Annotated in this window: 54 protein-coding genes, 4 tRNA genes, 2 pseudogenes and 1 riboswitch (1 of these 61 cut by a window edge); of the genes and pseudogenes, 36 read left to right on the top strand and 24 right to left on the bottom strand. The window is 61.6% G+C overall.

Annotation, left to right across the window (positions count from 1 at the left end; translation table 11 throughout):
• On the top strand, positions 1–1,180 hold the 3' portion of the coding sequence (locus QP909_RS02960; RefSeq protein WP_284766071.1) for a protoporphyrinogen oxidase. 200 nt of this gene lie to the left of the window's left edge; only the last 1,180 of its 1,380 coding nucleotides appear in the window; its start codon lies off the left edge, out of view; the stop codon is at positions 1,178–1,180.
• Between the two features lie 70 nt (positions 1,181–1,250).
• Here the strand turns inward: QP909_RS02960 and QP909_RS02955 are convergent, their stop codons facing one another.
• On the bottom strand, positions 1,251–2,288 hold the full coding sequence (locus QP909_RS02955; protein ID WP_284766070.1) for an HNH endonuclease signature motif containing protein: 1,038 nt from the start codon (positions 2,286–2,288) through the stop codon (positions 1,251–1,253).
• A 116-nt stretch (positions 2,289–2,404) separates the two neighbouring features.
• Positions 2,405–3,253 (bottom strand): NAD(P)-dependent oxidoreductase, encoded by an 849-nt coding sequence (locus QP909_RS02950; protein ID WP_284766069.1) that lies wholly within the window; start codon positions 3,251–3,253, stop codon positions 2,405–2,407.
• 31 nt (positions 3,254–3,284) lie between these two features.
• Positions 3,285–3,350, top strand: a riboswitch (guanidine-III (ykkC-III) riboswitch).
• Between the two features lie 8 nt (positions 3,351–3,358).
• Between QP909_RS02950 and QP909_RS02945 the strand changes: the two genes are divergently transcribed.
• The gene (locus QP909_RS02945) at positions 3,359–3,673 is read left to right on the top strand and encodes a DMT family transporter (RefSeq protein WP_284766068.1); all 315 of its coding nucleotides are present in this window, start codon (positions 3,359–3,361) and stop codon (positions 3,671–3,673) included.
• On the opposite strand, the gene QP909_RS02940 is transcribed toward QP909_RS02945, so the two are convergent.
• The gene (locus QP909_RS02940) at positions 3,670–4,170 is read right to left on the bottom strand and encodes a hypothetical protein (RefSeq protein ID WP_284766067.1); all 501 of its coding nucleotides are present in this window, start codon (positions 4,168–4,170) and stop codon (positions 3,670–3,672) included. The two genes, QP909_RS02945 and QP909_RS02940, sit on opposite strands and share 4 nt — an antisense overlap.
• 99 nt (positions 4,171–4,269) lie before the next feature.
• On the opposite strand from QP909_RS02940, the gene hemL reads away from it, so the two are divergent.
• The 7 genes from hemL to QP909_RS02905 all read left to right on the top strand — a co-directional run bounded on the left by hemL (position 4,270) and on the right by QP909_RS02905 (position 10,641).
• Positions 4,270–5,580: a glutamate-1-semialdehyde 2,1-aminomutase gene (gene hemL, locus QP909_RS02935; protein WP_250411591.1), complete on the top strand. Its 1,311-nt coding sequence runs from the start codon at positions 4,270–4,272 to the stop codon at positions 5,578–5,580.
• 22 nt (positions 5,581–5,602) lie between these two features.
• Positions 5,603–6,211: a histidine phosphatase family protein gene (locus tag QP909_RS02930; RefSeq protein WP_284766066.1), complete on the top strand. Its 609-nt coding sequence runs from the start codon at positions 5,603–5,605 to the stop codon at positions 6,209–6,211.
• Positions 6,211–6,822, top strand: a complete 612-nt coding sequence (locus QP909_RS02925; RefSeq protein WP_284766065.1) for a TlpA disulfide reductase family protein — start codon at positions 6,211–6,213, stop codon at positions 6,820–6,822. Before QP909_RS02930 ends, QP909_RS02925 begins: the two co-directional genes overlap by 1 nt.
• Positions 6,823–7,626, top strand: a complete 804-nt coding sequence (locus QP909_RS02920) for a cytochrome c biogenesis CcdA family protein (protein ID WP_284766064.1) — start codon at positions 6,823–6,825, stop codon at positions 7,624–7,626.
• Positions 7,627–7,633: 7 nt separating this feature from the next.
• A complete protein-coding gene (locus tag QP909_RS02915; protein ID WP_284766063.1) occupies positions 7,634–9,265 on the top strand; it encodes a cytochrome c biogenesis protein ResB in 1,632 nt (543 codons plus the stop codon).
• 95 nt (positions 9,266–9,360) lie between these two features.
• Positions 9,361–10,380 (top strand): c-type cytochrome biogenesis protein CcsB, encoded by a 1,020-nt coding sequence (gene ccsB / locus QP909_RS02910; RefSeq protein ID WP_284766062.1) that lies wholly within the window; start codon positions 9,361–9,363, stop codon positions 10,378–10,380.
• Positions 10,381–10,641 carry a helix-turn-helix domain-containing protein gene (locus QP909_RS02905; RefSeq protein WP_005327923.1) on the top strand — a complete coding sequence of 87 codons (261 nt, stop codon included), beginning with the start codon at positions 10,381–10,383 and terminating at the stop codon, positions 10,639–10,641.
• On the opposite strand, the gene QP909_RS02900 is transcribed toward QP909_RS02905, so the two are convergent.
• Positions 10,638–10,883, bottom strand: coding sequence for a hypothetical protein (locus tag QP909_RS02900; protein ID WP_179387346.1), 246 nt, complete (start codon positions 10,881–10,883; stop codon positions 10,638–10,640). The genes QP909_RS02905 and QP909_RS02900 overlap by 4 nt on opposite strands.
• A 38-nt stretch (positions 10,884–10,921) precedes the next feature.
• Here QP909_RS02900 and QP909_RS02895 point away from each other — a divergent pair, with 38 nt between their 5' ends.
• Positions 10,922–11,248 (top strand): DUF4229 domain-containing protein, encoded by a 327-nt coding sequence (locus QP909_RS02895; RefSeq protein WP_284766061.1) that lies wholly within the window; start codon positions 10,922–10,924, stop codon positions 11,246–11,248.
• On the opposite strand, the gene QP909_RS02890 is transcribed toward QP909_RS02895, so the two are convergent.
• Complete coding sequence (locus tag QP909_RS02890) at positions 11,245–12,135, bottom strand: 1,4-dihydroxy-2-naphthoate polyprenyltransferase (protein ID WP_284766060.1); 891 nt, start codon at positions 12,133–12,135, stop codon at positions 11,245–11,247. The genes QP909_RS02895 and QP909_RS02890 overlap by 4 nt on opposite strands.
• A gap of 214 nt (positions 12,136–12,349) precedes the next feature.
• Here QP909_RS02890 and QP909_RS02885 point away from each other — a divergent pair, with 214 nt between their 5' ends.
• A complete protein-coding gene (locus tag QP909_RS02885; protein WP_034656208.1) occupies positions 12,350–13,021 on the top strand; it encodes a metal-dependent transcriptional regulator in 672 nt (223 codons plus the stop codon).
• On the opposite strand, the gene menE is transcribed toward QP909_RS02885, so the two are convergent.
• From menE to QP909_RS02840, 9 genes are all read right to left on the bottom strand, one after another.
• The gene (gene menE, locus QP909_RS02880; protein ID WP_284766059.1) at positions 13,022–14,155 is read right to left on the bottom strand and encodes an o-succinylbenzoate--CoA ligase; all 1,134 of its coding nucleotides are present in this window, start codon (positions 14,153–14,155) and stop codon (positions 13,022–13,024) included.
• 56 nt (positions 14,156–14,211) lie between these two features.
• A complete protein-coding gene (locus QP909_RS02875; protein ID WP_023020499.1) occupies positions 14,212–15,039 on the bottom strand; it encodes a metal ABC transporter permease in 828 nt (275 codons plus the stop codon).
• Complete coding sequence (locus tag QP909_RS02870) at positions 15,039–15,869, bottom strand: metal ABC transporter permease (RefSeq protein WP_284766058.1); 831 nt, start codon at positions 15,867–15,869, stop codon at positions 15,039–15,041. Before QP909_RS02870 ends, QP909_RS02875 begins: the two co-directional genes overlap by 1 nt.
• Positions 15,869–16,555 (bottom strand): metal ABC transporter ATP-binding protein, encoded by a 687-nt coding sequence (locus QP909_RS02865; protein WP_005322958.1) that lies wholly within the window; start codon positions 16,553–16,555, stop codon positions 15,869–15,871. Before QP909_RS02865 ends, QP909_RS02870 begins: the two co-directional genes overlap by 1 nt.
• A gap of 6 nt (positions 16,556–16,561) precedes the next feature.
• A complete protein-coding gene (locus QP909_RS02860; RefSeq protein ID WP_250411609.1) occupies positions 16,562–17,728 on the bottom strand; it encodes a metal ABC transporter substrate-binding protein in 1,167 nt (388 codons plus the stop codon).
• A gap of 169 nt (positions 17,729–17,897) precedes the next feature.
• Complete coding sequence (locus QP909_RS02855) at positions 17,898–18,086, bottom strand: hypothetical protein (RefSeq protein ID WP_005322954.1); 189 nt, start codon at positions 18,084–18,086, stop codon at positions 17,898–17,900.
• Positions 18,087–18,177: 91 nt separating this feature from the next.
• The gene (locus QP909_RS02850) at positions 18,178–18,327 is read right to left on the bottom strand and encodes a hypothetical protein (protein WP_005322953.1); all 150 of its coding nucleotides are present in this window, start codon (positions 18,325–18,327) and stop codon (positions 18,178–18,180) included.
• Positions 18,328–18,342: 15 nt separating this feature from the next.
• On the bottom strand, positions 18,343–19,311 hold the full coding sequence (locus tag QP909_RS02845; RefSeq protein ID WP_034668262.1) for a 1,4-dihydroxy-2-naphthoyl-CoA synthase: 969 nt from the start codon (positions 19,309–19,311) through the stop codon (positions 18,343–18,345).
• Positions 19,312–19,604: 293 nt separating this feature from the next.
• On the bottom strand, positions 19,605–20,066 hold the full coding sequence (locus QP909_RS02840) for a DIP1984 family protein (protein ID WP_049358698.1): 462 nt from the start codon (positions 20,064–20,066) through the stop codon (positions 19,605–19,607).
• A gap of 84 nt (positions 20,067–20,150) precedes the next feature.
• On the opposite strand from QP909_RS02840, the gene QP909_RS02835 reads away from it, so the two are divergent.
• Complete coding sequence (locus QP909_RS02835; protein ID WP_284766057.1) at positions 20,151–21,182, top strand: o-succinylbenzoate synthase; 1,032 nt, start codon at positions 20,151–20,153, stop codon at positions 21,180–21,182.
• Positions 21,183–21,185: 3 nt separating this feature from the next.
• Here the strand turns inward: QP909_RS02835 and QP909_RS02830 are convergent, their stop codons facing one another.
• Positions 21,186–22,097, bottom strand: coding sequence for a hypothetical protein (locus QP909_RS02830; protein ID WP_284766056.1), 912 nt, complete (start codon positions 22,095–22,097; stop codon positions 21,186–21,188).
• 187 nt (positions 22,098–22,284) lie between these two features.
• Here QP909_RS02830 and QP909_RS02825 point away from each other — a divergent pair, with 187 nt between their 5' ends.
• The 6 genes from QP909_RS02825 (at position 22,285) to QP909_RS02800 (ending at position 29,613) form a co-directional block, all read left to right on the top strand.
• Complete coding sequence (locus QP909_RS02825; RefSeq protein WP_284766055.1) at positions 22,285–24,687, top strand: ATP-binding cassette domain-containing protein; 2,403 nt, start codon at positions 22,285–22,287, stop codon at positions 24,685–24,687.
• Between the two features lie 79 nt (positions 24,688–24,766).
• Positions 24,767–25,501, top strand: a complete 735-nt coding sequence (locus tag QP909_RS02820) for a hypothetical protein (protein ID WP_005327935.1) — start codon at positions 24,767–24,769, stop codon at positions 25,499–25,501.
• A gap of 57 nt (positions 25,502–25,558) precedes the next feature.
• Positions 25,559–27,181 (top strand): 2-succinyl-5-enolpyruvyl-6-hydroxy-3-cyclohexene-1-carboxylic-acid synthase, encoded by a 1,623-nt coding sequence (menD, locus tag QP909_RS02815; RefSeq protein WP_284766054.1) that lies wholly within the window; start codon positions 25,559–25,561, stop codon positions 27,179–27,181.
• Entirely contained in the window at positions 27,182–27,652 is a 471-nt protein-coding gene (locus QP909_RS02810) for a DUF3592 domain-containing protein (RefSeq protein WP_005322928.1), read from the top strand.
• A 60-nt stretch (positions 27,653–27,712) separates the two neighbouring features.
• The gene (locus tag QP909_RS02805; protein ID WP_198493220.1) at positions 27,713–28,912 is read left to right on the top strand and encodes a glycosyltransferase family 4 protein; all 1,200 of its coding nucleotides are present in this window, start codon (positions 27,713–27,715) and stop codon (positions 28,910–28,912) included.
• 11 nt (positions 28,913–28,923) lie between these two features.
• Positions 28,924–29,613 carry a demethylmenaquinone methyltransferase gene (locus QP909_RS02800; protein WP_284766053.1) on the top strand — a complete coding sequence of 230 codons (690 nt, stop codon included), beginning with the start codon at positions 28,924–28,926 and terminating at the stop codon, positions 29,611–29,613.
• Between the two features lie 33 nt (positions 29,614–29,646).
• On the opposite strand, the gene QP909_RS02795 is transcribed toward QP909_RS02800, so the two are convergent.
• Complete coding sequence (locus tag QP909_RS02795) at positions 29,647–30,912, bottom strand: geranylgeranyl reductase family protein (protein ID WP_034668217.1); 1,266 nt, start codon at positions 30,910–30,912, stop codon at positions 29,647–29,649.
• 98 nt (positions 30,913–31,010) lie between these two features.
• On the opposite strand from QP909_RS02795, the gene QP909_RS02790 reads away from it, so the two are divergent.
• A complete protein-coding gene (locus QP909_RS02790) occupies positions 31,011–32,015 on the top strand; it encodes a polyprenyl synthetase family protein (protein WP_005327943.1) in 1,005 nt (334 codons plus the stop codon).
• Positions 32,016–32,125: 110 nt separating this feature from the next.
• A tRNA-Tyr gene (locus tag QP909_RS02785) sits at positions 32,126–32,207 on the top strand.
• Positions 32,208–32,332: 125 nt separating this feature from the next.
• Here the strand turns inward: QP909_RS02785 and QP909_RS02780 are convergent.
• Together QP909_RS02780 and QP909_RS02775 are read right to left on the bottom strand one after the other, a co-directional pair.
• On the bottom strand, positions 32,333–33,523 hold the full coding sequence (locus QP909_RS02780) for an IS1249 family transposase (RefSeq protein WP_165764378.1): 1,191 nt from the start codon (positions 33,521–33,523) through the stop codon (positions 32,333–32,335).
• Positions 33,524–33,690: 167 nt separating this feature from the next.
• Positions 33,691–33,942: a hypothetical protein gene (locus tag QP909_RS02775; protein WP_284766049.1), complete on the bottom strand. Its 252-nt coding sequence runs from the start codon at positions 33,940–33,942 to the stop codon at positions 33,691–33,693.
• A 185-nt stretch (positions 33,943–34,127) separates the two neighbouring features.
• Here QP909_RS02775 and QP909_RS02770 point away from each other — a divergent pair, with 185 nt between their 5' ends.
• A complete protein-coding gene (locus QP909_RS02770; RefSeq protein WP_023020515.1) occupies positions 34,128–34,304 on the top strand; it encodes a hypothetical protein in 177 nt (58 codons plus the stop codon).
• Between the two features lie 126 nt (positions 34,305–34,430).
• Here the strand turns inward: QP909_RS02770 and QP909_RS02765 are convergent, their stop codons facing one another.
• Genes QP909_RS02765 through deoD form a run of 4 tightly spaced genes read right to left on the bottom strand, consistent with a single transcriptional unit; the run spans position 34,431 to position 38,783 of the window.
• A complete protein-coding gene (locus QP909_RS02765) occupies positions 34,431–36,011 on the bottom strand; it encodes a phospho-sugar mutase (protein WP_284766048.1) in 1,581 nt (526 codons plus the stop codon).
• Between the two features lie 3 nt (positions 36,012–36,014).
• A complete protein-coding gene (gene deoC, locus QP909_RS02760) occupies positions 36,015–36,662 on the bottom strand; it encodes a deoxyribose-phosphate aldolase (protein WP_284766047.1) in 648 nt (215 codons plus the stop codon).
• Positions 36,663–36,673: 11 nt separating this feature from the next.
• Positions 36,674–38,041, bottom strand: a complete 1,368-nt coding sequence (locus tag QP909_RS02755) for an MFS transporter (protein WP_284766046.1) — start codon at positions 38,039–38,041, stop codon at positions 36,674–36,676.
• A 16-nt stretch (positions 38,042–38,057) separates the two neighbouring features.
• Positions 38,058–38,783 carry a purine-nucleoside phosphorylase gene (gene deoD, locus QP909_RS02750; RefSeq protein WP_284766045.1) on the bottom strand — a complete coding sequence of 242 codons (726 nt, stop codon included), beginning with the start codon at positions 38,781–38,783 and terminating at the stop codon, positions 38,058–38,060.
• A 439-nt stretch (positions 38,784–39,222) separates the two neighbouring features.
• Here deoD and QP909_RS02745 point away from each other — a divergent pair.
• The 7 genes from QP909_RS02745 to rplA all read left to right on the top strand — a co-directional run bounded on the left by QP909_RS02745 (position 39,223) and on the right by rplA (position 42,598).
• Positions 39,223–39,298: transfer RNA gene (locus QP909_RS02745), tRNA-Thr, on the top strand.
• A gap of 38 nt (positions 39,299–39,336) precedes the next feature.
• A tRNA-Met gene (locus QP909_RS02740) sits at positions 39,337–39,408 on the top strand.
• Between the two features lie 139 nt (positions 39,409–39,547).
• A tRNA-Trp gene (locus QP909_RS02735) sits at positions 39,548–39,620 on the top strand.
• 207 nt (positions 39,621–39,827) lie between these two features.
• Positions 39,828–40,160 carry a preprotein translocase subunit SecE gene (secE, locus tag QP909_RS02730; protein WP_284766044.1) on the top strand — a complete coding sequence of 111 codons (333 nt, stop codon included), beginning with the start codon at positions 39,828–39,830 and terminating at the stop codon, positions 40,158–40,160.
• Positions 40,161–40,287: 127 nt separating this feature from the next.
• A complete protein-coding gene (gene nusG / locus QP909_RS02725; RefSeq protein WP_284766043.1) occupies positions 40,288–41,208 on the top strand; it encodes a transcription termination/antitermination protein NusG in 921 nt (306 codons plus the stop codon).
• 173 nt (positions 41,209–41,381) lie between these two features.
• Positions 41,382–41,825, top strand: a complete 444-nt coding sequence (gene rplK, locus QP909_RS02720; protein ID WP_049358678.1) for a 50S ribosomal protein L11 — start codon at positions 41,382–41,384, stop codon at positions 41,823–41,825.
• Between the two features lie 68 nt (positions 41,826–41,893).
• Positions 41,894–42,598, top strand: a complete 705-nt coding sequence (gene rplA / locus QP909_RS02715; protein WP_005322897.1) for a 50S ribosomal protein L1 — start codon at positions 41,894–41,896, stop codon at positions 42,596–42,598.
• Positions 42,599–42,682: 84 nt separating this feature from the next.
• Here rplA and QP909_RS02710 read toward each other — a convergent pair.
• Together QP909_RS02710 and QP909_RS02705 are read right to left on the bottom strand one after the other, a co-directional pair.
• A pseudogene (locus QP909_RS02710) lies at positions 42,683–42,898 on the bottom strand (Y4yA family PLP-dependent enzyme); the annotation flags it as partial.
• A gap of 85 nt (positions 42,899–42,983) precedes the next feature.
• Entirely contained in the window at positions 42,984–43,151 is a 168-nt protein-coding gene (locus QP909_RS02705; protein ID WP_284766041.1) for a deoxyribodipyrimidine photo-lyase, read from the bottom strand.
• Between the two features lie 314 nt (positions 43,152–43,465).
• On the opposite strand from QP909_RS02705, the gene rplJ reads away from it, so the two are divergent.
• The 8 genes and pseudogenes from rplJ to QP909_RS02665 form a co-directional block, all read left to right on the top strand.
• Positions 43,466–43,987, top strand: a complete 522-nt coding sequence (gene rplJ, locus QP909_RS02700; protein WP_005322886.1) for a 50S ribosomal protein L10 — start codon at positions 43,466–43,468, stop codon at positions 43,985–43,987.
• 88 nt (positions 43,988–44,075) lie between these two features.
• Complete coding sequence (rplL, locus tag QP909_RS02695) at positions 44,076–44,465, top strand: 50S ribosomal protein L7/L12 (RefSeq protein WP_023020528.1); 390 nt, start codon at positions 44,076–44,078, stop codon at positions 44,463–44,465.
• 141 nt (positions 44,466–44,606) lie between these two features.
• Positions 44,607–44,888, top strand: coding sequence for a type II toxin-antitoxin system RelE/ParE family toxin (locus QP909_RS02690; protein WP_350309212.1), 282 nt, complete (start codon positions 44,607–44,609; stop codon positions 44,886–44,888).
• Positions 44,863–45,195: a HigA family addiction module antitoxin gene (locus QP909_RS02685; RefSeq protein WP_250409854.1), complete on the top strand. Its 333-nt coding sequence runs from the start codon at positions 44,863–44,865 to the stop codon at positions 45,193–45,195. Before QP909_RS02690 ends, QP909_RS02685 begins: the two co-directional genes overlap by 26 nt.
• Positions 45,196–45,266: 71 nt before the next feature.
• Positions 45,267–46,283, top strand: coding sequence for a cell envelope lipid trafficking protein PgfA (pgfA, locus tag QP909_RS02680; protein WP_284766038.1), 1,017 nt, complete (start codon positions 45,267–45,269; stop codon positions 46,281–46,283).
• Positions 46,284–46,667: 384 nt separating this feature from the next.
• The gene (rpoB, locus tag QP909_RS02675; RefSeq protein WP_284766037.1) at positions 46,668–50,162 is read left to right on the top strand and encodes a DNA-directed RNA polymerase subunit beta; all 3,495 of its coding nucleotides are present in this window, start codon (positions 46,668–46,670) and stop codon (positions 50,160–50,162) included.
• 106 nt (positions 50,163–50,268) lie between these two features.
• On the top strand, positions 50,269–54,264 hold the full coding sequence (locus tag QP909_RS02670) for a DNA-directed RNA polymerase subunit beta' (protein WP_179387368.1): 3,996 nt from the start codon (positions 50,269–50,271) through the stop codon (positions 54,262–54,264).
• 408 nt (positions 54,265–54,672) lie between these two features.
• Positions 54,673–56,706 (top strand): annotated as a pseudogene (locus QP909_RS02665) (hypothetical protein); the annotation flags it as partial.

The raw sequence follows: 56,706 nt of genomic DNA, 5'->3' as shown, positions 1-56,706 counted from the left end.
CCTCGGCCTAGGCGGGAGCTTGGTTGAGCCCTCCGGTCTGCATTCGCTGGTGTACTCCGGCGAGCTTAAGCCGCTACCGCGCGGCGGGATGATGGGCATTCCTTCGCACTCGGAGCCGGTCGCTCACTTGGTCTCGGCCGAGACTGCGCGCCGCATCGATAACGAGGAGCCTTTCGAGTGGACGGCAGGCAGCGACGTCTCCGTCGGCCGCTTGGTGCGCCAGCAGTTTGGCGACGACCTCGTCGACCACGTTATCTCCGCCCTCCTCGGCGGCGTGTACTCTTGCTCGGCCGATGACCTGGGGTTACGCGCGACCATCCCAGCGCTGGCCGAGACCCTCGACGCGCTGTCCGAGCGCGGCCCAGTCACCCTCTCGGCCGCGGTCCGCTCGCTGGAAGAAGCCCGCGCGGCCAAGCCGAGCAACGGCGGCCCCGTCTTTCAGACCTTCCGCGGCGGCTACGCAGAACTCTACGAGGCGCTGGCCGATGAATCCCGTGCCAAGATCTACCTCGATACCTTCATCTCCGGCATCACTCGAGAAGGCGAGAAATTCCGCCTAGCCGGCGCACCCGGAGATACCGTCCCCTTCGACCGCGTGCTGGTGGCCACCCCGGCCCCGACCGCAGCGCGCCTGCTACCCAAGGTATCCCCGCGGGCGGCGGAGCGGTTGAAGAGCGTGAAGCTGGCGGCGTCGGCAGTCGTGGGCCTGAAGTTTGAGTCTGACACGGACCCGGCCGGCAACGTGTTGCCGCAGAACTCCGGCATCCTCGTCGCCACCGACCAAGACGACGTTCACGCCAAGGCCTTCACGCTGTCCTCGCGCAAGTGGCCGCACTTGGCCGAGCGCGGTGGTGCCTTGGTGCGCGCCTCCTTCGGCCGCTTTGGCGACGACGCCATCGTCCGCGCCGAGGAAGACGACCTCGTCGACTACGCCCTCGACGACCTTCAGCGGCTCACCGGCTTCGACGGCCGCGCCGCGGGCGTTGCCGAGATTTTTACCCAGCGCTGGTTCGGCGGTTTGCCGCGCTTTGATGCCGGACACCTGGAAACCGTGGCCGGTGCGCGCGGTGCCCTCGCGGCGACGCCGGGCATCGATGCCACCGGCGCTTGGGCCGGCGGGGTTGGGGTGCCAAACGTCATCGCGGACGCCCGCGCTGCTGCGGCCCGCATCGCTCGCTAGCTGCGGGGTTCGCTAGCTGCGGGCATGCCAATGCGGCAGCAGGGCATCCTGCTGCCTGGCGGTTTAGAGGCTAGTGGGCCGATGGCGGTGCTGGCGCGGTGTCAGCCCAGGGCGGCTGCCACACCACGCGGCCTCGGCGTCGCACGAGGCGCCCGCGCACCGGTGAGGCATTTGGATCGTCGTCGTTGACGCCGTTGTGGTACGGGCAGCAGGTGGCGAGGTTTGCCATATTGGTATCGCCGCCGTGCCGCCACGCCTGCAAGTGGTGTACCTGGCATTTATCCGCCGGATAGTTGCATTCGGCCCACGGGCATACCGGATTTTCCGCGGCTGCCATGAGACGCTGCTTCTCGTTGGCCATGCGCTCCGTGCGGTAGAGGTTGACCGCGCCCTCGAAGGGGTGGACGAGGGTGATTAGCCCGCGGTCTGCCAGCGTGCGCGAGACAAGTTCCGTGCCGGTGAGGCGGGCACCGTTGGTGAGCTGGATGGTGATTTCCTCGCCGTCGCCGTCGATGATGCGGTCAAGCTCGTCGAGCGTGATGATCGCGTTGGTCGTAATGGTCGGGCGGGCAGCCGGTGAGGCGCCGGAAGGGGAGAAGAGCTCCGCTACGGAGTCGAGGGGAGCATCCTCATCCAGACTGGATTCTAAGTCCGCGATGAGCGAAGAGGGCCCGGTAATCGCGAGGGTCCACGGTGCGTCCTTGCGGCGGCGGATGCGCACGCCGGGGCGCGGCGGGGCCGGGGGATTGAGCTCGCGCAGCTTTTTGCGCGCCAGCTTTTCCATCTCATCGGTATCGGCGGCGGTGCGGCACAGTTCCACGCGCAGGCGCCAGGCGTCGCGCTTGGTCTTGGCGCGGGAAGCGTAGCGCTCGATGACCTCCAGCGTGGGCAGCGGGTGGGCGCGGTCGCGGGCGGCGGTCACCGCCTGGCGCTGCAAGCGGGTAAAGGAGGTGGGGGCAAAGAGGGCGTCGGCAAGCGTGAGCAAAGTGCGGGCCGTCTTATTGGGCGCACCGGCAGCGCGCAGCTGATCTTCAGACATACCGGCGCACCCGGCAACGATGTCGATGCCGGGCGCCAGGGCCGCGAGATAGGTCTGAAGAGCTGTCATGCCCCGCAGCCTAAGCCACGGCGTGCAACCTGTGCGAGGGTGAGCGCGTGAACCTGTGGATAACTAGGGCCCACAGGGCGAATTTCGGCCCGCATGCCCGGCAGGCCTGTGGATAACTAGCCCTTATTGCGGAAAACGAAGATGGAGGAGAAGTCCTGATCGCCGTGGCCCATGGCCTGCATTTCCTCAAAACGGCCGATGGCGGCGGTCAGGGCGGGCAGTGGCTTGGTGGAGGTCATCTCCATGAGCTTGGAGTCCTTGGCTAGGGCGTCGACGGTGAAATCGCCCGGGTCGGTATTGCGCTCGCCGGTGATAAACGGCGCCTTCATATTGGCGATGAAGGAAAGGCCGGTGATATCGAGCATCTGCAGCACCACCTCGGAGTCTAGGCCCTCGGACTCTCCGAGCTGCAGGGCTTCGAGCAGGCCCTCGGCGGTGACGGCGAGCGCGAGGTTTGCCAGCAGCTTTCCGATGGCCGCCGTGGCCGCCGTCTCCACTCCGATGAGCTTGTCTTCGCCTGCCCAGGACTCGGCGAGGGACATGGCTTGCTCACGGCGGGCGTCGTTAGGCGTGCCCACATAGACGCCGAGTTTGCCCTCGCGGGCCGGGCCAAGCGTGCCGACGACCGGGGCGTGGACGTAGGTTTCCACGGCGGCGGCGAACTCGCGGGCATCATTGGGCGAGACGGTGGTGGTGTCAATCCACGTCACGCCGGCGGGGATGAGCTGCGGCTCGACGACGACCTCGCGGACATCGTCGGGCCCGAAGAGAGAGGTAATAATGACCTCGGCGTTCGCTACGGCCTCGGTAGGCGAGGCGGCAAGCTCGGCGCCTTCCTCCACCAGCGGTTGGGCGCGCTCGGCGGTGCGGTTCCAGACGGTCAATTCGATGCCGTCTTGCTCGTTGAGCAGGCGGCGGGCTAGTTCGGTTCCCATGCGGCCAGTTCCAAGAAATGCAATCTTCATGGTTTCCTAGTGTGCCATCATTGGGTGTAGGTTCGCCGCGACTTGCACGAGCCCCGGACGAGGGAGCCGTACCCGGCAACGCGACAAGACGGCCAGGAAGCAGTTATGGCGTGGTTCATCTTGATTTTCTCCGGCGCATTCGAGGCCGTGTGGGCGGCGGCGCTGGATAAGTCCGCAGGTTTTACGCGCCTGTGGCCCTCGCTTATTTTCCTCGTGGCCTGCGCGATTTCCATGGCCGGCCTGGCGTGGGCGATGCGCAGCATCCCGGTGGGCACGGCCTATGCGGTGTGGGCGGGCGTTGGCGCGTCGGTGGCGGTTATCTATTCTTTCGCCGCCGGACACGAGGCCGCCACGGTGTGGAAGGTACTATTCCTCGCCATGATTATCGGCGGCGTCGTGGGGCTGAAAGCGGTGAGTTAGAGGCCCGGAATCCGCGGCGCGGGTGGCAGCGGCGGCGCAGGTGGCGGGGCCGGCGCGGGCATAGCGGGCACTGCCGGCACATCAGGCACCGCGTCTTCGATGCGCCCGCGCACCTCGTGCGGCGGAATATTGAGGTTTGGCAGGCCGCTTTTGTCCCGCGCAGGTGGGCGTGGGGCCGGCGCCGCTGGTTGCAGACGCGGTGCGGGCGCTGGTGCGGGCCGCTGCCGTGGCGCGGGAGCCGGGCTAGGACGCGAACCAGACGCAGGAGCAGGTGCCGAGTCCGACGGCGAAGGCTGCTCGGCCGGAGGTGAGGGAACCGGGGTGTCCTCCCGAGGAAGGTCGCGCGGGGCGAGCGGGCGGGGAGGGGGTTGCCAGGAGGGGGCGTCGGCAAGCGGGGTGGCACCCACCGAGGTAGGCAGCGGCCGCTCGGGCTCGGGCTGGGCGCAGCCGGCTAGGCAGAAAGCGGCCAGGATGGCGAAAATGAGAGTGCGCTGCATTGAAAATCCCCCCCGAATTGAAAAGTGCAACGCCCCGAAGTTTAGCGGCTGACTGTGAATCGCGCACTCCAACTTTTGTATAGCGCGCGAATCGCTAGAATGTCAGACATGCCTAATACTTCCCAGTCGCAACAGTGGTTTGAGCGTTCTTCCAAGGTGATTCCGGGCGGGGTGAACTCGCCGGTGCGCGCGTTTGGCTCCGTGGGCGGCCAGGCCCGCGTGATTGAGCGCGGTGCGGGCTCGCGCCTGTGGGACGTCGATGGCAACGAGTACGTTGACCTGGTCAGCTCCTATGGCCCGATGATCCACGGCAATGCGCACCCGGAGATTGTGGAGGCCGTGCAGCAGGCCGCTGCGGGCGGCTTGAGCTTCGGCTCGCCCACCGAGGGTGAGGCCTTACTCGCGGAGGCCATTGTGTCGCGCACCGCGGCCGATAAGGTGCGCATGGTTAACTCCGGCACCGAGGCCACCATGTCTGCGGTGCGCCTGGCCCGCGGCTACACCGGCCGCGCCAAGGTGCTGAAGTTCGAGGGTTGCTACCACGGCCATGTGGATGCGCTGTTGGCCTCGGCCGGCTCCGGTGTGGCGACCTTTGCGCTGCCGGATTCCCCGGGCGTTACGGGCGCGACGGCGGCCGATACCATCGTCGTTCCTTATAACGATATCGAGGCCGTGCGCGAGGCATTTGCGCAGCACCCGGGCGAGATTGCCTGCATTATCGCGGAGGCTTCGGCCGGCAACATGGGCACCGTGGCACCGGAAGAGGGTTTCAATGCCGCGCTTGCCGACGTCGCCCATAGCGACGGCGCCCTCCTCATCCTCGACGAAGTCATGACCGGCTTCCGCACCTCCTATAAGGGCTGGTACGGCGTCGACGGCGTGGCGGCGGACTTGGTGACCTTTGGCAAGGTCGTCTCCGGTGGCCTGCCGGCCGCTGCTTTCGGCGGCCGCGCCGAGGTCATGGACTACCTCGCTCCGGACGGTCCGGTCTACCAGGCCGGTACGCTGTCCGGTAATCCGGTGGCGATGGCCTCCGGCCTGAAGTCTTTGGAGCTGGCCGATGAATCGCTCTACGAGCGCCTACAGGCCAACGCGGACCGCCTGACCGGCATGATTTCTTCCGCTCTGTCGGCCGAGGGCGTAGCGCACCACATCCAGCGAGCGTCTTCGATGTTCTCCATCCGCTTTGCCGAGGGCGAGGGCCGCAACTTTGCCGATATGCAGGCGGCCGAGACCTTCCGCTTCACCCCGTTCTTCCACGCCCTGTTGGATAACGGCATCTACGTCGCGCCAAGCCCATTCGAGACCTGGTTTGTCTCGGATGCACTTACCGACGCCGACTTTGAACTCATCGAAGCCGCCCTCAAGCCCGCCGCCCAGGCCGCGGCCGCCGCGCGTCCCGCACATTAAGTCCCGCACACCAAGGAGAGACATGACACGCACCATCGTTCACCTCGTGCGCCACGGCGAGGTCCACAACCCGGAGAAGATTCTCTACGGTCGCATCCCGGGCTATCACCTGTCCTCGCGCGGGCATTCCATGGCGGCGCGCACCGCGGAGTCCTTCCGCGATCATGACGTGACCTACCTGGCGGCCTCGCCGTTGCAGCGCACCCAGGAAACCGCGCGGCCGATTGCGCAGGTAACGGGGCTAGACGTGGACGTCGATAAGACGCTCATCGAGTCCGGCAACCGTTTCGAGGGCCTGCGTACCAAGGGCCTACGCTCCGCGCTGTGGAACCCGCGCCGCTGGCCGCTGCTGGTCAACCCGCTGGAGCCTTCGTGGGGCGAGCCCTATGAGCAGATTGCCGAGCGCATGCTGGGCTCCATCGAGCGCGCCCGCACCGCCGCGGCCGGCCACGAGGCGATCTTGGTCAGCCACCAGCTGCCCATCGTGATGGTGCAGCGCACCGTGCTGGGCCAGCGCCTGCCGCACGCGCCGTGGAACCGCGAATGCGACTTGGCCTCGGTTACCTCCCTGCTTTTTGAAGATAACCAGGTCACGGACATCTTCTACTCCTCGCCGGCCCAGGAGATTTAATGGCAGCGCAACGCAGACGCGCAGTCGGCGCGGTGCTGGCGGCGGCAGCCATCGCGCTGCCACTTGCTGGGTGCTCGCAGGACGCCGATAACGCGCAAAACGCGGTTGCTACCGGCGGCAACTTCGAGTTCATCACGCCCGGCGGCGAAAAGGTCATCAATTACGAGGAATCCGAGCGCAAGCCGCTGCGCACATTCTCCGGCGAGGATGTGCGCGATACGGATAAGACCATTTCTCTGGAGGATTATGAGGGCGAAATCGTCGTGCTCAACTCCTGGGGCCAGTGGTGCGCTCCGTGCCGCGCCGAGGCTGATGACCTCCAAGAGATCCACTCCGAGCTACAGAAGCGGAAGATTGGCACCGTCTTGGGCATCAATGTGCGCGACTATAACCCGCAGGTGTCCAATGACTTCCTCGAAGACAACGGGCTGAAGTATCCCTCCATCTACGATCCGCCGTTTAAGACCGCAGCGGCCCTTGGCGGCGTGCCCACCTCCGTGGTCCCGACCACCATCGTCTTGGATAAACAGCACCGCCCGGCTACGGTCTTTTTGCGGTCCATCACCGCCCAAGATGTGATGGACGTAGTGGACAAGTTAGAAAAGGAATAAATGGATAACGCAGCGAGCATCGGCAACTCCTTTGCCGAGGCCGCGACCTCCGGCCCACTGATTCTGGGCCTGCTCGCGGCCGCCGTGGCGGGGCTGGTGAGCTTCGCCAGCCCGTGCGTGATCCCACTGGTGCCTGGCTATATTTCCTACCTAGCCGGCGTAGTGGGCGGCGAGGTTACGTTTGACGGTGAGTTGGGGGTGGGCGTCGGCAAGCGCAGGCAATGGGCCGTGGTACTGGCCGCCGCCTTGTTCATCCTGGGCTTTACCGTAGTTTTCCTGCTGGCGACGGTCTCCGTATTCGGCGCGATTTCCGCGCTCCGCCTCAATGAGGAGACGCTCATGCGGGTAGGCGGCGGCGTGACCATCCTGATGGGTGTGGTCTTCTTAGGCGCGATTCCAGCGCTGCAGAAAGATACCCGCTTGGCGCCGAAGCGCTGGACCACCTGGCTGGGCGCGCCGCTACTCGGCGGGGTATTCGCGCTGGGCTGGACGCCGTGCCTGGGGCCAACGCTGACTGCCATTATTTCCGTATCGGCCGGCACCGAAGGCATGACGGCCGCGCGCGGCGTGCTGCTCATCATCTTTTATTGCCTGGGCTTGGGCCTGCCGTTCCTGCTGGTGGCGCTGGGCTCCGCGCGGGCGATGCGTTCGATTTCGTGGGCCCGCAAGCACTCGCATACCATCCAGGTCATCGGCGGCGTGGCCATGATCCTCGTCGGCCTGGCCCTGGTAACCGGCCTGTGGGGCGAGTTTATTAGCCTCATCCGCCAGTGGACCGGCAACTTTGGCGCAACCCTGATTTAGGAGAGACGTGAAATATTTCCGCAAAGCCTGGCATTGGCTGACCAGCATGCGCACGGCGCTGGCGCTGCTTTTCTTGCTCGCGTTGGCCGCGATTCCCGGTTCCTTGCTGCCGCAGCGCGACCTCAACGAGCAGAACGTGCAGGACTTCATCGAGTCCAACGGCAACGTAGCGAAGATCTACGACAAGCTGCAGCTTTTCGACGTCTTTTCGTCCGTCTGGTTCCAGGCCATCTTCATCCTCTTGGCCATTTCCCTGGTGGGCTGCATCCTGCCGCGCTCCTGGGATCACTACAAGGCGTGGAAGACCCCGCCAACACGCGCGCCGAAGTACCTCCACAAGCTGCCGCTGGCGGCCGAGGGGCACTCGGATAAGAGCGAGGAAGAGCTATCCGCGGAAATTAAAAAGCGCCTGAAGAAGTGGCGCGTGGCCGAGTACGCCCCCGAAGAAGACCGCGCCGGCGTGCATACCTTTTCCGCAGAGCGCGGCTACGGCCGCGAGCTGGCCAACCTCATCTTCCACGTGGCGTTGGTGGCCATCTTGGTCACCGTCGCCGCCGGCCGCTTGGTCAACTACGAGGGCCAGGTCATCGTGGTCACCGAGTCCGGCTCACAGGGCGGCGGCCAGACCCTGGACCAGTCCACGGAGTTCTGCAATACCTCCACGTCCAACTTTGACTCCTTCCGCGCCGGCCCGCTTTTCGACGGCACCGGTCTCCACCCCTTCTGCCTCATCGCCCATGACTTCGCGGCCGAATACCTGCCCAACGGCCAGGCGGAGATGTTTACCTCCAACGTCTCCTACGCGGAGGACGAAGACATCTACAAGGATGACTCCGAGTGGAAGGATTATGAGCTTAAGGTCAACCACCCGCTGCGCTTGGCGCACAACCGCGTCTACTTGCAGGGCCACGGCTACGCACCGACGGTGACGGTGGAATGGCCCAATGGCGAAAAGCGCACCCAGACCATTCAGTTCCAGCCGAATGACACGACCTTCTTCTTGTCCTCCGGCGCGATGCGCTTCGACCCACCGGCCGGCATGCACCCGGATCTCTATGACCGCCGCCAGAACCAGATCGCCATCCAGGGCCTCTTCGCGCCCACGGCCGAGTGGTCCGGCGAGAACGGCAAGCTGCTGCAGTCCGCATACCCCGGGCTGCAGGATCCGGCGATGGCCATCGATATCTACCGCGGCGATGCCGGCCTGGACACCGGCACCCCGCAGTCCTTCTTCTCGCTGGACCCGAACCTGGTGCAGTCCGGCCAGCTGCAAAAGATTGACCGCGTGAACCTCAACCAGGGCGAGGACGTCACCCTGGACGATGGCACGAAGATCACCTTCGACGGCGCCAGCGAGTTCGCCAACTACCAGGTCTCTTATGATCCTTTCCAGAAGTGGGTGCTGGCCTCCGCGCTGGTGATGCTCATTTCTTTGGTGGGATCGCTGATAATTAAGCGCCGCCGCGTCTACATCCGCCTGCGGCCGAATGCGGCCGGCGGCACCGACGTGGAGATGGGCGGTCTCGCCCGCACCGACCGCGCCGGCTGGTCCGAGGAGTTCCACGAGCTGCACCGCGCGCTGCTGGAGCTGCCCGACCCAGACGAGGTCGAAGAAGACGAACTTTATACCGACGATTAGCGCCCCCGGCCCGATCCAACAAAAGTTGGATTGGGTCGTTTCGCTGAGTAAGGTAATCAGCACTTACCCCGCACGTGTGAAGGCTAGGAGCATGCATGCAGATCGATCAGAATCTGTCTAATTTCTCGGATATCGCGGTGCAGACCGCCTTTGTGGTGTACTGCGTCGCGCTCTTTATGTCCCTGTTCTATTACGGACGCATGCAGGGCATCATCGAGGGCCGCCGCGCCGTGAAATCCGAGGCCGCGAAGGTCTTGGTGGGGGCGGGCGCTGGGGGCGTCGACAAGCAGAGCTATGCCGGCGAGGTTGCCCAGTCTTCTTCCGGAATCACGGCCGATGAGCTGAAGGAAAAGGAGCGCAAGGCCGATAAGCTCGGCGGCATGACCAGCGCGCTGATGTGGGTGGGCATTGCCCTGCACGCCGCGGCGATTGTGCTGCGCGGCCTGGCCACCGGCCGCTTCCCGTTTGGCAACCTGTACGAGTACGTGCTGATGGTGAGCTTCGGCGTGCTGCTGGTGGGCAATATTGCCATGCAGCGCAAGGAATGGCGCACCGTGTGGCCGTGGCTGCTCACCCCGACCCTCGCGCTGATGTTTTATGGCTCCACCAAGCTCTATGCCGAGTCCGCCCCGGTGGTGCCGGCGCTGCAGTCGCACTGGCTGCCCATCCACGTCACCGTGGTTTCTTTGGGCGCGTCCATCGGTATTATCTCCGGCATTGTTTCGCTGCTGACCCTTTTGCGTATGGCGCAACCGAAGCACGCCGAGCATGGCTTGGTCGGTGCGGTGGCCCGCCCGCTGCCTTCGGCCGCGAAGATTGACCAGCTGGCCTACCGCCTGGCTGTTATTACCCTGCCGACCTTGGGTCTGGGCATCATCTTGGGTGCCATCTGGGCCGAGTCCGCTTGGGGCCGCTTCTGGGGCTGGGACCCGAAGGAGACCGTGTCCTTTGCCACCTGGATCCTGTATGCCGCCTACCTGCACGCGCGTGCGACGCCGGCTTTCCGCAAGGCGGCGCCGTGGATCAACGTCATGGCGATGGCGCTGATGGTCTTCAACCTGTTCTTTATCAATATGGTCGTCTCCGGCCTGCACTCCTATGCGGGGCTGAACTAGATGGCGGAGCATACGAGCCCGCGCCATAAGCAGGGAAAGCCGGCCGGCGATAACGCCGTGATTTTGGGCCTAGGCGCCCAATTTGCCGAGCGGCGGCGCGAGTTAGGCATTTTGCAGCAGCAGCTTGCCGACGCCGCCGGTATCTCCCGCTCCACCCTCCACACCATCGAGCACGGTGGTGCGGGCGTGCGGTGGGAAAAGATCACCGCCGTGGCTGAGGCCTTAGGCCTAGAGATGCGCTTCGTGCCGAAGGAAGCCTAGTCCTTCTCGCCGTCGGCGTCGCGTTTGCGGCGCTGGCGGCGCTTTTCTTCTTCTGCCTCCTGTGCGCGGCGCTGCTTGAAGCGCTCCTTTTCCAGTTTCCAGAGGAACTCCTCGTCATCATCGGGGCCTTTGATAGCGCGGGGTTGTTCCACCTCGCGCTTTTTCCATGTCGAGGGCCCGAAGGCCTTCCAGACGAGGTAGGCGGCGAGGACAAAGAGTAGGAGGAGGATTATTCGGCCCATGCGTGCGATTCTACCTGCACCGCGTACAATCAACCCCCATGACGCATAACCCTGAGCCACCCAAGCCGGACCCAGAACTGCGCCGCCGTTCGCGCGCGGCGCTGTGGAAGTACGGGCTCGCCCGCGTGGTGCTATTTATCGCATTGACCGTGGTGATTGAGCTTTTGGCCATCACCATCGGCTTTCCCATCCCGGTTCTCATCGCGGCGCTGCTGGCGCTCTTTGTGGCGCTGCCGCTATCGATGCTGATCTTTAAAAAGTGGCGCATCGAGGCCACCCAGACGCTGGCCGAGTACTCCGCCCAGCGCAAGGCCCACAAGCGTTGGGTCCAGGCGGAGCTGGAAGGCCGCGCCGCGCAGGACTAGACGATGATGAGCGCGGCGGCCTCGATAACGGCCCACAGCAGCATCGCGCGGCCGGTCAGGCCGAGCACTGGGATAAGCTCTGGGCCTTGGGCGCCGCGGTTGACGGTGCGGATGGCGCGCAGCGCAAGGGGGAAGTAGACCAAGCCAGCGACCGCGAGCCAGCTGCCGAAGGCGATGCCGATGGTCAGCAGGAATGGCAGCAGGAGCAGCACCGTAAAGAGCAGGCGCGCCTTCTCGTTGCCGAGGCGCACGGCGAGGGTAATCTTGCCGGTCTCGGCATCGGAAGGAATATCGCGGATATTGTTGACCAGGTTGACGCCGGAGCTCATCGCGCCGATGCCCACGGCCAGTGCGAGGCCCGACCACGACAGCCTGCCGGCCTGGGTAAATTCCGTACCGAACACGGCGACGAGACCGAAGAAGATAAAGACGGCGACCTCGCCAAGCCCCCGGTACCCATACGGGTTCTTGCCGCCGGTATAAAACCACGCGCCGGCGATGCACAGCGCGCCGACGAGGATGAGCCACCACGCATGTGCCGCCAAGGACAGCGCGATGCCGGCGATTCCAGCCACGGCGAAGGCGGCAAAGGCTGCGAGCTTTACGTGCTGCGGGCGGGCCAGGCCGCCGCCGGTGAGGCGCTGCGGACCGGTGCGGTCGTCGTCGGTGCCGCGGATGCCATCCGAGTAATCGTTGGCGTAATTGACACCGATGATGAGCGCCCACGCCACCACGAGGGCGAGAAGCGCGCGGCCGAAGTGCGCGCCGTCGGCAGCCGCTGCGGCACCAGTACCAGCGATGACTGGGGCGAAGGCATTAGCCCACGTGTGCGGGCGTGCGCCTTGGAGCCAGTCTTTGGCAGTTGCGGGATAGGCAGAAAGTGACATGTCAGTTATTGTGCCACGCCACCGCGGGCATGCTGTGCACAAGGGACGCACACGGCGGATATATAAAAGCCACGGGTATGGCGGAAGCGCGTCGTACGTACCCAAGAAAGGACGGCTGTGGGCCACACCCGTGACAAAAGTTCAATGCGTTGAACTTTCTTAAAGTTATCATGTGAATCGCTCGCGGGGCAAGGCCTTTACTACGATGAATGTCATGCATTTAAGCGATCTCCCTGAACGTACCCAGGACTACCTCAAAGTCCTGTGGGACCTCTCCGAGCACTCCGGCGGCGCGCCCATCGCGCTCAAGGAGCTGGCGGGGCGATTGAACCAAAAGGTGCCCACGGCGTCGGAAGCCGTAAAGCGTCTCGTTGCCCAAGGGCTGGTGGAACATGAGCGCTACGCTGGCGTTTCGCTGACCCCAGAGGGCCAGGCACTGTCCATGGGCATGGTCCGCCGCCATCGTCTCCTCGAGACCTTCTTGGTCAAAGAGCTGGGGTACACCTGGGACGAGGTTCACGAGGATGCCGATCTCCTCGAGCATGCATGCTCCGATCGCTTCATCGATCGACTCGATCAGCACCTGGGCCATCCTCAGCGCGATCCCCACGGCGATCCCATCCCCGACGCGCAGGGCAGCATCGAGGACCTTGGCACGCTCACGCTTGACGACGTCCCCCTTCACACCCCTGTCACCATCGAGCGGGTATGCGACGGAGACACCGAGCTGTTGCGCTACCTCGACAGCCATGGCGTCGGCCTGGGCGTCGAAGTCGTAGTCGATTCCCGCGTTGCGGGCCTGCTCAACCTGCACGCAGGGGACGAGGAGTTCTCTCTTGCGGAAGTCGCGGCCGCCGACGTGACGGTGCGCGCTAACGAAGTCTAATCAGTTCTTAAAGAGCCCTGCGACACCACGACGGTCCACCTTGCCGGGGCCGGTCAGCGGCATCTCAGCAATGCGGATAATCTCGCGCGGAATCTGCCACCGAGGCAGGTCATCGAGCGCTTCGAGGATGTCGGTGCGCGAGGCCCAGCCGGTGTAAGCTGCGGCGATCATCTGGCCAAGACGTGGATCAGGGATGCCCACCACGCATACACTGTCGACGCCCGGTACCTGCAACAAGAGCTGTTCCAGTTGTTCTGGGTGCAACTTCAACCCGCCCGAGTTGATGATGCTGTCCAGACGTCCAGTGACGGTGAGTTGACCGTGGGCGTCGAGCTCCCCGGCGTCGGAAGTTGCGAACCAGCCACCGACGAAGTCGCGCGATTCCACATTGCGGTAGCCCTGCGCAATGGTCGGCCCGCCCAGGAAAATGCGGTTATCTTCCCCGATGCGCACCTCGGTGCCGGGCAGGGGAGTGCCGTTGTAGACGCAACCGCCCGCAGTCTCCGAGGAGCCATAGGTGGTTACCACGGTGATGTCGAGCTTGCGCGCAGATTCCAATAGCTGGGGATGTGGCGCTGCTCCACCTACCAGGATGGAGTTGAAACGGCGCAGTGCTTGGATGCCGTCCAGCGAATCGAGTGCCTTGTGCAGCTGCATCGGTGTGAGCGCGGTGTACATGCGGTCCTCGGTGTGGGCGAGTTCTTCTGCTGCGCGGGCGAACTCGGTGATGTTAAAGCCTTGGGACAGGTCGAGGCACAGTGGCTCCACACCCGCCACCAACGAACGCACGAGCACCTGGATGCCCGCGATGTGGTGGGCGGGCATGGCCAGTAGCCATTGGCCGGGGCCACCCAGGAAAGAATGGGTGGCATCCGCACTCGCCACCAGGTTAAGCGGGCTTAGCTGCGCACCCTTCGGTGTGCCCGTGGAACCCGAGGTGGACACCACCAAAGCAATGTCCTCAGCAATCGATTCGCCCGCGCGCATGTGGTTGCGCAGCAATTCCGCCCGCGTGCGGTCCGCTGCGGGAAGGGGTAAGAGCGTGGTCTGCCCAGCGATGGCCTTCTCGAGGTCATCCAAAATTCCTGCGGGATTGCGGGGATCGACTGGGAGTGGGGCGAGGATATGAGTCACGAATAATCAGGTTACCCGGGCATATCGCTCGTCCCGGGAGGCGGCGCGCCGGGCGTTTAGAGCAAGGCCCGCAGCCCCATGCTGAGCAAATAGAACACACCCGCCAGCACCGCGATGCAGCCGCCCGCCGACAAACTGAGTGCGGCCGCCAGCCAGAGCCCGCCGCATGCCAGCGCAATGCCCGCGATACCGGCACCGAGCATGAGCTGGGTCGGGCGCTTGATCCACGGCTGCAACGCCGCCGCCGGGGCTACCAGCAGCGCCAGGGACAAGATAGTGCCCACTGCGGGAATCACCACCACCATGGTCACGCTGATAAGCGTGAGGGTAAGCAAGTCATAGCGGCCGGGCTTTCCGCCTTGTGCGCGGAAGGACGTCTGGTCGAAGTAGAAGGAGACTAACGTCCGGCGAAATGCCACCAGCACGCCAAGGCTGACCACCACCAGGGCGCCGACAAACCAGACATCCTGCGCATTGACAGTGGTCAGCGAGCCCACGAGAAAGCTATCCACGTGGATAGGTAGCGGTTGGAACCAGCGCAGCAACAAGATGCCCAGGGAAAATCCCAGGGTGAGCGTCACGCCGGCGGCAGCGGTCGAAGAAATGCCCTCGACGGTACTCAACCACCGCATAAGCCAGGCCAAAGGTAGGCAGAACAGTGCCGCGCCCACCATCAAACCCGTGGAGAGATCCAAGCTCAGAAGGTTGGCCACCACTACGCCGAGCACCGCGCCGGGGAAGATTCCGTGCGACAGGCTCTCGGCGAAAAAGACGCGCTTGCCCATGACCATCAAGGTTCCAACCAAGCCAGATAAACATCCCACAGCAATGGCCTCAAGGAGGGGCATCCGCAGGATCTCTGGATCAAGATGAGACAGTCCCATTAGCTAAATACCCCCTTCAAGCCCGCTAGCGGCACGGTGACAACCAGCATCAAGCTGACGATTGCCTGCGGCGAAATCTGGTGCGCGGTTTGGGACAGCATGATGGCAAATCCCACCACCACTGCCAGCGTGGACAAACCCGCAGCCCAGAAGCACATGCTGCGCGGGGATCCTGCGATCAAGCGCGCCGAGAGGCCTGGAATGACAATAAAACCGATAACCAGCAACACACCCACTGCCGAGCTAGCCGCCACCACGATTAGGCCAACCGCGATATTCGCAATGAGCTCATAAGCCGCCACGTTGATGCCCATGGCGCGGGCCGCTGTGGTATCGAAAGCGACGAGAATCTGCATGCGCCAGGTTGTCAGGATGAGTAGTGCCGCAATCACGCAGAGCGTGACGGAGGTTGCCAGCCTGGACTGCGTGACGTCGAGAAGCCGGCCAAACATGAGGGCCTCCAGCTGCCCGGACTTGTCGCCATAGGCCAAACTGATGACCACGCCGATGCCGTACATAAAGGTCAGCACCACGGCCGTTCCGGCTTCCATATCCAGCTTCTGCGCTGACTGGCCCTGCCCAGAACCCAGAGAAGCCAGCACCAGCACCGTCACCGTGGCCACCGCGGCCGCACCCGGCACGATGCCCGGGATGCCGCCCACGATGAGCCCTACCACGATGCCCGGAAAAACCGAGTGCACGAGGGCTTCCACCGTAAATTCCATGCGGCGGAGATTAACGAGGACGCTAATGACAGCCCCCACAATCGATAGGCACAGCAGGAAGAGGAAGGCATTGCGCAGGTACGGGGCGAAGAGAATCTGCTCCATTACAGTCGCGCACCTTGCTCCATATAGGTTTCCACTGCTTCCTCGGTTCCCATGGTGTGGACCTTGCCGTCGAGCACAAACGCCGCCCAGTCGCAGGTGTGCTGCGCCAAGATGGGGTCGTGAGTGGAGACGAGCAGGGCGATTCCTGCTTCCTTGAGATCCGCAATGATCTGAATCAGGATTCGGCGGCTTTCTTGATCAAGCCCGTTGAAGGGTTCGTCGAGAAGCACCAGCTCCGGGGCCGAAACCAACGCGCGCGCGATGAGCACGCGCTGGCGCTGCCCTCCCGAGAGCTGGCCAAACCGCGTCTCGGCGAGGTGCTCCATCCCCACTTGTCGCAGGGCATTGAGTACATGGCCGCGATAGCTACGCATGCTCGTGCACCTATGCCACCAGCTCACTGATGGCAAAAGGCCCATTTCCACGACCTTGTAAGCCGTGACGGGAAAACTCAGGTCGGAGTCTTGGTACTGCGGGACGTAGCCGAGCGAGGCGTCGATGGTGGCCATGCCGCGCAAGGCAGCCAGGCCAGTGATTGCCTTGAGCAGCGTAGACTTGCCCGCGCCGTTGGCCCCCAGGAGCGCCACGGCCTCGCTCGCGCGGATCTCAAGATCAACGTCGGTGAGGATATCCCGGGCGCCATAGCCGCAGGTGGCATTGCGCAGAGTGATTAATGGGGAAGACATATAGAGCTACTTGCGCTTGGCGACGTCGAATGCCTGCAGCGATTCCGGCAACGGTTGCTGTTCGGAGTCCCAGGCGCTGACCAGGGTGTTGATGTTGTGGACGATGGATCCGATGTAGGTCTCGCCCTCACTGCCTGGCACACCTAGCGAGTCGCCGTACAAAGCGTCGTCGGATGTAACCGCCTTGACGCCTGCGGCGCGGGCGATGGCCTCGATGGACTTCGAGTTGTTGGAATTCTCCGCAAAGATGGCCTTGGCGCCGGACTCGCGGACCTTCTTTACCTGCTCATCGATGTGGCTCGAGGTGGCGTCCTGCTGGTGGTTGAAGTCAGACAGTGCGGAGCCGATGAATTTCACGCCATACTCGTTAGAGAAGTAGCCGAAGGCGTCGTGGGAAGAGAAGAGCACGCGGTCTTGCTCAGGAACTGCGGACATGGAATCGCTGGCCCACTTGTCGAGGTCCTCCAACTGGTCGGTGTACTTCTTGCCGGCGGCGGTGAAGGCGTCCTTGGCCTGCGGGGAGGCCTGGGACAACGTGTTGACGATGTTGTCGACCTGAATCTTGGCCTGCTTCGGGGAGGTCCACACGTGCGGGTCGTACTTGAATTCTGGGGCCTCGCCGTCCTCCCCCGGGAAAGGCCACGGGCGCGGGCTCACGTGCTCGATGCCCTCGTCGATGGTGTACTTGCCGTTGCCATCGCCCATACCTTCGCTCTTGACGCCCGAGGTCACGGCCATGACGCCGTGGAAGCCGGAGGAGTCCACGGCTTGGTCGAGGAAGTGCTCGAGGTCGACTCCGTTGACGAACATGTAGTCGGCCTGGGAGAGCGCCTGCATCTGCTGTGGGGTCATCTCGTGCTCGTGGGCGCTGGCGTTGGGGGCGAGCAAACAGGTGAGGTCGAGGGTCACTGGGCCCTCGCCGGAGGTGGTCTCTGCACCTTGGGAGTCGACCTTGTGGAGCTTGACGCCGCCGGCGGCTATCTGGGTGAGGTAGTCGCAGATCTGGGTAGTCGTGGCCACGGCCTTGACGGTGTCGCCGTCCTTCGGCTTTGCAGCGTCGATGGATTCCTTCGAGGCGCTGCAAGCGGCGAGGCTGGCGCCGAGTGCGAGGGCGCAGGTGCCTGCGAGAATGCGCTGTAGGGGCCGGCGTGGGGTGCTGTGATTTGAGTTCATAATGAACTTCCTTTGTATTAGGAGAAGTGAACTCAACAAACACTAGCACCCTTGAACTAGATTGTTCAACGTAATGAACTTAGGTGGTCCTATCTCTTCCTTAAGCTGCCAAAATTTAAAAATGCCTCTCACTTCAATGAGTGAAGTGAGAGGCTAGGAAGCGGTGGCCTTATTTGGCTACTTTTGCCTTTTTGCTGAAGGGGAGCTGATCCAGGGAGCGTATGCCGGGGCCGGCGGCGAGCATCAGGCCCGCGACGGCGACGGTCCATTCGGAGAACTTTTGCCAGCCCTGGGCGATGAGAATTACGCCCAGGGCGACGCGTGCTGCGAGCATGACGAATGAGTTGCAGAGTTTCATGTTCGACACTTTAAGTATTAACTATGGGCATGTCCACAATTGCTTGAGATGTCTCACTCCGGTCCGAGGGCGTCCCACGCCATTTACTCCGCTACATGTATGGATTGCGCGGGGTGTCCTCCTGATCGAAGGGACGCTCCCCGCTGTCCTGCGCATCCTTGATACGCTTGAGCATCCACACTCGCGAGACGATGACGCCCGCCAGTGCAAGTGTGGCCAAGCCGATGGCGAAAATCCACATCGTGCTAACTCCTGGCTAGTAGTAATACGGGAACTGCTCCCACTGCGGGTCGCGCTTTTCGAGGAATGCTTCTTTGCCCTCGACGGCCTCGTCGGTCATGTACGCCAGGCGGGTCGCCTCGCCGGCGAAGACCTGCTGGCCCATGAGGCCGTCATCGGTCAGGTTGAAAGCGAACTTCAGCATGCGCTGGGCTGTTGGGGACTTGCCGTTGATTTCGCGGCCCATCTGGATTGCGGCGTCTTCCAAGTCGGCGTGATCGACAACCTCATTGACCGCGCCCATCTCATACATCCGCTGGGCATCGTAGGTGCGGCCCAAGAAGAAAATCTCGCGGGCGAATTTTTGGCCCACCATCTTAGCTAGGTAGGCCGAGCCATAGCCGGCGTCGAAGGACCCTACGTCCGCGTCCGTCTGCTTGAAGCGCGCCTCCTGGCGGGAGGCGACCGTCATATCGCAGACCACGTGCAGCGAGTGCCCGCCGCCGGCCGCCCAACCATTGACCACGGCGATGACCACCTTGGGCATGGTGCGGATGAGGCGCTGGACCTCGAGGATATGGAGGCGGCCGCCTTCCACCTTCTCGCGGGCGGTGTCCACGGTGGATTCATCCGCGGTGGCGTCATCATGGGCGTGCTCGGTGGCGTAGCGGTACCCGGAGCGGCCGCGAATGCGCTGGTCGCCGCCCGAACAAAAAGCCCAGCCGCCATCCTTGTCGGAAGGACCATTGCCGGTGAGCAAAATCGTTCCCACATCCGGCGTGCGGCGGGCGTGGTCGAGGGCGCGGTAGAGCTCGTCTACGGTATGCGGGCGAAACGCATTGCGCACCTCCGGGCGGTCGAAGGCGATGCGCACGATGCCGTTCTTGCGGCCCTCGCCGTTGAGCCGGTGATAGGTGATATCCGTCAGGTCCTCAAAACCTTCTACGGCATGCCACAATTCCGGGCGGAACGGATTATCGGTGCTGTATTTTTTCTGCTCGCTCATGATGGCCAGCTTAGTGGCAAAAGAAGAATAGTCCCCATTCCCAACCCTCACCCACACACGCTGCCCAGCAGGCCGGTAATAATCAATACGCGATACTGCGAGGTTGTTGCCCCGCATAATACCCGTGTACGCCATACCAGCGCGGTACTCCATGCCATGGGGAGACTCGAACTCCCCGCCCCTTAAAGCGCTAAAGGGGGCCAGAGTCCCAGGATTTTCCCCTCCAGGGTGGGGGCCTGCTCGCTGCAGGTGTGTGGGCTACCATCGCGCGCTTTAAGCAGCGCGCGATATGACTATCCGTTTTTCAGTTCGGTATTCCAGTTCAGTTGCTGGATGCGGGTATCCAGCTCGCGATACTGCTTAGACAAATCATCGACACGCTTGCGCAGATCCGCCACCGGGATGGTGGAGACAAACTTAATCTCGGTGCGGGAATAGCGGTCCGAGCGCGTGCCCGCCCGCTGCGCCAGGTCGTGGTAGATCCGGCGCTTGCGCAAGAGGCCGTCGCGAAGCGCGAGGGCTTCCATCAGGTTCATCTTCTCATCAAAGGCGGTGGCGATATTCGTCGCATTGATGGCCTGCACCAGCTCATCGATGCGCCCGGCCACGCCGTCGAGCTCGCGCAGTAGCTCTTGCGGATCCTCATCCGGGGTATCACCCTCCTGCACGCGGGCCACGGTCAGCAGCCGCTCGTGCAGGCTATTGAGGCGCTCCTGCGCCTGTGCGCGCTCCGCCAATGCCTCAGCTAGCAGCATAATTCCTCCTTTATTGGTATAGGTTCCCAAAATAGCGCAGAGCGGGGGAGTGGTCAATGGCCGGCGAGCGCTACCATGAAGGCTATGCATATCGATGACGTCCTCGACCGCGCCCACGTAGTCTCCCTCCCGCTCGCCGTGCGTTTCCGCGGCATTACCACCAGGGAGGCCCTGCTCATCGATGGCCCGGCCGGCTGGGGCGAGTTCGCGCCCTTCCTGGAATACGGCCCGGCCGAGTCCGCCGCGTGGCTGCGCGCCGGGCTCGAGGCCGCCTACGAGGGCTTCCCGGAGCCGGTGCGCGATTCCATCGAGGTCAACGCCACCATCCCGGCCGTACCTGCCAGCGAGGTTCCGGCCGTGGTGGAGCGCTACCCCGGCTGCCGCACCTTCAAAATCAAGGTGGCAGAAAAGGGCCACACGCTTGCCGACGACGCCGCTCGCGTCCACGCCGTCCGCGACGCCGTCACCCAACGCGGCGATATCCCCATCCTTCGCGTGGACGCCAACGGCGGCTGGAGCGTCGATGAGGCGGTCGAGGCCGCGCAGATGATGATGCCGCTGGATTATATGGAACAGCCCTGCGCCACCACTGAGGAGCTCGCCCAGGTCCGCGGCCGCCTTATGCGCGCCGGCCTCTTTGTGCGCGTCGCCGCCGATGAATCCATTCGCAAGGTCGCCGACCCGTATCGCGTGGCCGAGTTGCAGGCCGCGGACGTCGCCGTGGTCAAGCCTGCCCCGCTCGGCGGCGTGCGCCGCGTCCTCGAGGTGGCCCAACACCTGCGCCAGCGCCACATGGATATCACGGTGGCCTCCGCGCTCGATACCTCCGTCGGCATCAATATGGGCCTTGCCGCCGTCGCCGCCCTCCCGCGCATCTACGACGACGAGGACATCGACGTCACCCCGGCCGCCGCCGGCCTTGCCACCGGCTCCCTTTTCGAAGAGGACGTCACCGCCCCGCGACCGCTTATCGATGGCCACCTTCCCGCCGATATCCTCGCCCCCGACCCAGACCGTCTCGCTGCGCTCGCCGCCCCCGCCGACCGCCGCGACTGGTGGTTCGATCGCGTGCGCGCCTGCTGGCCGCACCTTTCTGAACCGCACCTTGCTGACTAGGGCCTAGAGCAAGCTCTGGTGAAACCTCCACGCCGGAGTCGCCAGTGCCCTCCTCACCTTCTGCGGCCTGCTCTTTAGCCCGCGCACGCTGCGGCGATGCGCGACCGTCTCCTGCACCGTCTCCACCACCAGCTTGAGGTGGTAGTCGGTGCACTCATCCGTAAACTTCAGTGGCGCCCATCCGTGCTGCACCGCGTGATTGGTCTTCCACGTCCCGATGAGGAATTCCCGGTGATTATTCTCCGGCGTGTGATAGAACAGCGAGTCCAAGTCCACCACGGTCGTTCCCGCTTTGAAACCTAAATCCCAGGTATATGGTCCTAGCCGGAAATTCGGCACGGGATTGAGACCCACTCGCCGCATCTCGCGAAACATCCGCTGCTCCCATTTCGACGCCGTCCCCACCGGTGCCAGCCTCGCCAACTCGCGCACCGCGTCCTTTTCCTTGCTGCTCACCATGTCTACATCGGCCGCGAACCTCCCTCTTCCGTTGAGCCCGCGGTACGCCTGCGCCAGTGCCTCTTTGAGCAGCCACTCGCCACAGCGCTCGAAGCTCAGCGCATCTGCCACCGCCTGCGCGGGCAACGCCATCTTTACGCCCTTTATCCGATTTACCGGCACCGGCCGCGACCTCACAGTACGCACCAGCCCATCCGCCCGTGCCCGGCAATTGTTATCCACCCGAATCGTTGCCGGCAGCCGCACCTCGCATAAACCGTAGGCTGCAAGCGCCGCCGTTCCCGTAAACGCCGCATCCGGATAAAGCTGCGCTACCGCGGCGAGCTTATCCTTCGCACTCGCCTGCGCCGAGACATAACAATTGCGCCTAAGACGGAGGAGTCTGCCCTCTGCCACCTCCTTTTCAATTCGGTATTGAGTCATTCCTTCTTCGATGAGGTCTTTTCGCGTGTACATGGCCTTTTAGACTGCCGCGCCGTGCATTCGGTTCCGCAGATCTGCAGAGATCGCGACTTTCGTCCATACAAACCACCCAAACCGTCGACGAAACCCCCGGTTTATATGGACAAAAATCGTGATCGGCGGCGGAAACCCAGGATCGAGCTCGCTGCCCAGTCCGCCACCTGTGCGTACGCTAGAGGACATGTCTACTATCAAGGTCCGCGATGCCCACCTGCACAACCTGCGCAACGTCGACGTCGATATGCCCCGCGGCAAGCTCGTTGCGGTCACGGGTGTGTCTGGTTCGGGCAAGTCTTCGCTGGCATTTGGCACGATTCACGGCGAAGGCCAACGCCGCTACCTTGAATCGGTAGCACCCTTCGCACGCCGCCTCATTAGCTCGGCCGTCGACCCACAGGTCAGCCAGGTAGAGGGCCTACCGCCGACGGTCGCACTGCAGCAATCGACCTCCGGCGGCGGAGCGCGCTCTACGGTGGGCACGGTGTCCGCGCTCTCCAATAGCGTGCGCCTGCTTTATTCGCGCGCCGGGGATAACCCGGAGGGCCTATACTCCGATTCCTTCTCGCCCAATACCCCGGAGGGAATGTGTCCGCAGTGCCACGGCACAGGCGTGGTGCATGAGCCGACCGAGGACTCGATGGTCCCGGATCCCACCCTCTCCATCGAGGAAGGAGCCATCCAAGCCTGGCCGGGCGCCTGGGCCGGCAAGAACTTCCACGACATTTTGATGAACTTGGGCTATGACCTGGATTCGCCCTGGCAAGAGCTGCCGCAAGAAGACCGCGACTGGATCCTCTTCACGGAAGAGCGCCCCGTAGTCACGGTCAAGCCCTTGCGCGGAAAAGATCAGATTCAGCGCAACTATGAGGGCACGTGGCGCTCGGTGGCCAGCTACCTCAATAAGACGCTGGCGGAGACCCAATCGGATACGCTGCGCAAGCGCACCCTGTCCTATATGGAATCGCGCGAGTGCGAGACTTGTGGCGGCCGCCGCCTCAACCCGGCCGCGCTGAAGGTCACCTATGCGGGCATGCCGATTGATGAGCTGGGCGCGCTGCCGCTGGATAGGGTGCATGAGGTGCTCAGCAAGCAGAACCCGGAGGAGAATTCGGCCGAGGATTTGCTCCTGCGGCAGATTCTGCCGGCGTTGACCTCGGCGCTGGAGCTCGGCTTGGCGCACCTCAGCCTGGATCGGCCGACCCAGAGCCTGTCCGGCGGCGAGATGCAGCGCATCCGGTTGGCGGCGCAGCTGCGCTCCGGCCTCTTCGGCGTGGCCTATGTGCTCGAGGAGCCCTCGGCCGGCCTGCACCCCGATGAGCGCGACGCGGTCATGGATATGTGCCGCCGTTTCATCGCGGCCGGCAACTCCGTGCTCTTGGTGGAGCATGACATGGATTTGGTCGCGCAGGCGGACTGGCTCGTTGACGTCGGTCCGCTGGCCGGCGAGCGCGGCGGCAACGTGGTCTATTCGGGCCCGGTCGAAGATTATGACGCGGACACCCCTACCGCCAACGCGCTGGCTCACCGCACGCTCACGCTTGCCGACGACCCCCGCACCCCTTCCTCCCACCTCGCCCTGCGCGGCATTAACGCACGCAGCATCGACAACCTGGATGTGGACTTCGGCTTGGGCCAATTCACAGCGGTTGCCGGTGTCTCCGGTTCGGGCAAGTCCACCCTGGTCAGCACGGTACTGGCTGGCCTGCTGCGACAGTCCGCCACGGCCATTTCCGATGAAGAGGAGACCGAGGACAAGGGCTGGTCCGTAGAGAGCACGGAGGGCTTTGACCGAGTAAAGCGCGTCGTGCAGATTACCCAGAAGCCCATCGGCCGCACCCCGCGTTCCACGCTGGCAACCTATACCGGGCTTTTCGATAACGTCCGCAAGCTCTTCGCCTCCACCGACGAGGCCAAGCAGCGCAAGTGGACGGTCTCGCGCTTTTCTTACAACGTAAAGCAAGGCCAGTGCCCCACCTGCGGCGGCGCGGGCAAGATCGAGGTGGAGCTGGTCTTCTTGCCGGGCTCGTACACCACCTGTCCGGAGTGCGGCGGCGCCCGCTTCAACGACGAGACCCTCGAGGTGACCTGGCAGGGCCGCACCATCGCGGACATCTTGGAGCTCACCGTGGATGAGGCCGCGGAGGTCTTCGCCGAGGAAGAAAAGATTTACCGCGCCATTGCTACGCTGCAGGCCGTCGGCCTGGGCTACCTCCGCTTGGGCCAGGGCGCGCCGGAGCTGTCCGGCGGCGAGGCCCAGCGCATTAAGCTGGCCACGGAGCTGCAGCGCTCCCGCAACTCGCGTCGCGGCCATACGGTCTACCTGCTGGACGAGCCCACCACGGGCCTGCACCCAGCCGATATCGACCTGCTCAATACCGAGCTGCACAAGCTGGCGGATGCGGGCCATACGGTAATCGTCGTCGAGCATGATCTATCGGTCATGGCGAATGCGGACCGCATCATCGAGATGGGCCCGGGCGCTGGCGAAGACGGCGGCCGCATCATCGCGGATGCCACCCCGGCGCAGGTCGCCGCAGAGGATACCGCCACCGGCCGTGCCTTGAGCGCACGCCAAGCGCACTAAGCGGCGAGCCGCGGCTTCCCCGTTAGCTGTGGGAGACCTCTCTGGGATCTCACAGCAAAATGGGGTAGAGGTAGAGGGTATGACTTCTAAAGGCCCTCATGGCGATAATAATGAAACCCGCAGCTGGTCCAGCCCGGCGGATGATGCCACGCGCCAGATTGGCCGCGTGCCCGATAATGCCGCCGGCCCCAGCCGCGACCAAGCGCGCCGCGAGCACCCCAAGCAGTACTTCCCTGGCGAGCAGCAGCCGCAGAATGAGACTCGTCAATTCGATGCGGCCGCTGGTTACCAGCAGGGCTACGGCCAGCAGCAAAGCTACGGCCAGAACTATCAGCAGCCGGCCGGGCAAGCATATGGCCAGCAGTACGCGCAGCAGCCCGAGTACGAGCCGGTGCCGTCGAACTATGATCCGGACCAGCCGGAAAAGCGCAAGAAGAAGAGCGGCGGCGGTGGCGCCATGGCCGGCGTCTTCGCGGCCATCGCGGTACTTGCAGTACTGGCTGCGGCGGTCCTGTTTTTCCTGTGGCGCAATGCCGCGGACGAGGCGGATAAGCCGGAACCCCAGCCGGTGACGGAAACGCTGACCACGGAGGTTCCCACCACCGTGACCCAGACCGAAGATCCGGATTCGCAGGATGAGAACTCCAATAATCTGCCGAAGCTGCCGGACTTCCAGAATGACCTGCCGTCCGATATCCCGACCGAGCTGCCACCAGAGGTACAAGACCAGCTGGATAAGGGCAGCGACGTGGACATTGAGGGCCTCCTCAATGACCTCCTGGGCGGCGGCGAGCAGCCGGCCAGCCAGAACTAAGCGCCCAGCACCTGCCCGGTAAGGGAAATGGCGCGCGGGCAGGTAAAATCGGGCGGCATGAATGAATCGATGCAGTTGGCTGAGAAGGTAGCCGCCCAACTGGCGCGCCACCTCACGGATGTCGTCCTGTGCCCTGGTTCGCGCAACGCGCCGCTGTCGCTGGCGCTATTGGCGCGTGATGATATTCGCGTACACACCCGCCTGGACGAGCGCGGGGGAGCGTTTACCGCCCTGGGCATGGCGCGGGTGCAGCGCCGCCACGTGGGCGTGGTGATGACCTCGGGGACTGCGGTGGCCAATACTCTGCCGGCCGTGGTGGAGGCGCACTATTCCCATACGCCGCTGGCCATCATTAGTGCGGATCGGCCGGAGCGCTTGGTGGGCACGGGGGCGTCGCAGACCATCGAGCAGCAGGGCATCTTCGGCGTCTATGCGGATACCACCCAGGTCACCGGCCCAGATGATATCGCGGCGATGGCCCAGCGCTTCCGCGAGGACCTACAGGTGCACATCAATGTGGCCTTTGATGCCCCGCTTGTCGACGCCACCTTGCCAGACCACACCTCCGGCGACGGCGTGCGCGAGCCCGCACCAGCCTTTGTCGACCACGGTGAGGTGGCCGTGGATTTGAGCAAGAACACGCTGGTCATTGCGGGTGACGAGGCCTGGGAGGTAGAAGGCCTCCAAGACGTACCAACCATCGCGGAGCCGAGCGCGCCGGGCCCGTATCATCCGGTGCATCCAGCGGCGGCGCATATCTTCCGCAAGGCGCAGGTCTCCGCGAATGATTATGTGGTCAATACTAAGGTGGAGCAGGTCATCGTCGTGGGGCACCCGACGCTGCACCGTGGCGTGCTAGCGCTGATGAATGATCCGGATATTGAGCTGGTGGTGCTCTCGCGCACCAAGGACTTCACCAACCAGCGCGGCGACGAGGCCCGGCTTGGCACCACCGTCAAAGCCACCGGTGAGCCGAGCCGCGAGTGGATGAAAATCTGCGAAGGCGCAACCGATATGGCTGGACAAGCGGTGCGCGAGACCCTCGAGGATGAGGAACTGGGATTCACCGGGCTGCACGTCGCGGCCGCAGTGGGCGATACGCTCTCCGTCAACGACACCCTGGTGCTCGGCGCTTCGAACCCGGTGCGCGATGCCTCCATGGTGGGCCTGCCTTTCGACGGCGTGGATACGTACTCGCCGCGAGGAGCGGCTGGCATCGACGGCACCATCGCCCAAGCCATCGGCATTTCCTTGGCTACGCAATCGCTGGATCCCACCAACTGGCGCGCCCCGCGAGTAATGGCGCTCATGGGGGATGTGACCTTCTTGCATGACGCGAATAGCCTGCTCATCCCGGAAGACCAGGCGCGACCGGAAAACCTCACCATCGTGGTGGCCAATGACAACGGCGGCGGCATCTTCGAAACCCTGGAACAAGGCGCCGATGCGCTGCGCGAGTCCTTCGAGCCGGCGTTTGGAACGCCGCATGGGGTGGACGTCGGCAAGCTGGCAGAAGCCTACGAGGCAGACTACCGTGAGGTGACCACCCCGCAGGAGCTATTGGATACGTTGGCGGAGCTGAAGGAATACTCCACCGGGATTACCGTCGTGGAGGCCAAGACCACCCGTGCCACGCGCCGGGCGCTTAATGAGAAGCTCACCGCAAAGGTAGGCCAGTAAGTGGCCCCGCCGCAGCATAAGCCGCACGCGGCCGTGGTGCCGCGCTATACGCCCGCGGTCTATCGTCGCCGCCTGCACCAGCTGACGCTGGCGCTGTATCTGGCTGCGCTGGTGGGTGTGGTGGGCATGGTCATCGGGCCGGCGCTGAATGACCACGCCATCGCCAGCCACCCCGCGCGCGCTTTGGCCACGGTTAAGGATGTGGGCATGCTGCGCACCACGGTGGATTTCCAAGACAGTGAGGGGATTTACCACACCCCACAGCACGGGCTGCTCTATCCCAGTGGGCTGGGCGAGGGCCAGCAGGTGTGGGTGCAATACGCCCAGGACGACCCAGACCTGGTCAAGGTTGAAGGCCGCGAATGGACGCTGGCCATCATCCCGGCGCTTTCGGTAGGGGTAGTTGCCACGCTCATCGCGGCCGTGCTGTGGAAGCTGATTAGCTTCTTTACCCGCCGTGCGGAGAAATAATTAACCAAGATTTTCCGCTGGCTTCACCATAAGCTTAAGAAAATGGGCCATGATGGTGGCATGCGTGTTGCGATCGTGGCTGAATCCTTCCTCCCCAATGTCAATGGTGTGACCAACTCCGTGCTGCGCGTTTTAGAGCACCTGCACGAGACCGGCCAAGAGGCCATCGTCATCGCGCCGGGCGCCCGTGAGGGACAAGAAGAAATTCCGGACTACCTAGGATTTCCCATCTACCGTGTGCCCACCGTGCGCGTGCCGCTGGTGGATTCGCTGCCGGTGGGCGTGCCTACCACGGCGGTGGATGAGGCGTTGCGTGATTTCAAGCCGGATATCATCCACCTGGCCAGCCCCTTCGTACTCGGCGCGGCTGGCGCTTTCTCCGCTCGCCAGCAGCGCGTGCCCGCCGTGGCGTTGTACCAGACCGATGTTGCCGGTTTTGCCACCAAGTACCATGCCTCCGCGCTGGCCTATGGCGTGTGGGAGTGGCTGCGCACGATTCATAACTCTTGCCAGATGACGCTGGCACCGTCCTCGCTGACCATCCGGGACTTGGAAAAGCACCACATTAAGAACGTGCGTCACTGGGGGCGTGGCGTGAACGCGGAACTTTTCCACCCCTCCAAGCGCTCTGAGGAGCTGCGCCGCAGCTGGGATCCGAGCGGTACCAAGAATGTGGTGGGGTTCGTGGGTCGCCTCGCCGCGGAAAAGGGCGTGCACCGCCTCTCGGCGCTTAACGGGCGCGAGGATATCCAGCTGGTCATCGTGGGTGATGGGCCGGAGCGCCCGCTACTGGAGGCCCAGCTGCCCGGCGCCGTCTTTACCGGTGCGCTGTCCGGCGAGGATCTCGCCGCCGCCTATGCTTCCTTGGACGTCTTTGTCCACGCCGGCGAGTTCGAGACCTTCTGCCAGTCCATCCAGGAGGCGCAGGCCTCCGGCGTGCCGACCATCGGGCCGCGGGCTGGTGGCCCGGTAGACCTCATCGACGAGGGCTATAACGGCCTGTTGCTGGATGTACAGACCTTTGTGGAAGACCTCCCCAATGCGGTGGACGCTCTGCTCAATCCGGAGATTCACCAGGAGATGCGGGACAATGCTCGCGAGTCCATTTCCTCCAAGACGTGGAAGGCGCTGTGCGAGCAGCTCGTGGGCTATTACGAAGAGGTACTGGAGGATACTCGCCGGGTGCCGCTGACCATTTTGGGCCAGCGTCCGGAGCTGCCGCGATGGGCGGCTCGTGCCCTTGGCGCCCGCGTAGCCTAGACTGATCATTTGTGGCTAAGGCAGATCTGGATAAAAAGCCCTTCGATGTGGCGCGCATGTTTGACGCCGTGGGCGAGAAATACGACCTCACCAATACCGTGCTGTCCTTTGGGCAGGACGCGCACTGGCGCAAGCGCACCCGCGAGCGTTTGAACCTTAAGCCGGGCGAAAAGGTCCTGGACCTCGCAGCGGGTACCGCCGTGTCCACCGTGGAACTTTCCAAGTCCGGTGCGTGGTGCGTGGCGTGTGATTTCTCCCGTGGCATGCTGGCCGCCGGGCGTGAGCGCGACGTGCCCAAGGTGGCTGGCGATGGCATGAAGCTGCCGTTTGCGGATAACACCTTTGATGCCGTGACCATCTCTTATGGCCTGCGCAATATCCACGACTTTGAGCTCGGCCTGCGCGAAATGGCGCGCGTGACCAAGCCGGGCGGGCGCCTTGCGGTGGCGGAATTTTCCACCCCGGTGGTACCGATTTTTGGCACCGTGTACAAGGAATACTTGATGCGTCTGCTCCCGCCGGTAGCGCGCCTGGTCTCTTCTAATCCGGAGGCATATATTTACCTCGCGGAATCCATTCGTGCGTGGCCGGGGCAGGAGGAGCTCGCCGCGGTTATCAATCGCAATGGTTGGGCCGAGGCCGGCTGGCAGAACCTTACCTTCGGCATCGTGGCGCTGCACTCGGCGGTAAAGCCAGCCTAGGCGCTGCTCCGCCCGTGCCTAGGGGAGCAGGGGTTACGCCGCGGTCGAATCCCAGAGTGGCGTATCGCGGCGAAGGGACGAGACCGTGCGGCCGGCGGCGCGCCAGGTGCGTGCGATGAGGTCGCGGTCATCGTCAGTAATGAGGTTGCCCATCAGGCGCGCGGCGGCCGGCATGAGCATGCGGCCGATGGGCCCGCGCAGGGCCAGTGGACCGGCCAGCGGTAGGAACTGCGGGTAGGTCAACAGGCGCGCGGCCGTGCGGGCCAAGAGGAAGGACTCGCCGTAGTGCTCGCGCAAGACGGCCGGCCAGGCCAGGGTGAAATCCTTCGGGCCGAGCAGGCCTACGGCCAGCGCGGCGGTCTCCAAGCCATAATCGATGCCCTCGCCGTTGAGGGGGTTGATGCAGGCCGCGGCATCACCAATGATCATCCAATTGGCGCCGGCCACGTTAGACACCGCGCCGCCCATGGGCAGTAAGGCAGAGGTAACGTGCTCAATTTCCCCGAGTCCCCACTCGGGGCGCTGTTGGGCGGCGTAGAACTCGAGCAGCTTCTTGGTGTTGATCTTGGCGGGGCGCTGCGCGGTTGAGAGCGCGCCGAGGCCGATGTTGACCTGGCCTAGCTCGGGGCCGAGCGGGAAGATCCAACCGTAGCCGGGCTGCACATCGCCTTCTTCGTCCTTGAGCTCGACGTGGGAGTGCATCCACGGCTCAGTGGCATGGGTGGAAGAAGCATAGGAGCGTGCGGCAATGCCGTAGACCTCCTCGCGGTGCCAGGTGCGGCCGAGCTTCTTGCCAAAGGTAGAGCGCACGCCATCGGCCACGATGACCCACTTGGCATGCACGGTCGCCTCGCCCACGCGGAAGGAGGTCACGCGGTTGCCCTCGAGCACGGGATCGGTGGCGGGGGTGCCGGTGAGGAGGGTGGCGCCGGCGTTCCGAGCGGCGTCGGCAAGCAGGGCATCAAAGCGGTAGCGCGGCAGGGCCGTGCCCACCTGGGAAGGGTAGGTCTCCGGCCAAGGCGCGGTAATATCGCCGCCGTAGCCGTGCAGCTTCAGGCCGCGATTGCGATAGGAGGCGTTGACCGCAATGCCGAGCTCATCGAGCTGGTGCATCGCGCGCGGGGTGAGCCCGTCGCCGCAGGTTTTATCGCGGGGAAACGTCGCGGAATCAATAAGGAGGGTGTCATAGCCGGCGCGTGCGGCATGAATCGCGGCGGCTGCTCCGGCAGGCCCAGCGCCAATGATGGCGACCTCGACATAGGTTTGGGAATCGATCTGCTCCGACATGAGGACTATCATTGCATGAGTTCGACCCCTCGAGTGTGTTTAGGGGCGCAGTTTGGACTACGGTAGGTAATCGATTATCTCTGGCTTTTAGTTGCAAGGAACACTATTTAATGACTCACGGTCAATCGCATGCCACGCACGTGGATCTTGGTGATCCGCAGCTCAACGAGCGCATTGGTGCGGGCATGGAAGCAGTAGAAGACAAGCTGCGCAGTGAAATCGACCGCGGCCAGGACTTCTTAAAGGACAAGGTCAGCCACCTGTCTAAGGCCGGTGGCAAGCGCTTTCGCCCCATGATGGCGCTGCTGGCTTCCGAGTATGGTCCGCGTCCGGGCTGCAAAGAGGTTGTTAAGGCCGCCACCGTCGTGGAGATGGTGCACGTAGCCACCCTTTATCATGACGATGTCATGGATGAGGCGGACCGCCGCCGCGGCGTGGAATCTGCCAATTCGCGATGGAATAATTCCGTGGCCATCCTCGCCGGCGATGCGCTCTTGGCGCATGCCTCCCGCCTGATGAGTGAGCTGGATACCCACACCGTGGGCCACTTTGCCGATACCTTTGAAGAGCTGGTGACCGGCCAGATGCGCGAGACCATCGGCGCGGGTGAGGCCAATGCCGTGGAGCACTACACGGCCGTTATCCGTGAAAAGACCGCGGTGCTCATCGCCTCTGCTGGCTACCTGGGTGCCTACCACTCCGGTGCCTCGGCCGAGCATGCCGCAGCCCTGCACCGCATTGGTGGTGCCATCGGCATGATCTTCCAGATTGTGGACGATGTCATCGACATCTTCTCCGATCCCAAGGAGTCCGGCAAGACCCCGGGCACGGACCTGCGCGAGGGCGTCTTTACCCTGCCGGTTCTCTACGCCTTGGAGGAAGAGGGCGAAGTGGGCGACAAGCTGCGTGAGTTGCTTACTGGCCCGCTGCATTCCGACGCCGAGGTGGAGCGCGCCATCGAGCTCCTGCACCAGTCTGGCGGCCGTCAGAAGGCGCTGGAGGACATCAATGCCTACCTGCGGACGGTGGAGGAGCAGCTTGCCGTGCTACCGGAGAACTCCGCGAGCCAGGCCCTGCGCCAACTGGCGGATTACACCGTGCGCCGCGTGGGCTAGCTGCTTGGCGATGCCCCCTCTTTTCCCGCCCATTCTTCCCCCATGCGCTGGCGATTTGTAGGTGGGAGGGTGGTTCGTAGTAAAGTACTTACTCGCACCACACAGTGCATGCCAGGTTGCCCGAGCGGCCAAAGGGAGCGGACTGTAAATCCGCCGGCATTGCCTTCAGAAGTTCGAATCTTCTACCTGGCACAGAAAGAACCCCGCAAGCAAAAGCTTGCGGGGTTTCGTCGTTCCTGCAGCCGTGAGGCGGATGCTAGGGTTAAGTAGCAGAATGTGTGTCCGTTCGGCGTGTTGCGGGGCGGGTACACGGTTAGTTACTTCATGGGGCCTTTTCTGATTCCTATCGAGTGTTCGTACTCGGTTGGGATAGCGTTGTCGTAGAAGGCTGGTCGGCCTGTTTCTTGGTCGGCTTTGTTGTGGTCTTCTTCGGCAAGATCGTTGACTTTGGCGAGTTGATCTTGGCCATAATTGCACTGCCTGGCGATATTTAGCGGATCGTCAGGCAGTTGCTTTTTGGTGTGGAGGTACCACTCAAGCATTTTTCGTTGACGTTCCCCAGACCTGCCTCGGTGCGCATCGGCGATGCGTTTGAGCTGGGCGTTTATGCCGCCTTCAAGACTGTTTGTCGTTGAAGCCCAGCGGTTAGGATCAAGCGCATTCGGTGGTGGCTTAAGGTAGGTAAACAGCCAATTGTTGCGCGAGAGGTGCAGCAGTGAGTTGTAGGCTTTGCGTACCCGTAGATGAGTCCATTCCCACTGGTTATTGGGTGTTCGGCGTTCTTTTGGCACGGGTGTTTTCTCGTTGAGGAATGCTTTGAATACCTGACCGAAGTCGTGCAGGCGTAGCGTCCACTCCCGTGCCTGGTCGAGCGTGGTGACACGGGTTAGTTTCAGCGCCAGTGCGTAGATGGTTTTGCCAGCGTCGGTGCGCGGCCGTGAGGTGGTGTAGCGGCGGATGACGCGTTGTGCGTGGACGAGACAACGCTGAATCATCACGTTTGGCCAGCAGGCTTTAATCGCGGTGAGTGCGCCTTGTCCGCCGTCGAGGACGACGCAGAGTGGCTCGGCGATTTTGCGAAGTAGCTGCGTGTATGCGTGGGCTGTTTCGTGTTTGGTCCAGTGCCACGCAATGACGTGGTCGCGGCTGGCTGCCACAAGTAGGCAGCCAGCCGCGGTGTAGGTGCCGTCGATGAAGATCTGATCGTAGACGCGCTGCGGGGCACCGTCGTTGGGGACGTCGATGAGCCAAAACGGTTCGAATCGGCGATCAAGTGTCCAACGACTCACCCTTTGTTGCCCGGCGAGTTCAGACAACGTCGCTGTGGAGGTGACATAAGAGACGAAGGCTTTAAAGTTGCGGGCCTGCGTGAGATCGGTGCGAGTTCGTGTCGTGGAGCTGCCGCAGTTCGGGTCTTTGCACCGCCACCTAGTTGTGCCTTTGGATGTGGTTCCGTTTTTCTTCATTTGCCCAGCACATACCGGGCATCGTGGTCTGTTTTTACTCACCCGGAAAGCACACCAACCCCCGGCTAGCACATGCGGGTGCCATTCCGATGGATTGAACACGAAACGGGCGGATATAAGCATAAAGACCTTATATCCGCCCGATTTACCCAGCCTGAGCAGCAAGATCGCTGTAACTCAGACACACTTTTTGCTACTTAACCCGGATGCTACCGGCAGGGCTCCTGTCTGCGGGAGCCTTGAGCCTTGTGGAACATCGCATAGGCACCGACGAGGAATACAGCTAGGAATACCCCGCCGATCTTGAAGTAGAAAAATCCATTTCCTAACCTACGAGAAATATCTGGCAATGAGGTGGAATCCGATTCCGCTAGGGCCTTGGCCACGTATACCGCATTCAAACCGCCAATGAAATAGCCGAGGCAGAGCAATAGTGAAATACCAACTGCAATCTTTAGCAAAACTGTTAAGGATGAATGGTGGGGTCCTGTACTCATCTAACTCCTCTCATCTTGGCCTTCAAGACCAGCAAACTACACCTTTCTGAGGCGCTGTGTACCAACAGACGTGCTCGGTAGCCATACCATCAGTCACAGGACGTCACTGTAGAGATGAAGGTATGGGGATTAGCGATAGGATATGGAATATGAAGAAGATCCGAACGATGCTGGACGGGGTAAACGAGATTCACCTTTTTCAAAGCCAGCGAGTAGCGCAGGCAGCGCAGCAAGCGCATCTGCGCAATCGGACTCGCAGTTATCGGGCGCACCGGAAAATAAACGCAGCGATTTCCCACCAGTTGGAGGAGCGCTCCCTGGCGTAAATAGCCTTTCCAACCTTGATGCCCCGTTGTCGTGGGACTGGCGGCAGCAAGCCCACTAGTCCGCACTCTCATTGGCCCTAAGCAATCTCGGAAGGACCAGCTAGAGAGCGCGGAGCGGGGAGGGGTTTAGATCCCGAAGTAGGCGCGCAGGTCGGCTGCAATAGCATCGAGGCGGTCGGCGTCGGGGGATTCGAGGTAGCACTTGAGTTTCGGCTCGGTGCCGGAAGGGCGCACGATGACACGATCATCGTTGGTGGTGAAGAACTTGGAGCCTTGGGCGAATTTCTCCACCTTTGCTACGGGGGAGCCAGCCAGTTCAGTGGGCGGGGTGGAAGCGACCTTATCCATCGCTTGGGCGATGATGCTGAGGTCATCGACGCGGAAGGTCAGCGGCTGGGTGTAGAGGGCACCCACGGTGGCGTAGATGCCTTCCAGGCGCTCTAGCAAGGTGGTTCCTGCGGCCTTGCACTCGGCCGCGAGGCTGGCGAGCACTACGGAGGTAGCGACGCCGTCTTTGTCGCGGACAGCGGTGGGGTCGGGGCAGAAACCAATGGCTTCCTCATAACCAAACGCGAGGTCTGGGGTGCGGGCGATCCACTTGAAACCGGTGAGGGTCTCTTCGTGGCCGAGGCCGTAGTGGGCGGCGATGCGCCCGAGCAGGCGGGAAGAGACGAGCGAGTTGGCGAAGTTGCCTGTCGCACCCTGGCGGGCAAGGTAATCGCCCAAAAGGGCGCCGGTTTCATCGCCGGTGAGCTGGCGCCACGTGCCCGAGGAAGTGGGCACGGCGGCGGCGCAGCGGTCGGCGTCGGGGTCGTAAGCGATTAGAATATCGGCGCCGATATCCTCAGCGTGGCGGATACCCAAGTCGAGGGCGCCAGGCTCTTCCGGATTGGGGAAGGAGACGGTGGGGAAATCAGGATCCGGTTGGGCCTGCTCAGGAACCAGGGAGACGCGGAACCCGCAGCGGGTGAGGAGCTTTTCGCCCAAGGCGGCACCGACGCCGTGCATGGCGGTCAGCGCGATGGTGACATCGGTATGTGCGCCCACGAGCTGTGCGGCGCGGTCGAGGTACTCGGCGCGGGTATCGACGTCCGCGATGTTCTCGGTGGATAGCGGGATCTCATCGGCATGGGGTGCCGCGGCGATGGCGGCGGCGATTTCGGCATCGGCGGGCGAAATCAGCTGCACGCCTTCTGCCGGGCCGGTGGCGATGCGGCCGCCCAGGTAGACCTTGTAGCCATTATCGGCCGGCGGGTTATGCGAGGCAGTGACCATAATGCCGGCATCCGCCTTGAGCGAGCGGACCGTGAAGGCGGTCAGCGGAGTGGGGTTCTGCGCTGGCAGAACCAAGGCCTTGCCGCCGGCCGCGGAGATGACCTGTGCGGCATCGCGCTGGAACTGCGCGGAGCCGTGGCGGGCATCGCAACCAATGGCTACCACTGGGGTGTCCACGTGCTGTTTGAGCCAGGAGAGAAGCCCATAGGTGGTGCGGATGACCACGGCGCGATTCATGCGGGACTCGCCCGCGCCCATGGCGGCGCGCAGGCCTGCGGTGCCGAATGCGAGGGGGCCGGCAAAGGCGGCGGCGAGCTCGTCGGTATTGCCCTCTTCAATCCAGGTCATCACCTGGCGGGCGGTATCCGGATCGGGGTCGTGTTCGGCCCAGGTGCGGGCGTAGTCATAATCCACGGTGGCGGCCTGTGACATGGCTTAGAGCTCCTCGAGGATCTGGGCGGAGGAAGACAGGCCCAGGCGGGTTGCGCCGGCCTCAATCATGGCCAAGGCATCCTTGGCGGTGCGGATGCCGCCAGAGGCCTTCACGCCCAGCTTGTCGCCTACGGTCTCGCGCATGAGCTTAACGGCGTGTACGGAGGCGCCGCCGGCCGGGTGGAAACCAGTGGAGGTCTTGACAAAGTCCGCCTGGGCGGCTGCAGCGGCCTTGCAGGCGAGGACAATGGCGTCGTCGGAAAGCGCGGCAGACTCGATGATGACCTTGAGAACCTTGCCGGGAATGGCATCGCGCACGGCCTGGATTTCGGCCTGCAGATCCTCGGCGCGGCCTTCGATTGCCAGCGGGATATTGATGACCATGTCCACCTCTTCGGCGCCATCAGCAACTGCGCGGGCTGCCTCAGCGGCCTTAATCTCCGGCTTTACGGCACCGGAAGGAAAGCCCACGACGGTGGCAATATGCAGCGAATCAGGAACCTCGATAGGCAGGGCGGACGGGGAAACACAGACGGAATAGGTGCCCAGCTCGGCCGCCTCATTCACCAAGGCGCGGAATTGTTCCGGGGTGGCCTCCGGCTTGAGCAGGGTGTGATCGATGATGGACGCAACGTCGGTGCGGGAAGTCATAATTGGTCTCCTTAGCGGGTGAGACGGGATTCGGAACGGGCCATCTTGAGGTCAGAGACGACGTACAGGGCAATGCCGATGGCGGCGACGGCTGCCAGGATCCACAGCACGGTGTTATAGCTGGTGAGGTCCTGCAGCTTTGCCGTATAGGCAATGCCCAGCGGGATGGCGATATTGATGGTCAGGTTATAAAAGCCGATGGCGATGCCGGACTTGGCGGCGGTGATATTGCGCAGCGCGGTATTGACCAGCGGGGCGTACATCAGCGCAAAGCCGGAGGCGAAGGCCACGATGGCCAGAATGAGTACGGCGACGTGAAGCTGCACAAAGAGCGCGGCCGCCACCAGCGCGCCGGCGACCAGGGCGAAGGCGGTGTAGATGGTGGCGCGAGAGGATAAAACCGCACCGATCTTGCCGGAGAAAATGCCGATGAGGATGGCGCAAATATAGCCCGGGATCATCAACAGGGAGGCCTTATCGATGTTCATGCCATGCAGGTCGTGTGCGGCAAATGGCAGCAGGAAGATAAAGCCCATCTGGGTGGAGTAGACAAAGAAGACCATGAGGATGGTCCACACGTAGCGGCCGTTAGTAAAGAACTCCGGGGTGACCACGGGGTGCTTGGCGCGGCCGATGTGGATGATGAAGCCCACGACGCCAAGGAGAGCGAAGATGAGCCATGCCCAATTGAATTCCTGCATGAACATGGTCAGGCCGGTGGCGAAGACCGCGATGAAAAACAGGCCTAGGGCGTCGAGGTGGCCTTCCACAGCTTCATCTTCTGGCACTAGCTTGATAATCGGCGGGATGGCCAGGATGAGGATGAGCGGGATGAGGAACATCGCCGTCCATGAGACATAGGTGGAAATAAAGCCGGAGGTCAACGCGCCGATGAGCAGCCCGGCTTGGAAGGCGGCCGTAGAAAAGCCGAGGTAGGTCTTTTGATCGGCCTCGCTCAAGTGCTTGGTCACGTAAATGACATACAGCGTCTCCGCGGCGGCAAGGCCAGTGGTTTGGATGAGGCGGCCGGTGAGCACCATGGGCCAGAAGCTGGAAAAGGCGAAGGCCAAAAGCGAGCCCACGGCGATGAGGACAACGCCGGTGAGCATGAGCTTGCGGATGGAGATGGAATCCGCCAACGCGGCGTAGACCACGGCGCCGATGCCGATAATCACGCCGGCGAGGGAAGCCTGGAGGGAAGCGGTGGTATCGGAGATGTCGAGCGCCTCAGCGATCGGCATGGTCATCGTCTTAAAGCCGTTATCGATAACCAGCGAGAAGACGAAGACAAAGAGCAGGATAGGTACGGCAACCTTGGGGTTTACCGCGGAGCCTGGCCGCTTGTCCTGCGGGGAAGCGGTGGGGTGGGTGGAAGTCACGGGGGAGGGGATCCTTTTAGTCGAGCGCGTTGAGCGGAAGCGCGAGTTCAATCATGGTGCGGAAGGCGGTCTGGCGCTCTTCCGCGGAGAGGTGGGTATCGTGCACCAGGTTGTCGGAGACGGTGAAAAGCCCCAGCGCGTCGACGCCGGCCTCAGCCGCGGTGGCATAGAGCGCTGCAGATTCCATCTCTACGCCGAGCACACCCATATGCGCCCAGCGCTCGTTAACGCTCTGGTCAAAGTTATAGAAGATATCCGAGCTCAAAATATTGCCTACGTGGATGTGGGCCTGCTGCTTTTCGGCCTGATCCACCAAAGCCTTGAGGAGCTTCCACGAGGCGGTGGGGGCGTAGCTGCCCGGCAGGTTGTACTGGCTCAAGAAGTTGGAATCGGTGGAGGCGGACGATGCGACGATGACATCGTGCAGCTCAATGTCTTCCTGCATGGCGCCAATGGAACCAACGCGGATGAGCTTCTTTACGCCGTAGTTGTGGATGAGTTCCCAGGAGTAGATGCCGATGGAGGGAATGCCCATGCCGGAGCCCATGACGGAGACGGGCTTGCCGTTAAAAGTGCCGGTAAACCCCAGCATATTGCGCACACCGTTGAACTGGACGGTATCTTCCAGGAAGTTCTCGGCGATGAACTTCGCGCGCAGCGGGTCACCGGGCAGGAGGATGGTTTCCGCAATGGGTGCGCCATGCGGATTGATGTGTGGGGTGGCAATATCGGTGGCGGACATATCTGCGCTCCTCGGTATGGGGTGTGGGATTTTACACACCAAGCTTAAACCCTCAGGGCCTCGAATCAATGGCCTTATTTGCAGCTTTTCAACCACTGCGGAAAGCCTCACTGGACTCAGCCACCAGCGTCCGTGCCGAGGTCACTGCCTGCGGTGAGCAGTGCCACGCTTGCCGACGCCCCTTTTTCCCACACCCCCAATCCACATGCCTTCGCGCGGCTGCTGGCGCACGGTAGGAGGCGTGGCCGGGCAGCCCGCAGGAGTGGTCTGCCATGCCGTTCATTCAACTGCCTTCAAAAGCCGCGAAAAGGTGTTACAAGGACTATGCGTTTTTACGCTCTGACGTGGCGATTTGTGTAAAACGTTGAAAGCGGGTTAGATTATTGGAGTCCGCAACGGAGAGCACAACGAAATAGCGATGTGTTCAACGCTAGGATGTGCCCCCTTAGCTCAGTCGGCAGAGCGTTTCCATGGTAAGGAAAAGGTCGACAGTTCGATTCTGTCAGGGGGCTCCATTCATGTTCGGAGGAAGAAATTCCCCCAAGGTGAATATGGCGGTGTAGCTCAGTGGTAGAGCAAGCGACTCATAATCGCTGTGTCGCGAGTTCAATTCTCGCCATCGCTACCGGGAAAGAAAGGCGCCCGCAGGGCGCTTTTTATTACCGCGCTGAAGACAGTCTAGGCTGTGCCTAGTTTCGGATTGGAACTATGGCTCTGGTAAGGTCTTCAACGCTTGATGCTGAGGCATCAAGGAATAAAAGAATAGGGGCGTGGCGCAATTGGTAGCGCAACGGTCTCCAAAACCGTAGGTTGCAGGTTCGAGTCCTGTCGCCCCTGCATAGTAAACCCCGTCACCTCAGGTGGCGGGGTTTCTTCATGCCCTATTTTCTTCGTGGCGCTTAGCCCGCCCACATGTTGTCAAGGCCACGCCTTGCAAATGCCGTGGTCAGCTTTTCATGCTGTGCAAGCTTTGCTAGGGTTGACAAAGTTATGGAGGTGCGCGTTAAGCGCCCTATTAGATTTAGTTCCCAAGGAGGGTTAGCTGTGAGCGATGAGCAGCAGCCGAAGAATTCGGGTGCACCGCGCCCGACCGGTAAGCGTCAGCTCTCTGGTGCGGCTACCACGTCCTCCGCGGACTACGCCGATAAGCACGTCGTCCGCGTAGAGGATAAGAACCACGATGACACCCCAGGTGGCGGCGTAGCCGCCTTCCCGGGCGAGGTCGCATCCGAGATGAAGAAGGTGGTGTGGCCTACCGCTAAGGAAATGCTGCAGTACACCCTCATTACCTTTGCGTTCCTTATCGTGCTGACCGTATTGGTCTGGGGCGTTGACACCCTGGCTGGTCTCGGAGTTGAGCAGGTTCTCTCAGATTAGTAAGATAGGCGCATAATCTTTTATCCCGCTGTTTCCGCTTAAAGGAACGGCGGGATACTTTTTGCCCATACGCGGGCGGGTAGGCTGGTCCTACGCAACGCGCCGAGGAATTTTTGGAGTAAGAATTATGAGCGACGAGAACAACGTCGAAACCGTAGGCACCTCCCTGGAAGAGGCAATGCAGTCTAACGTGCAGGAGCAGGCGGCAGAGCACGCTAGCTCCGTAGAAGAAGCACAGCAAGAGGACGCTACCCCAGCCGCTCCGGCAGCGGAAGAAGCTGAAGGAACGGCTGAGTCCACCGACGCTGCAGGCGAGTCCACCGACGCGGCGGAACCGGCAGCGACCGAAGCAGAGGCCGAGGGCGCAGCCCCTGAGGCCGGCGAAGACGAGTCCGAGGATGCCGCCTACCGCAAGCGCCTGCGCGCCTTTACCCGCGAGCTGAAGAAGCAGCCGGGCCAGTGGTACATCATCCAGTGCTACTCCGGCTACGAAAACAAGGTAAAGACCAACCTGGACATGCGTGCCCAGACCCTCGAGGTAGAAGATTCCATCTTCGAGGTCGTTGTTCCTATTGAGCAGGTCCTGGAGACCAAGGACGGCAAGAAGAAAATTGTGAAGCGCAAGCTGCTACCGGGCTACGTCTTGGTGCGTGCAGAGCTTAACGACGCCGCATGGTCCGTCATCCGCGAAACCCCAGGCGTGACCTCCTTCGTGGGCAACGAGGGCAACGCCACCCCGGTCAAGACCCGCGACGTAGCTAAGTTCCTGATGCCCAACGAGGCGCCGTCCACCAAGGGCGATGCTGCCCCGAACGAGGCAGAGGGCGAGCAGGTTGTGGCTATGCCGGAGAAGGAAGTGGCCAAGAAGTATGCGCACGACTTCGAGGTGGGCGAGGCAGTGACCATCCTGTCCGGCCCGCTGGCCGCTGTATCCGCCACCATTTCCGAGATCGACCCGGAGACCGGCAAGATGCAGGGCCTGGTGTCCATCTTTGGCCGCGAGACCCCGGTGGAGCTGTCGCCGACCGAGATCGAGCGCATCTCCTAAAAAGTGATTTTGTGCAGGGCGCACGGTGTTCTAAACTGGAACGCCGTGCGCCTTTTGGCGTGCGTATAAGAAAACGTTTCATCCTCCGGTGGCCCACTGAAGGTGAGCATCCGGACGGGATCCCGTTATTCATCGTGGCGGACATCCCGGTAACACAGGAAAGAGGTAATTCGATGGCTCCTAAGAAGAAGGTATCCGGCTTCATCAAGCTGCAGATCGAGGCAGGCGCCGCTAACCCGGCACCGCCAGTTGGCCCGGCACTGGGTGCCCACGGCGTCAACATCATGGAGTTCTGCAAGGCTTATAACGCCGCTACCGAGAACCAGCGTGGCAACGTGGTTCCGGTTGAGATCACCGTCTACGAGGACCGTTCCTTCGACTTCAAGCTGAAGACCCCGCCGGCAGCTAAGCTGCTGCTCAAGGCCGCTGGTATCCAGAAGGGCTCCGGCGTCCCACACACCGACAAGGTCGGTTCTGTGTCTTGGGATCAGTGCAAGGAAATCGCAGAGACCAAGTTTGCGGACCTGAACGCACGTGACATCGAGAACGGCGCTCGCATCATCGCCGGTACCGCCCGCTCCATGGGCATCACCGTTGATGGCGCACCGGAGAAGTAAAAACTTTATGTGGTAGGGCCAGCTACGGCCCGCCGAACACCACACCAATCCAGAAAAGGAATTGTTAAATGAGCACCAAGTCTAAGGCTTATAAGGCCGCTGCGGAACTGGTTGATAAGTCCCGCCTGTACCGTCCGATCGAGGCTACCAAGCTGGCCAAGGAGACCTCCTCCAAGAACTTCGACGCCACCGTTGACGTCGTCTTCCGCCTGGGCGTTGACCCGCGCAAGGCTGACCAGCTGGTTCGCGGCACCGTTTCCCTGCCTAACGGCACCGGTAAGGACGTTCGCGTTGCTGTCTTCGCTGAGGGCGAGAAGGCTACCGCCGCTCAGGAAGCTGGCGCTGACATCGTCGGCACCGCTGAACTGATCGAGCAGATCAACGAGGGCAACATCGACTTCGACGTTGCTATCGCTACCCCGGATCAGATGGCCAAGGTTGGCCGCGTTGCTCGCGTCCTGGGCCCACGTGGTCTGATGCCGAACCCGAAGACCGGCACCGTTACCGCAGACGTTGCTAAGGCAATCTCTGAGGTTAAGGGCGGCAAGATCTCCTTCCGTGTTGATAAGGCTGCTAACCTGCACGCCATCATCGGCAAGGCATCCTTCGATGCTGAGAAGCTGGCTGAGAACTACGGCGCTCTCATGGACGAGATCCAGCGCCTGAAGCCTTCTTCCGCTAAGGGCATCTACATCAAGCGCGCTACCATCTCCACCACCTCCGGCCCGGGCATCCCGGTTGACGGTTCCGTGGTTAAGGATTACACCGCGTAAGCAGTCCTAACGCACTGCGTTCAAAGTTAAAGGGCTTCGAGGAATTCCTCGAAGCCCTTTTTCTATGTTGTGAACCGCCGGTAGTTATGTGGCGTCAATATCGTCTGGTGCCCATTCGCCGCCATCGAAGTAGACGTTGCGTGCCAAAGGAATTTGGTGTGAAGCAGACTCCAGGATGTGCATAAAATATCCGTCTGTATTCGGAATGACAAGGGTATCTCCCACGGCAATGCCATCCGGGAAGTCCAGTTCGCGGCGCAGGATAACCTCGTCTTCAATGCAGTAGGCACCCATTACAAAGTCAATGCGTGGGTCGCGGGAGATTTCTTTTTGCCGCCATGCAGGCAGCCTCTCCCCGAAGCGGGTGGAAGGTAGGGAGTATGGACTAGGAGCGAGTCGTGGCGCCACGTGGGCGGGGGCCGGGATAGGCAGGTTCGTCGAGGACGACGGCGACCAAGGGGGCGTCGCCAAGCGAGGCGGCCTCGGCCGCGCGGGAAAGGGCCTGGTTATCGTGCAGGCGCAGGTCATCGCGGAACCACATGAGGCAGGTCATGGCGGCCATCCTACGCGGAGGAAACGGCGATTTGGAGAAACCGCGGGTGGGGAGGTAGTGTTTTCCACGAAGTTTGAACGGCCACTTCACGGCCGAGTCAAAGTTCACCGAAGACCGTTGGTCATCCATTTGGATCGAAGGTTCTCCATCCTAGGAGGCGGCCCACGCAGGAGACACTTTGCGATTATTCGCGGCATTCTCTTATGTCGCGCGCCCTGTGCTCTTGCACGGGGCTTTTGATGTTTCGGGCAACCGAAGCGAGGAAGGCCCCGGCGGAATAATAAAAGAGATGTTTTGGAAGGAGGCGAGAGACAATGGCAAACCCAAAGAACACTGCAGACCTGGCAGAGCTGAAGGAGAAGCTGGCTGGCGCTAACTCTGTCGTATTGACCGAGTACCGCGGCCTGACCGTATCCCAGCTGCAGGAGCTGCGTAACGATCTGGGCTTTGACGTTGAATACTCCGTCGCCAAGAACACCCTTTTCAAGATCGCTGCCAAGGAAGCTGGCATCGAAGGTCTTGATGATTTGCTGACTGGCCCGACCGCAATTGCGTTCATCAAGGGCGAGGCAGTGGATGCTGCGAAGGTCATCACCAAGTTCGCTGATGACAACAAGGCACTCATCATCAAGGGTGGCTACATGGACGGCAACGCACTGTCTGCCGACCAGGTTGAGGCCATCGCCAAGCTGGACAACCGCGAGACCACCCTCGCAAAGCTGGCTGGCGCTATGAAGGGTTCTATGGCGAAGGCAGCCGCTCTCTTCAACGCTCCTGCAACCAAGGCTGTACGCACCGTCGCAGCCCTGCAGGACAAGAAGGAAGCAGAAGCTTAAGTCGTCACAAAAGACGCACAATTACAACACCGTGTGCGCGGCATAAAACACGCGCAGCGCACACACAACACAGAAAGGACTTGCCATCATGGCTAAGCTCACCAAGGACGAGCTCATTGAAGCTTTCAAGGAAATGACCCTCATCGAACTGTCCGAGTTCGTTAAGGAATTTGAAGAGGTATTCGACGTTGAGGCTGCTGCTCCGGTTGCTGCTGTTGCAGCTGGCGCTCCGGCTGAGGGCGGCGCTGCTGCCGCTGAGGAGAAGACCGAGTTCGACGTCGTTCTGACCGACGCTGGCGCTAAGAAGATTGGCGTTATTAAGGCTGTCCGCGAAATCGTCTCCGGCTTGGGCCTGAAGGAAGCTAAGGAAATGGTCGAGGGTGCTCCTAAGGCTATCCTCGAGGGCGCTTCCAAGGACGACGCTGAGGCTGCTAAGACCAAGCTGGAAGAGGCTGGCGCTTCCGTCGAGCTCAAGTAATTTCACTGAGCTTTACGCTTTCAACCCCCCACTCTTACCGCTGCGCGGTGGGAGCTGGGGGTTTCCTCGTTTTATACTCGCGGGCGCAATGCGGGTAGTACAGCAATGGCCAATAGTGTCAAAGTGTGACACTATGGCATTGTGGAGTTCAGGAGGGGTAGCTTAGAGCGCTTTCACACAGATGGTAAGGCGCCAAAGTACGTGCCCCCTGAACTGCGAAGAATACTGCGCCGCAAACTCATCATGATTGACCGAGCAGCCTCTCTTGCCGATTTGAGGATTCCACCAGCGAATCACTTAGAAAGGTTGAAAGGGCAGTGGGACGGATTTTATTCCATCCATGTTAATGCGCAGTGGCGAGTAGTCTTCCGGTGGACAGGGAAAGGAGCTGTGGACGTTGACTTCATCGATTATCACAAATGAGGGAGAGGAAGCCTCGGATATCGTCCCCGTTCCACACCCTGGGGAGGTCCTGCGCGAGGAGTTTCTGGAGCCGCTCGGACTGACTCAATACCGCTTAGCCAAGGATATTTTTAGCTCCAAGTCTCAAATTTCCAAGCTGGTGCGTGGGCGCATTGGGATTAGTGCGGAAATGGCACTCCGTCTTTCCGCGTATTTTGGCAATTCGGCAGAGTTTTGGCTGGGGCTGCAAGAAGAGTTTGATCTCTGGTGCGCGCGGCAGACCACGGATACGAGCAGCATCATCGCTTGGAATACGCAGACGGCCTAAAACCATTCCGGCGTGGCGGGGCGGCCTGTAGAAACAGGGAATCGCCGCCACGGGCTGTAGAATTAGCCCCCATGCTGCCTAAGTCCCGCATTTTTTCCGTCCTGCTCCTAGGCCTCGGCGTCGCGCTCATCGCCGCCGGTATTGTGGCGCCGGCGTTTTTGGATTACTCCCCGCGGCTGCCGCTGAACCTGAAAAACAGTACGTGGACACTGCACGATGATTCTGCGGATTCGCAGCAGCTGTCCAAGGACGGCACTACGCCGTATTCGGGCCCCATGACGTACCAAATCAACATGGATATCCAAGAGCCCTCGGACGATGAGAAGGCCACCGTGCGCATCGGTGAGACCCGCATGCGCGGCGAGGGGAAGGGCCTCAATGACCTGAGCCAGGCCCAGGTATGGAGCTACCCGGTGGACCGCTTGAGTGGTGAGGCGCTGGAGGAGGCGTCGCTTAGCCATACGCTTGCTACGCCTTCGGATAAAGTCACGGTGGATGGCTACTGGCTTAAGTTCCCAGCAGGCGCAGAGAAGACCAACTACCCGGTCTTTGACCCGACGCTGCGCAAGGCCGTCGATGCGGTCTTTGAAGAAGAAACCACGATGGACGGCCGCACGGTCTACCGCTACCACCAAGAAATTGAGCCGACCAACGTCGCGCAGCTATTTGCGGCCGATGGCAATACCACCAGCCTGCCCAAGGAAGACGGCGGCGAGGAGCAGGGCTACCTGACCCACTCCGGCAGCCGCGACTTCTACGTGGACCAACAAACCGGCCTCGTGGTGGGCATGGATATGGATATCGATGATTACTACGCGGACCGCGAGGGCGTGGGCCGCGAGCGCGCTTTCGTCTTTAATGGCTCTACCTCTGAAGAGGACCAGCAGGCGCTGCTCAAAGAGGCGGCAGATTTCCCGCACGACCGCGTAGCGGAAATCGTGCGGTGGGTTGCCATCGGCCTCGGCGCACTGTTGACCCTGCTCGGAATCATAGGCGCACTCGGTCTATTTGGCGGCAAGAATAAGCATGCCCGCTCGCGCCATAACCGCGGACGCATCGGTGGAAGCGCGGTGCCGGCGAGCCGGTAAAAGCGCAGCTGGAAAACAAAATCACCGCCGGGGTTGCGGTGTATTGAGATTTTAGTGGTAGGGTGCTCGGTGGTTGTCGCGCACAGTCGCGCGACGTGGACGCGTTAGCGCCGTGGCGAGCGCGAGCTTGCCCCCTAGCGCGGTAGCGACACGCCCCAAGAGTGGTGTGTCTTTACATGGCAGGTCTTTTCCTATAAGCTGTTTCGTTGCGCTGGAATCTGGATCTTCGGTGCACATTTAGCCTTTCAGGCCGGTGATGGCAAAACCGACTTGACAAGGTGATTTTGTGCATTCTGAACCCAGACACTCCACAGCAGACCGAATGCTAGAATTACCAGCGGTTTTGCGGCTCGTCGGCCAGGGCGAGCAGGCAATCCGCGTGAGGTGCTGGAAGGACCCATCTTGGCAGTCTCCCGCCAGACCAAGTCAGTGGCCAATATCCCCGGAGCCCCGAAGCGATACTCGTTTGCAAAAATCAGCGAGCCTATCGCCCTGCCGGGTCTCCTTGACGTACAACTTGATTCCTTTGATTGGCTCGTCGGCGCGCCGGAGTGGCGCGAGCGCGAGCAGGCTGAGCGCGGCGATGACGCCCGCGTGACGAGCGGCCTCGAGGATATCCTTGAAGAGCTCTCGCCGATTGAGGACTACTCGGGCAATATGTCCCTGTCCTTGTCGGAGCCGCGCTTTGAACCGGTGAAGAACACCGTGGATGAGTGCAAGGAAAAGGACATCAACTACTCCGCGCCGCTGTACGTGACCGCAGAGTTTATTAATAACGACACCCAAGAGATTAAGTCGCAGACCGTCTTCATCGGCGATTTCCCGATCATGACGGATATGGGCACGTTCATCGTGAACGGTACCGAGCGCGTCGTCGTCTCTCAGCTGGTGCGCTCCCCGGGCGTGTACTTCGATCGTTCGATCGATAAGTCCACCGAGCGCCCGCTGCACTCCGTGAAGGTTATTCCTTCCCGCGGTGCATGGTTGGAGTTCGACGTCGACAAGCGCGACACCGTCGGCGTGCGCATTGACCGCAAGCGCCGCCAGCCGGTAACCGTGCTGCTTAAGGCACTGGGCTGGAGCGAGGAGCAGATCAAGGATCGCTTCGGCTTCTCCGAGCTCATGATGTCGACCCTGGAGTCTGACGGTGTAGCGAACACCGATGAGGCACTGCTGGAGATTTACCGTAAGCAGCGCCCAGGCGAGCAGCCCACCCGCGAGCTGGCTCAGTCCTTGCTGGATAACTCCTTCTTCCGCGCAAAGCGTTACGACCTGGCTAAGGTCGGCCGCTACAAGGTCAACCGCAAGCTGGGGCTCGGCGGCGACCACGATGGTCTGATGACCCTGACCGAGGAAGACATTGCCGTCACCCTCGAGTACCTGGTCCGCCTGCACGTAGGCGAGCGCGAGATGAAGGCGCCGAACGGTGAGATGATCTCCCTGCACACGGACGACATCGACCACTTTGGTAACCGTCGCCTGCGCACCGTGGGTGAGCTCATCCAGAACCAGGTCCGTGTGGGCCTGTCCCGCATGGAGCGCGTTGTGCGCGAGCGCATGACCACCCAGGATGCGGAGTCCATCACTCCGACCTCCCTGATTAACGTGCGCCCGGTCTCTGCTGCTATCCGCGAGTTCTTCGGTACCTCGCAGCTGTCCCAGTTCATGGACCACAACAACTCGCTGTCCGGCCTGACCCACAAGCGTCGCCTGTCCGCGCTGGGCCCAGGCGGTCTGTCTCGTGAGCGCGCCGGCATTGAGGTGCGAGACGTTCACGCTTCTCACTACGGCCGTATGTGCCCGATTGAGACTCCTGAGGGCCCGAACATTGGCCTCATTGGTGCGCTGGCGTCCTACGCCCGCGTGAATGCTTTCGGCTTCATTGAGACCCCGTACCGCAAGGTTGTGGACGGCAAGATCACCGACCAGGTGGAGTACCTCACCGCCGATGAAGAGGACCGCTTCGCTATTGCTCAGGCCGAGGTCGAGCAGGACGCAGAGGGCAACCTCACCGGCGAGCGTATTGAGGTTCGCCTGAAGGACGGCGATATCGGACTTACCGATGCCTCCGGTGTGGACTACGTTGACGTCTCCCCGCGCCAGATGGTTTCCGTGGGTACCGCCATGATTCCGTTCTTGGAGCACGACGATGCTAACCGTGCTCTGATGGGTGCGAACATGCAGAAGCAGGCCGTGCCGCTGGTGCGCTCCGAGGCTCCGCTGGTGGGTACCGGCATGGAGCAGCGCGCTGCGTACGACGCTGGCGACGTTGTCATCACCCCGAAGGCCGGTGTGGTAGAAAACGTCACCGCTGATGTCATCACCATCATGGATGATGAGGGCCAGCGCGATACCTACATCCTGCGCAAGTTCGAGCGCACCAACCAGGGCACCAACTACAACCAGACCCCGCTGGTTTCTATGGGCGAGCGCGTAGAGGCCGGCCAGGTTCTGGCCGATGGCCCGGGAACCCACAATGGTGAGATGTCCCTCGGCCGCAACCTGCTGGTTGCCTTCATGCCGTGGGAAGGCCATAACTACGAGGACGCCATCATCCTCAACCAGCGCATCGTGGAAGAGGACATCCTGACCTCCGTCCACATCGAGGAGCACGAGATCGATGCTCGCGATACCAAGCTGGGCGCCGAGGAAATCACCCGCGAGATCCCGAACGTCTCCGAGGACGTCCTGAGCGACCTGGACGAGCGCGGCATCATCCGCATCGGTGCCGACGTCCGCGCCGGCGACATCCTGGTGGGCAAGGTCACCCCGAAGGGTGAGACCGAGCTGACCCCGGAGGAGCGCCTGCTGCGCGCCATCTTCGGTGAGAAGGCCCGCGAGGTCCGCGATACCTCCATGAAGGTCCCGCACGGTGAGGTAGGCAAGGTCATTGGCGTTGCTCGCTTCTCCCGCGACGATGATGACGATCTGGCCCCTGGCGTCAACGAGATGATTCGCGTCTACGTGGCCCAGAAGCGCAAGATCCAGGACGGCGATAAGATGGCCGGCCGCCACGGCAACAAGGGTGTTGTGGGCAAGATCCTGCCGCCAGAGGATATGCCGTTCATGGAAGACGGCACCCCGGTGGACATTTTGCTTAACACCCACGGTGTGCCGCGTCGTATGAACATCGGCCAGGTCCTCGAGGTTCACCTGGGCTGGCTGGCACACGCCGGCTGGAAGGTTGACACCGAGGATCCGAAGAACGCCGAGCTGCTCAAGACCCTGCCGGAAGAGCTTTATGACGTTCCTGCGGATTCCTTGACCGCCACCCCGGTCTTCGACGGTGCTACCAACCACGAGATCGAGCGCCTGCTGGCTTCTTCCCGTCCTAATCGCGACGGCGATGTGCTGGTGGATGAGCATGGCAAGGCCACGCTTTTCGATGGCCGCTCGGGCGAGCCATACAAGTACCCGATCTCTGTCGGCTACATGTACATGCTCAAGCTGCACCACTTGGTCGATGAGAAGATTCACGCCCGTTCCACCGGTCCTTACTCCATGATTACCCAGCAGCCGCTGGGTGGTAAGGCCCAGTTCGGTGGCCAGCGCTTCGGCGAGATGGAGGTGTGGGCAATGCAGGCATACGGCGCTGCCTACACCCTGCAGGAGCTGTTGACCATCAAGTCCGATGACGTCGTTGGCCGCGTGAAGGTCTACGAAGCCATTGTTAAGGGCGACAATATTCCAGATCCGGGCATCCCTGAGTCCTTCAAGGTGTTGCTCAAGGAGCTGCAGTCCCTGTGCCTGAACGTGGAGGTTCTCTCCACCGACGGCACGCCGATGGAGCTGTCTGGCTCTGATGACGATGACATGGATAGCCCATCGCTTGGCATTAACCTGTCCCGCGATGAGGGTTCCTCTGCTGACATCGCCTAGTTAGTTTCTTGGTCCACCGCGGGGAAGTTCCCGCGGCTGGGCATAAACGTTTCATTCATAAAAAGCCATCAATTCCTCGACAACGAGGATGAAAGGGAGACATTACGTGTTTGACGTAAATCTCTTCGACGAGCTCCGCATCGGTCTGGCCACCGCAGACGATATTCGTCGCTGGTCCAAGGGCGAGGTCAAAAAGCCCGAGACCATTAACTACCGCACCCTGAAGCCGGAGAAGGACGGCCTCTTCTGCGAGCGCATCTTCGGCCCCACCCGTGACTGGGAGTGTGCTTGTGGCAAGTACAAGCGCGTCCGCTACAAGGGCATCATCTGTGAGCGCTGCGGCGTTGAGGTGACCAAGTCCAAGGTTCGCCGTGAGCGCATGGGCCACATCGAGCTGGCTGCTCCGGTAACCCACATCTGGTACTTCAAGGGCGTTCCTTCCCGCTTGGGCTACCTGCTGGACCTGGCTCCGAAGGATCTCGAGCGCATCATCTACTTCGCGGCCAATATCATCACCTCCGTGGATGAAGAGGCTCGCCACAACGACCAGTCCACCCTGGAAGCAGAGATGCTTCTGGAGAAGAAGGACGTTGAAGACGATACCGAGTCCGAGATCGCAGAGCGCGCCTCCAAGCTGGAATCTGACCTGGCTGAGCTGGAAGCAGCCGGTGCCAAGGCAGATGCCCGCAAGAAGGTCCAGAACGCTGCCGATAAGGAGATGCAGCACATCCGCGAGCGCGGCGAGCGCGAGATCGCCCGCCTGGATGAAATCTGGAACACCTTCATCAAGCTGGCTCCGAAGCAGATGATCATCGATGAGACCATCTACGAAGAGCTGGTTGACCGCTACGAGGATTACTTTACCGGCGGCATGGGTGCAGAAGCCATCCAGACCCTGGTCCGCAACTTCGACCTCGAGGCTGAGGCGGAGGAACTGCGCGAGATCATCAACAACGGTAAGGGCCAGAAGAAGATGCGTGCCCTGAAGCGCCTGAAGGTCGTTGCTGCCTTCCTGCGCTCCGGCAACGATCCGGCCGGCATGGTGCTGGACGCCATCCCGGTTATCCCGCCAGAGCTGCGCCCGATGGTGCAGTTGGACGGTGGCCGCTTCGCTACCTCCGACCTGAACGACCTTTACCGCCGCGTGATCAACCGCAATAACCGTTTGAAGCGCATGATCGACCTGGGCGCTCCAGAGATCATCGTGAATAACGAGAAGCGCATGCTGCAGGAGTCTGTGGATGCGCTCTTCGATAACGGCCGCCGCGGCCGTCCGGTTACCGGTCCGGGCAACCGTCCGCTGAAGTCCCTGTCTGACTTGCTCAAGGGCAAGCAGGGCCGCTTCCGCCAGAACCTGCTGGGTAAGCGCGTGGACTACTCCGGCCGTTCCGTTATTATCGTTGGTCCGCAGCTGAAGCTGCACGAGTGTGGTCTGCCGAAGCTCATGGCGCTCGAGCTGTTCAAGCCGTTCGTTATGAAGCGCCTGGTAGAAAATGACTACGCCCAGAACATCAAGTCCGCCAAGCGCATGGTTGAGCGCCAGCGCCCAGAGGTGTGGGACGTTCTGGAGCAGGCCATTTCTGAGCACCCAGTGATGCTCAACCGTGCACCTACGCTGCACCGCTTGGGTATTCAGGCCTTCGAGCCGAAGCTGGTTGAGGGTAAGGCTATTCAGCTGCACCCGCTGGCTTGTGAGGCGTTCAACGCCGACTTCGACGGTGACCAGATGGCAGTCCACCTGCCGCTGTCCGCTGAGGCACAGGCTGAGGCCCGCGTCCTGATGCTGGCGTCCAACAACATCCTGTCCCCGGCATCCGGTAAGCCGCTGGCCATGCCACGTCTGGACATGGTTACCGGCCTGTACTACTTGACCATGGACAAGTCCGAGGACGAGATCGGCGGCAATGGTCGCTTCCGCGAGGCAGAAGAGGACAAGCCGGCTACCGGCGTCTTCTCCTCCTACGCTGAGGCCCTCATGGCCTATGACCGCGGCACCGTTGGTCTGCAGGCTCCGATCAAGGTCCGCATCGATCACCTTCGCCCGCCGAAGGAAATCGAGGAAGAGCAGTTCCCGGATGGCTGGACTAAGGGCCAGGCATGGATGGGCTACACCACCATCGGCCGCGTGATGTTCAACGAGCTGCTGCCATGGAACTACCCGTACCTCGAGGGCATCATGGTCCGTAAGGGCGGCGGCTCCGGCAATAAGGTCCTCATCGGTGACGTGGTCAATGACTTGGCCAATAAGTATCCGATGATCACCGTTGCTCAGGTGCTGGACAACATGAAGGATGCCGGCTTCTACTGGGCAACCCGTTCCGGCGTGACCATCACCATGTCTGACGTTCTGGTTCTGCCGAATAAGACCGAGATCCTCGAGTCTTATGAGAAGGAAGCAGAGCGCATCGAGCGCAAGTACTGGGAGCAGGGCGCCCTGACCGAGCGCGAGCGCTACGACCGCCTGGTTGAGCTGTGGAAGGACGCTACCGATACCGTCGGTGAGGCCGTCGAGAACATGTACCCGGACCACAATCCGATTCCGATGATTGTGAAGTCTGGTGCTGCCGGTAACATGCGTCAGATCTGGACGCTGGCCGGTATGAAGGGCATGGTTGTGAACTCGCACGGTGATTACATCACCCGTCCGATTAAGACCTCCTTCCGCGAAGGCCTGTCCGTGTTGGAGTACTTCAACAACTCCCACGGCTCCCGTAAGGGCCTGGCCGATACCGCACTGCGTACCGCTGACTCTGGCTACCTCACCCGTCGTCTGGTGGACGTGGCCCAGGACGTCATCGTCCGCGAAGAGGACTGTGGCACCCGCCAGGGTGTTCGCGTCCCAATCGGCGAGGAATCCGGTGACAAGGTTGTTCTCTCCGAGCTGTGGGAGACCTCCGCATCCGGCCGCGTTATCGCGACCGACGTCAAGGACGCCAACGGCGAGGTCGTGGCCGAGGCCGGCTCCGACCTCACCGAGGAACTCACCCAGAAGCTGCTTGACGCTAAGGTCACCGAGGTTAAGGTTCGCTCCGTGCTGACCTGCCAGACCCCGGCCGGCGTGTGTGCCAAGTGCTACGGCAAGTCCATGGCTTCCGGCCAGCTCGTCGATATCGGCGAGGCCGTTGGCATCGTGGCTGCACAGTCCATTGGTGAGCCGGGTACCCAGCTGACCATGCGTACGTTCCACCAGGGTGGTGTCGGTGGCGATATTACCGGCGGTCTGCCGCGTGTGCAGGAGCTCTTCGAGGCTCGTAACCCGAAGAACCGCGCTCCAATTGCCTCCGTTGACGGCACCGTTTCTCTGTCCGATGAGGGTAACTTCTGGACCCTGACCATCACCCCGGATGACGGCTCTGATGACGTGGTCTATGAGAAGCTCTCCAAGCGTCAGGGCTTGGCTCAGGTTCGTCGCCCGATGGAGTCCAACCCGGACGCCATGATTGAGCGTTCCCTCAAGGACGGCGACCATGTTGAGACCGGTGACCGCCTGATGCGTGGTGCGGCTGACCCGCACGACGTGCTCGAGGTCCTCGGCCGTCGTGGCGTGGAGCAGCACCTCATCAACGAGGTTCAGGCTGTGTACCGTACCCAGGGTGTGGCTATTCACGATAAGCACATCGAGATCATCATCCGCCAGATGCTGCGCCGCGGTACCGTCATTGATGCGGGTACCACGGACTTGTTGCCGGGTAACCTCATTGACCTTTCTGAGGCTAAGCAGCTCAATGCTGCCCAGGTTGCAGAGGGAGGTGAGCCGGCTCAGTTGCGTTCGGAGATTATGGGTATTACCAAGGCTTCTTTGGCTACTGAGTCTTGGCTGTCTGCTGCATCGTTCCAGGAGACCACTCGCGTGCTTACCGACGCCGCTATTAATAAGCGCTCCGATAAGCTCATTGGCCTCAAGGAGAATGTCATCATCGGTAAGCTGATTCCGGCTGGTACCGGTATTTCCCGTTACCGCAATATCTCCGTTAAGCCGACCGAGGCTGCGCGCAATGCTGCATACTCGATTCCGACTTATGGCGATTCCATCTATGGTGATGACGGCTTCGGTGAGTTCACCGGTGCTTCCGTTCCGCTGGATGAGGACTTCACCTTCTAGGTAAGAGCGAGGGCAGCAACGCCGTAATTGCTGCTTCAACAGAAAGCGTGTCTGGATTCCCAGACACGCTTTTTTCATGCGAAAAAGGCGGACAGCATAGAGAAGGCGTGCTGATCTCCAAGAGGGATATTCAGCTGATTTATTACGTATTTAAGTGACGCGAAGAGTCCGAAGGGCGACTGACTAGGCAGATCTTCCGTTCCTGGGAAATGTGTACAATGTTAACCATTGGCAATAATAAAACTAAATGTAGGTATGGGTTGTGAAAGGCAGCTGATTTCAATAATGTTACAGATTGAGGACAGTCAGAACTCAGCTAAAAATCAGTTGTTCGTACGCCTGGCCAAGAGTGGAGGGCATACTCCTGTTCTCTGATGTTCCCTAATTTTTTATAAGGAAGGACTTTTCATGAAAGTGAAGAGTTTTTACGGCGTAACTCGCCGTCGCGGCACTACTATCGCTGCCGCTGCTCTCTCTGTAGCTCTCGTAGCTCCGTTTGTTCATCCAGTTGTAAATCCGGCTTCCTCGCCGGTTGCTGCTGCTCAGGATGCAGCATCTGCGCAGGATCGCAGCGTTGATTCGCGGGGCACTTCGGAAGCAACTGCTATTCGGGCGGATGGTACTTGGGGTCAGAAGCAGGGCTACCAAGGCACTGTCTACTTGGATCGTGATGGAAACCCAGATAAACAGGACGATGCTGACGAGGCCATGCCTGGTGTAAAGGTCTTCTTGCAGTATGTTAACGGTAAGGGGCAGGTTTCTCCTATTTACTACACCACCTCGGATTCCGAGGGTAAATTCGTCTTCGACTTGTCCAAGGCACCGAAGGATGGTCTGGGCAATCCGGTCGAATTCAAGTTGGCAGGCGATTCGAAGTTCCAAGTCCGCACTTGGGCTGAGAACCCAGACCCAGCCAAGTACACCTTGGCGGCCGGCGGCGACATGTACAGTGGCCGCTTCCATGGCCGACTGACCCGTAAATGGGAGAGCTGGGACTTTACGGCCGGCATTAACCGAATTGTCGGTTCTAAGGTCGTATTCCAAGAACGTCCGAACGTAGATGGGTGGCTTGCAAAGCCTGAAGCTGAGTGGACCGAGGCACCGACCGCTGACAAGAAGTGGCCAGACGGTGGTAATTATGGTACCGCACGGGGCGAAGTTTGGTGGGAAAACAATGAGGCCGGGGGCACACTCGCCGACAGATACTTCAATGGATCTTCAGATCGTGCCGCTACTGATGTTAAGGTCGTAGGCTCCTATGTCAACGATGAAGTAGCACGTGAGTTTGACGCTTGGAAGGAAGCAAACAAGAACCACAGTCGTGAACAGTTCCGTGTTGCCCAGAAGGAAATCGTTGAGAAGTATCAGGCTGAGCACGGCGAAGGCTCCCATATCGCAGAGTCCCGCGTAGCTTATGTAAAGGATGACGGTTCCTTCTATCTCCCGTTCGCTGGCCTGTACGGCGTTAGCCGCGACAAGAAGGGCAACAAAACCACGGACGAAGAATGGGGCACGCTCGTTTCCGCTGAGGACGAAGAGCACGGTAACCTGATGCAGTGGAACGGCACCGCGGGCCAGCGTCACCGCCACATTAACAAGGACTACATGTACTTGTATCCGGTAGTCGGTGATAACCGTGACCTATGGATGGGTAATTACCAGGACAATATGTTCCAGCCCGCCGATGATCCAATAGGTAAGGCGCTTGTGTCAGATAATATTTATGACCAGAAGTTCGCGTTGTTGACTCCGCGCCCGATTCACGACGTATTCAATTACGACAACACTTCTGCTATCGCAGCTCCTGGTGATACCGCCAAGTCGAAGACTACCGGCCTGGTTCCTAACCAGCAGTACGCCATTGAGTGGTTTGCGGACGGTGAATCCACCGGTGAGGTTTGCACTGTCACTGCTAACAAACTAGGTGAGTTGGAATCCTGTGACTTCACAGTCCCGAAGGACCTATCCAAGGCGACTGTGTACTCTTCTCAGGTATTCGCCGCCGATGCTTCGGGCAAGCCTACGGGTACGCTACTTCTGGCGGATTCATTCCTGGCAGACCCGACTCCGTCGATTACTGCTGGTTCTGAGACGGATGAGGTTCCGGCTAATAATGAGCCGAAGACCTTGGATGATAAGGTTAAGAACCCGACTGAGGGCATGACTGGTGAGGTCCTGGATAAGGACGGTAAGCCGATTGAGGGTGCCAAGGTTGAGGTTGATCCGGAGACTGGTGACATTAAGGTGACGGTGCCGGAGGGTACTGATCCGCAGGATGCCAAGGTTGTTGTTAAGGACAGGGATGGCAACAAGGTTGGTGATCCGATTGATGTGAAGATCACTGCGCCGAAGACTGATGTTCCTGCTCCGTCGATTACTGCTGGTTCTGAGACGGATGAGGTTCCGGCTAATAATGAGCCGAAGACCTTGGATGATAAGGTT

The sequence above is a fragment of the Corynebacterium sp. MSK195 genome (assembly GCF_030228885.1).
Classification (GTDB): Bacteria; Actinomycetota; Actinomycetes; order Mycobacteriales; family Mycobacteriaceae; genus Corynebacterium.
The sequence above is the reverse complement of the archived record's forward strand: the minus strand, read 5'-3'. Positions and strand labels throughout refer to the sequence as shown.

Excerpts from the sequence above, each read along its gene's own strand:
- QP909_RS02875 (WP_023020499.1), bottom strand. The coding sequence starts at position 15,039 with ATGGGACTGTCTCATCTTGATCCAGAGATCCTGCGGATGCCCCTCCTT.
- QP909_RS02830 (WP_284766056.1), bottom strand. The coding sequence starts at position 22,097 with ATGTACACGCGAAAAGACCTCATCGAAGAAGGAATGACTCAATACCGA.
- rplL (WP_023020528.1), top strand. The coding sequence starts at position 44,076 with ATGGCTAAGCTCACCAAGGACGAGCTCATTGAAGCTTTCAAGGAAATG.
- QP909_RS02770 (WP_023020515.1), top strand. The coding sequence starts at position 34,128 with ATGAAGAAGATCCGAACGATGCTGGACGGGGTAAACGAGATTCACCTT.
- QP909_RS02905 (WP_005327923.1), top strand. The coding sequence starts at position 10,381 with ATGGCGGAGCATACGAGCCCGCGCCATAAGCAGGGAAAGCCGGCCGGC.
- deoC (WP_284766047.1), bottom strand. The coding sequence starts at position 36,662 with ATGACTTCCCGCACCGACGTTGCGTCCATCATCGATCACACCCTGCTC.
- QP909_RS02945 (WP_284766068.1), top strand. The coding sequence starts at position 3,359 with ATGGCGTGGTTCATCTTGATTTTCTCCGGCGCATTCGAGGCCGTGTGG.
- QP909_RS02870 (WP_284766058.1), bottom strand. The coding sequence starts at position 15,869 with ATGGAGCAGATTCTCTTCGCCCCGTACCTGCGCAATGCCTTCCTCTTC.
- deoD (WP_284766045.1), bottom strand. The coding sequence starts at position 38,783 with ATGTCCGCCACCGATATTGCCACCCCACACATCAATCCGCATGGCGCA.
- QP909_RS02950 (WP_284766069.1), bottom strand. The coding sequence starts at position 3,253 with ATGAAGATTGCATTTCTTGGAACTGGCCGCATGGGAACCGAACTAGCC.
- QP909_RS02920 (WP_284766064.1), top strand. The coding sequence starts at position 6,823 with ATGGATAACGCAGCGAGCATCGGCAACTCCTTTGCCGAGGCCGCGACC.
- QP909_RS02955 (WP_284766070.1), bottom strand. The coding sequence starts at position 2,288 with ATGACAGCTCTTCAGACCTATCTCGCGGCCCTGGCGCCCGGCATCGAC.
- menD (WP_284766054.1), top strand. The coding sequence starts at position 25,559 with ATGAATGAATCGATGCAGTTGGCTGAGAAGGTAGCCGCCCAACTGGCG.
- QP909_RS02820 (WP_005327935.1), top strand. The coding sequence starts at position 24,767 with ATGACTTCTAAAGGCCCTCATGGCGATAATAATGAAACCCGCAGCTGG.
- QP909_RS02795 (WP_034668217.1), bottom strand. The coding sequence starts at position 30,912 with ATGATAGTCCTCATGTCGGAGCAGATCGATTCCCAAACCTATGTCGAG.
- QP909_RS02765 (WP_284766048.1), bottom strand. The coding sequence starts at position 36,011 with ATGTCACAGGCCGCCACCGTGGATTATGACTACGCCCGCACCTGGGCC.
- pgfA (WP_284766038.1), top strand. The coding sequence starts at position 45,267 with ATGCTGCCTAAGTCCCGCATTTTTTCCGTCCTGCTCCTAGGCCTCGGC.
- QP909_RS02930 (WP_284766066.1), top strand. The coding sequence starts at position 5,603 with ATGACACGCACCATCGTTCACCTCGTGCGCCACGGCGAGGTCCACAAC.
- QP909_RS02835 (WP_284766057.1), top strand. The coding sequence starts at position 20,151 with ATGCATATCGATGACGTCCTCGACCGCGCCCACGTAGTCTCCCTCCCG.
- QP909_RS02895 (WP_284766061.1), top strand. The coding sequence starts at position 10,922 with ATGACGCATAACCCTGAGCCACCCAAGCCGGACCCAGAACTGCGCCGC.
- QP909_RS02940 (WP_284766067.1), bottom strand. The coding sequence starts at position 4,170 with ATGCAGCGCACTCTCATTTTCGCCATCCTGGCCGCTTTCTGCCTAGCC.
- QP909_RS02925 (WP_284766065.1), top strand. The coding sequence starts at position 6,211 with ATGGCAGCGCAACGCAGACGCGCAGTCGGCGCGGTGCTGGCGGCGGCA.
- QP909_RS02860 (WP_250411609.1), bottom strand. The coding sequence starts at position 17,728 with ATGAACTCAAATCACAGCACCCCACGCCGGCCCCTACAGCGCATTCTC.
- QP909_RS02845 (WP_034668262.1), bottom strand. The coding sequence starts at position 19,311 with ATGAGCGAGCAGAAAAAATACAGCACCGATAATCCGTTCCGCCCGGAA.
- rplK (WP_049358678.1), top strand. The coding sequence starts at position 41,382 with ATGGCTCCTAAGAAGAAGGTATCCGGCTTCATCAAGCTGCAGATCGAG.
- QP909_RS02705 (WP_284766041.1), bottom strand. The coding sequence starts at position 43,151 with ATGACCTGCCTCATGTGGTTCCGCGATGACCTGCGCCTGCACGATAAC.
- QP909_RS02840 (WP_049358698.1), bottom strand. The coding sequence starts at position 20,066 with ATGCTGCTAGCTGAGGCATTGGCGGAGCGCGCACAGGCGCAGGAGCGC.
- QP909_RS02865 (WP_005322958.1), bottom strand. The coding sequence starts at position 16,555 with ATGTCTTCCCCATTAATCACTCTGCGCAATGCCACCTGCGGCTATGGC.
- QP909_RS02890 (WP_284766060.1), bottom strand. The coding sequence starts at position 12,135 with ATGTCACTTTCTGCCTATCCCGCAACTGCCAAAGACTGGCTCCAAGGC.
- nusG (WP_284766043.1), top strand. The coding sequence starts at position 40,288 with ATGAGCGACGAGAACAACGTCGAAACCGTAGGCACCTCCCTGGAAGAG.
- QP909_RS02790 (WP_005327943.1), top strand. The coding sequence starts at position 31,011 with ATGACTCACGGTCAATCGCATGCCACGCACGTGGATCTTGGTGATCCG.
- QP909_RS02885 (WP_034656208.1), top strand. The coding sequence starts at position 12,350 with ATGCATTTAAGCGATCTCCCTGAACGTACCCAGGACTACCTCAAAGTC.
- ccsB (WP_284766062.1), top strand. The coding sequence starts at position 9,361 with ATGCAGATCGATCAGAATCTGTCTAATTTCTCGGATATCGCGGTGCAG.
- QP909_RS02900 (WP_179387346.1), bottom strand. The coding sequence starts at position 10,883 with ATGGGCCGAATAATCCTCCTCCTACTCTTTGTCCTCGCCGCCTACCTC.
- rplJ (WP_005322886.1), top strand. The coding sequence starts at position 43,466 with ATGGCAAACCCAAAGAACACTGCAGACCTGGCAGAGCTGAAGGAGAAG.
- QP909_RS02825 (WP_284766055.1), top strand. The coding sequence starts at position 22,285 with ATGTCTACTATCAAGGTCCGCGATGCCCACCTGCACAACCTGCGCAAC.
- rplA (WP_005322897.1), top strand. The coding sequence starts at position 41,894 with ATGAGCACCAAGTCTAAGGCTTATAAGGCCGCTGCGGAACTGGTTGAT.
- hemL (WP_250411591.1), top strand. The coding sequence starts at position 4,270 with ATGTCAGACATGCCTAATACTTCCCAGTCGCAACAGTGGTTTGAGCGT.
- QP909_RS02805 (WP_198493220.1), top strand. The coding sequence starts at position 27,713 with ATGCGTGTTGCGATCGTGGCTGAATCCTTCCTCCCCAATGTCAATGGT.
- QP909_RS02850 (WP_005322953.1), bottom strand. The coding sequence starts at position 18,327 with ATGTGGATTTTCGCCATCGGCTTGGCCACACTTGCACTGGCGGGCGTC.
- QP909_RS02855 (WP_005322954.1), bottom strand. The coding sequence starts at position 18,086 with ATGAAACTCTGCAACTCATTCGTCATGCTCGCAGCACGCGTCGCCCTG.